The organism is Pseudomonas sp. C 49-2, assembly GCF_003970195.1.
Taxonomy (GTDB): Bacteria; Pseudomonadota; Gammaproteobacteria; order Pseudomonadales; family Pseudomonadaceae; genus Aquipseudomonas; species Aquipseudomonas canadensis.
This window is the reverse complement of the sequence record NZ_RXYG01000019.1, coordinates 1-55763: the sequence shown is the minus strand read 5'-3', so window position 1 is coordinate 55763 and position 55763 is coordinate 1. Positions and strand designations below refer to the sequence as shown.

Here is a 55763-nt window from a genome sequence, read left to right as displayed (position 1 = left end):
AAGCCGCCTTGCAAGGGATCGGAGTGGCACTGGCGCCGGCGATGATGTTTTCGCGGCAACTGGAGAGCGACGTGATCCGCCAGCCCTTCGACGTCGGCATTAGCACGGGCAGCTATTGGTTGACGCGTTTGCAGTCGCGCGCTGAAACGCCAGCGATGCTGGCGTTTAAAAGGTGGATGTGTGAAAGCGTAAACGCTTAAACCAGGTACTTGTTGAACCAACCCAACGTTCTTTCCCACGCCAGATTCGCCGCCGCCTCGTCATAGCGTGGCGTCGAATCATTATGGAATCCGTGGTTGGCGCCCTTGTAGATATACGCCTCATACGTGGTGCCGGCGGCCTTGAGCGCCTGCTCATACGCCGGCCAACCCTCGTTGATCCGCGTATCCAGCTCACCGAAATGCAACATGATCGGCGCCTTGATCCGGGGCACGTCCTTGGCTTGCGGCTGGCGCCCATAAAACGACACGGCCGCGCCCAGTTCCGGGTAGGCCACCGCTGCCGCGTTGGTCACGCCGCCGCCATAACAGAAGCCGGTAATTCCGACCTTGCCCGTGCTGCTGTCGTGGTGCATCAGCCATTCGATGGCGGCGAAGAAGTCGTTCATCAGCTTGGTCGGGTCGACGGTCTGTTGCAGGGCCACGCCTTTTTCATCGTTGCCGGGGTAACCGCCCACCGAGGTCAGGCCATCCGGGGCCAGGGCGATGAAGCCGGCCTTGGCCAGGCGCCGGGCGACGTCTTCGATGTAGGGGTTGAGGCCGCGGTTTTCGTGGACTACCACCACCGCTGGCAGCTTGCCCGTGGCTTTGGCTGGGCGCACCAGATAGCCGCGCACCGTGCCGTTGCCTTTGGGCGAGGGGTAGGTGATGTAGTCGGCGACGATGTCCGGGTCGGTGAATTTCACTTGTTCGGCCAGCGCGTAGTTGGGGCTCAGGGCCGCCAGCAAGGCCGAAGCGGTGAGGCCGCCAAAGGTGAACAGCGCAGCGCGGTCGAGGAATTCGCGGCGGTTGATCTTGCCGTGGGCATAGCCGTCGTAGAGTTCCAGCAGTTCGGGGGCAAAGTCTTTCGCGGTCAGACGAGTCATCGGTGCATCCTCGATTAGCGGTGGCGGTCAATGTAGCCCAGGATCAGCCCTCGCGACCATGGGCGACGGCGGCCAATTGACCGGTGTCGACGCGCACGAAGATCGAATCGCCGATGGCGGTCAGTACGTCACCGGCGTACACCTCGCAGATCACGTGGGTCTTGCGTCCCACGTCACCGTCGACCCGCGCGCGCAGGGTGAGGGTGATGCCCATGGGCGTCGGCTTGATGAATTTGATCCCCAGGTTGCCGGTGACGCAGTCGATGCGCGGCAGACTGCCGGGTTCGCGCCCTTCGGCGCGGTAGTGGTAGGCCATGGCGGTCCAGTTGGAGTGGCAGTCCACCAGCATGGCGATCAGGCCGCCGTAGACCAGGTCGGGCCAGCCGCTGTAGTGGGCTTCGGGCAGGTGCTCGGCGACGAGGTGGATGCCGTCCGCGTCCCAGCGGCTCTTGATATGCAGGCCATGGGGGTTGCTGCCGCCGCAGCCGTAGCAGATGCCTTCCGGCGCGGTAATGTCCTGGAGTGAAGGGGCGTGCATGCAGAGTCCTTATATGTGCGTGTGCGACTACTCTGTTTAGCAGGACAGGCGCCGGATGGGAATAAATCCCTGGTGTGGCGTGTTAGCTCAGTACCTGTGTCCTTACCTCTAGCGGAGCGTTGCATGAAACGTCTTATGTCTCCGGTCGCCGTACTGGCCTTGATCCTTGCTTATGGTGCCAGCGCCCAGGCGGTGGAGTACAAGGACGTCAACCGCACCGCCAGCCAGATCAGCTTCACCTACAAGCAATTGGGGCAGCGGGTGTATGGCACGTTCAGCGAGTTTGAAGGCGCCTTGACCTTCGACACGCAAAAACCGGAGGCCGGGCATGCCTTGCTCAAGATCCAGCTGGCCAGTATCGACGCGGGCAGCCCGGACGCCAACGGCGAGCTGCAACGCGCGTCCTGGTTTGATACCGCGACGTTTCCGGTGGGCGTGTACGAATCCACCGGCGTCAAAGCCTTGGGCGACAACCGCTACACGATCAGCGGCAATCTGACCATCAAGGGCACCACGCGCCCGGTGGACGTGGACGTGGTGCTCAAGGAGCAGAGCGGCATTGGCGTGTTCGACGGTGAGTTCGTCCTCAAACGTGGCGACTTCAAGATCGGCGAGGGTGAGTGGGCCGGCAACAGCGTGGTATCCAATGACATCAACATCAAGTTCAAGATGGTCGCGCCGCAGCGTTAACGCGCGAACTTCTTTGCGCCGGCCACGCAGCCGATCACCGCGACCGTCACCAGCACCATGCCCAGGCTGACCTGCTCATGCAGCAGGCCTGCCGCCAGCGCCAGGCCGAAAAATGGTTGCAGCAACTGCAACTGGCCGACGGCGGCAATGCCACCCTGGGCCAGGCCGCGATACCAGAACACAAAGCCGATCAGCATGCTGAACAGTGACACATAAGCCAGGCTCAACCAGGCGGGCAGACTGATGCCGCGGAAACTCGACGGCGCAAGCATCAGGCTCAACGGCACCACCACCGGCATCGACACCACCAGCGCCCAGCAGATCACCTGCCAACCGCCCAGGCTGCGCGACAGCTTGGCGCCTTCGGCGTAACCCAGGCCGCACACCAGCACTGCCAGCAGCATCAGCAGATCGCCGGCCGGTACGGCGCTCAAGCCTTGGGCGACGGCATAACCCATCACCAGCACACTGCCCAGCACCGAGAACAGCCAGAACACCGGCCGCGGTCGCTCGCCGCCGCGCAACACGCCAAACACGGCGGTGGCGAGGGGCAGCAGGCCGATGAATACGATGGAGTGGGCCGAGGTCACGTATTGCAACGCCAGGGCGGTGAGCAAGGGGAAGCCAATCACCACGCCAAGGGCGACAATCGCCAGCGGCACCCACTGATTGCGCGCGGGGCGTTTTTCCTTGAATAGCCACAGCAAAGACACGCCGAGGACGGCGGCGATCGCGGCACGGACCATGGTGAGAAACACTGGGTCGAATTCCATCACGGCCAATCGTGTGGCGGGCAATGAACCGCTGAAAATCACCACGCCGATAAAACCGTTGATCCAGCCCTGGGTACTGGTGTCCAGGGTGTTGAGAGGGGATGTACGTTCCATGAGGGAGTGCCCGAAGCAGGAGGGGTTGCGTTCGGGCCATCCTAGGGGCGAGCATTAAGACAATCAAAAAATTGTCATGGATACATCCCAATGCCGCGCGCCCGCTACAAGTCCTTGGTCGACACCTTTGCTGGAGCCATCCGCAGCGGCCAAATGCCGCCTGGCACGCGTCTGCCGACGCATCGTCAATTGGCCGCCGAGCATGGCCTGGCACTGGTCACCGCCAGCCGCGTGTACACCGAGCTTGAGGCCATGGGCCTGGTCAGCGGCGAACCCGGGCGTGGCACCTTCGTGCGCGAAATCTCGTTGCCGCCAGGGCAGGGCAGTGGTCAGATGACGGTGACGGCGGGCATGCTCGACCTCAATTTCAACTATCCCTCGTTGCCGGGCCAGGCAGACCTGTTGCGCACAGCATTGCGCCAACTGGCGCTGTCCGGCGACCTTGAAGCGCTGTTGCGTTACCAGCCCCATGCCGGCCGTCTGCATGAGCGCGCGGCCTTTGCGCGGCACTTATTGAACCGTGGGCTTACCGTGGAGCCCGACCAAGTGCTGCTGGTCAGTGGCGCCCAACATGGCCTGGCGGTAACGATGATGGCGTTGCTCAAACCCGGTGACGTGATTGCGGTCGATGCGTTGACCTACTCGGGCTTCAAGGTACTGGCCGAAACCCTGCACCTGGAAATTCTCGCGATCCCGGTGATGCCGACCGGCCCGGACCTGGAAGCCTTGCAAAACCTGTGTCGCAAGCGCCCGGTGCGCGCCGTATACAGCATGCCGACCCTGCACAATCCCCTCGGTTGGGTGATGGATCTGGCCCAACGCGAACGGCTGGTGTCCATCGCCCGTCAGCACAATCTGATGATCATCGAAGACGCGGCCTACGCGTTCCTCGCTGAAGACCCACCGCCCCCGGTGGCGACGCTGGCGCCGGAACGCACGGTGTATGTGGGTGGGCTGTCAAAAAGTGTGGCGACGGGCCTACGCGTGGGGTTTGTCGCGGCGCCGATGGAATGGGTAAAGACGCTGGAGCGCACCCTCATGGCCACCACCTGGAATGTACCCGGCGTGATGAGCGCCATGGCGGTGGCATGGCTGGAGGATGGCACCGTGGCACAGCTTGAGGCGCAAAAGCGCGAGGACGCCCAGGCACGCCAGGCTTTGGCCGCTCAGGTGTTCAAAGGGCTGACCACCATCAGCCATCCCTCGTCGTATTTTCTATGGTTGCCGTTGGCGGAAGACGCCCGGGCCGATCAGGTCGCCATGACCTTGCAGCGCGACAATATTTCAGTGTCCACCGCCGAGCCGTTTGCCGTCTCGGGACACGTCCCGCATGCGTTGCGGTTGGCCTTGGGGTCGGTGCCAATGTCGGCACTGCGCGAAGCGTTGCTCAAAGTGCGCAAGGTGGTGGCGTGGTGAGCCGGTTTCAGCGGCTCACCGCTGGGCATCAGTACTTGTAAGCCTGACGCCCGATCAGCAGCCATTTGCCTTTCTGCTTCTGCCAGACCTGGAAGTTGTCGATGTCGGTAGGCACTTCAACGCCGCTGTTCACGGCCAGGGCATGGAAGTGGTTGCGTACCAGCGCGGTGTCGCCTTGCAGGGTGATGGTCTGGTTCTGCATTTCCAGGGTCTTGAAGGCGCTGGTATGGGTTTCCAGGTCAGCGATGAATTGGTCTTTGTTCTGCACCTTGCCGCTAGAGTGGCCGTAGGTGAGTTTGTCGGCCGTCAACGCGTGAAGTTGCTTGAGGTCCAGGTGCAGCATGGCTTGGGTCAGTTGGTCGACCGCTTGTGCCACATCCTTTTCGGCAGGGGCAGGCGCGGCTGCGACATAACCGCTGAACAGGCACAGAAATCCGATCAGCACTTTGACGTTTTGCATGGGTGTTTCCTTATTGTTGTTGGGGGCTGGCACGACAGCTCAAGTCGTCGTACAACCATGCAGTATTTCGGGTGGGGAAGGAAAGTGAAATTTCGAAATATCTTGAAAAGATTAGGCTTTAAGGCGTTATAAAACAAACGCAAACTTATACGATGTCCCAACACACTGATCTCATCATGCCTCGCTTCCTGTGCAAGTAGCACATCGCTATGCTACTGCCGAAACCTGACACTGCCCGAGAGACAAAATGGATTTTGACTGGCACAGCGACACACTCACCCGCGCCACTCCGGTAACCCCACACTACAAAAACACTCAAAACGTCCGCCGCTTCATGCGTGAACACTGCGGCCCAGGGTTTAAATTCGACCGGCCGTTCATGGCCTGGATCCGCAACGAGGTGCCCAAGACCCTGGGCGACGTGGTGGATGAGTGGCAACGCCGAAACGAGGATTCACGCCCATGACACCCGACGAAAAATACCAGGCCGCCCAGCAACGTCTCGGCTATCCGCTGGATGAATTCAAAGTCGGTGGGGGTGATGCAACTGCCGAAGTCGGCGGCAGTGGAGATCGATATGATTGCCGTCGCCCACAGCGCTTGAAGTGACACGCGATCCAACTGTAGGAGCCGGCAAGCTGGCTCCTACAGGGAGGGTGTTTAGTCAGCTGCCAGCGGGGGTGTGCGCGGTGGAATCAGGCGTTTGCTGCCGGTGGCTTCATAGGCCGAAGCAAACCGCAGCAACGCCGAATCGTCATACGCCCGCCCGGCAAACGTCAGCCCCACCGGCATGCCGATATCCGCCATCACGCCCATCGGCACGGTGACGGTCGGCACGCCGAGGTGGCGAATCGCGAGGTTACCGTTGGCGACCCACACGCCGTTGCTCCAGGCGATGTCAGCCGACGCTTCATTCACGTCAGCATCCGCCGGGCCTACGTCAGCCACGGTCGGGAACAACACGGCGTCGAGACCGAGCGTGTCCATCCAGTCTTCCAGGTCGATGCGGCGGGTCTGTTCCAAACCGCGCAGGCCATCGGGGACCGTGCTGATCTCGTTCCACGGCGTGATGCCGCGTTCGGCCATGCGCACGTATTCGTCCATGCCGGCGGCCAAATCGTCCTCACGGTTGGGCAGAGTGCCGGGGTCGTGGGGGAAGATCTTCGGCCCGTCCACATCCGCCAGGCGGTTGAGGGCAGGGTCGTTGTTGGCGCGCAGGAAATCATCGAAGGCCCAGGCCGACAGTTCCCACAGTTCATCGTGGAGGAACTCCTTGGAGACCAGTCCACGGGTGAACACGGTGGGTGCGCCAGGGCGGTCGCCTTCGCAGTTGGACACCAGCGGGAAGTCCACGTCGATGACTTCGGCGCCGGCCGCAACCAGCGCCTGGCGCGCGTCGTTCCACAGGTCGATCACGCTGGCGCGGGTGTTGATCTTCTGCCCGGTAGGACCGCCGATGCCGGGTTTTTCACTGGTGCCGGCGTCAGGGTCGGCGTTGATGTACATGCGCGGCACGCCAAAGCGTTTGCCGGCGAGGGATTCGGAGCTCACGGCCAGTTCAGCGTAGGACGCCGGGCGAACCGAGGCGACGCTCGGGATCGGCACCCACGGCTGCAAACGCCACAGGTCGCCACGGGTGTCCGGGTCTTCGGCCACCACCACATCGAGCACTTCCAACAGGTCTGCCATGGTGCGGGCGTAAGGCACTACCACGTCCATGGTCGGTGTGAGCGGCCAGTTGCCGCGCACCGAAATCACCCCACGGGACGGGGTGTAGGCGCACAGGCCATTGTTGGACGCCGGGCCGCGTCCGCTGGACCAGGTTTCTTCGGCCACGCCAAACGCGGCAAAACTGGCCGCCGTCGCGGTGCCGGCACCGTTGGACGAACCGGAGGCAAACGGCGCCGTCAGGTAGTCGGCGTTATACGGGCTTTCCGCCCGGCCATACACACCACGCTGCATGCCGCCATTGGCCATCGGCGGCATGTTGGTCTTGCCCAGGCAGATGGCGCCGCCGCCGCGCAGGCGTTCGATGGTGAATGCATCACGCTGGGCGACCAGATGGGCAAACGCCGGGCTGCCGGAGGCGGCGGTCAGGCCCTTGACCAGGTAGCTGTCTTTGGCGGTGTAAGGAATGCCATCCAATGGCCCCAAGGTTTCGCCTTTGGCCCGGCGTGCATCGGACGCCTCGGCTTCTTTCAGGGCGTCGGGGTTGCGCACCACCACGGCGTTCAAGGCGGTGACGGTCTGCGGGCCGTCATAGGCCTCGATCCGCGCCAGGTAGGCCTTGACCAGTTCAACCGCCGTGGTCTGGCCGGATTCAAGCGCAGCGCGCAATTGGGCAATGGAGACTTCGGTAACTTGCATCACGTTTTTTTCGCCGCCTTCAAGTGGGGGTATGGCGGCAGTCTACGTACAGATATTTCACAAAACCAGCGCCGCATACTCCGCATAGGCGCCGCGCATCACCTGCCAGGTGGCCTCGTCAGCGGGAATCAGATGTTCGATCCGCAGGGAGGTGAGGGTGATGTCCTGGGGCATGCCAAACGTGGTGAAGGTGGACAAAAAGCTCAGTTCACCCTGGCGTGAGCGCACGCGGGTCAGTACCAGCGGCGGCATGTGCGCGGGCAGTTCGGTGTTGGCCGGTGTCGGCAAACTCGCCAGTAATGCGGCCAGTTCGGGATTGCCCAGCGCTTCACGGGTGGCGCGCTGCCAGGCCAGGGCGCGGATCTCCTCGGCATTGATCAGGTGATCGCCCAGGCCGCCCGGCTGCAGCAGCGTCGTCAGCAAGTTCACGCCCTCGGCGGCATCCGCTCGGATGCCCACTAATTCAAACAGCAGGCCGGTACTGGCATTCGCCGCCAGCACTTCCCACTGACTGCCCAACAGGATGGCAGGGGCCGGATTGTTGGCGTGCAGCACATGGCTGACGGCTTCGCGGATCGCCGTCATGGCGGGTGAGGCGAGTGGGGTGGCGGTGTAGCGCGGCGCATAGCCGGCGGCGAGGAATACGCGGTTGCACTGCTCCAGCGGTGCCTCCAGTGCCGTCAACAGATTATGCAATGTGGCGGTGCCTGGTTTGGCGCGACCGGTCTCGATGCAACTGAGGTGACGCTGGGAAATGCCGGTGATCAGGGCCAGGTCGAGTTGGCTCAGCTTGGCGTGCCGGCGCAATTGGCGCAGCTGTTCGCCGGCAGTAACAAGGTTGTCCATGGCGGAATCATGACCTCCGAGGTCATTGCGAGGGTCCGAACCTTATCACTAACGTGGGCTTCCATCACTTCAAGGAAGAGACCATGAGCAGTCGCTTTATCGCCCTGGCCGGTTTGCTGGGATTTTCGTTCTACACCCTGGCGACGATGCTGACAGCCGAACAGTCGCTGTGGGCCTTTGGCCGCGAACTGATGTCACGGCCGGACACCGCGCAGGTGGTGATCGACCTGTATTTGATGGCGGTGCTGGCGTGTGTGTGGATGTACCAGGACGCACGACGGCGCGGGCGCTCGGTGGTTTCGTTGCTGCCGTATTTTGTGCTGACGGCAGTGTTTGTGTCGGTGGGGCCGTTGCTTTATTTGGTGGTAAATGGGGTGCGCGATGAGTGATCTTTTGCAGGTTTATGCGCTCTGTGTGCTGGTGCTGTGCCTGAAGATGTTTGCGATTTCCTGTTATCAGGGGGTCTTTCGGATACGGCGCCAGGCGTTTACCAACCTGGAGGATGCAGCGTTCTTCAAGCGTGCTGCGCATTCAGCGGAACTGCCGCAAGTGGTGAGGGCGACCAAGGCCTGGGCGAACGACTTGGAGAGTATTCCACTGTTTTTCGTGTTGGGCGGGCTGTGTATTGCGTTGGGGGCGAGCGGCGCTGTGACGGCAGGGTTATGTGTCTGTTTTACCCTTGCACGGGTTGCGCATACGGTGATGTATCTGGTGGGGTGCCAGCCCTGGCGGACGCTCGCGTATGGGCTGGGCGCAATCTGCCTGCTCGGGCAGGGCGCCACTGTGGTTGCCAGGCTGATGGTGATTTCCACTTAACAATAGGGTGCGGTTCCCGTTCTATCCACCAACCGGATGCTATCGCGCCCGCCACGCTTGGTTTCATACAGCGTGGTGTCGCCTTGCTCGATCAACGCCGTGAGGCTCGGTGGCGGCTGGTCGAACAGGTTGGCGCCGATGCTCAGGGTTACCGGCGCCGGCGTGGTGAAGGTCTGCGCGGCCAGCTTTTGGAACTGGTCGCGCAGGCTGCTGCCCAGTTCGACGATCTGCTCGGTGGACGCCGGGTTCAGCAGGATCACGAACTCATCCCCGCCCAGGCGTGCGGCCAATGCTCCCTGGGGCACCACGCTGCGAATCATCTCGCTCAAGGCGATCAGCAAACGGTCGCCGGCGGTGTGGCCGTAGAGGTCGTTGACCGACTTGAAGTTGTCGATGTCGATCAGCAGCAACGCGCCGGGTTGCGCCGGCGAGACCTGGGCCAGCAGGCGCGGTGCGCGCAGGTCGAGGGCGCGGCGGTTGTACAGGGCGGTCAGTGGGTCGCGGGCGGCGAGGCGGGCAATCTGTTGTTCGCGTCGGTAGCGTTCGGAGCCGGTCATCGACAACGCGATCAGCATGATCGCCATGGCGCCTTCCACCAGGGAAATCTGGATGATCTCGCCCTTGAACGCGGCGAGGTCGATCAAGGTGCCGGGGATCAGCACCGACAGCGCCTTGGCCACATAAAACGCGCCGTGGATCAACAGCACATAGCGTAGTTGCACGGCGCCGATGCTCAGGGATTTGCCATGGGGCCGCAGTAAAAAGCTGGCGCGCAGGGTCGGCAACGCCACCAACAGCGACTGTACCGCCAGCATGGCTTTAGACCATGAGGGGTCGCTCGGCAGCATCAGCATGCAAAACCAGGCCACCAGCATCAGCAGCCACACGGGCGACAAGCGTGTTTGCGTGAATCGCGCCACACCGAGCAAGAACAGGAAATGCGCGGTCACCAGCAAGCCGTTGGCGAACCAGATGCCGATCATCAAATAGCCGTTGATGCGCAGTAGGGCGAGGGTGGAGCCGATGCTGATGGTGGCAAAACCGGCGCTCCAGCACAGCAGCGAAGGTTCGCGCACGCTGCGCCATTCAACGGCCAGGTACAGGGCGGCAGCGGCTGCCAGGGCAACGGTGAGTGCCAAAATCGTAGGAGGGTCGAGCGTCATGTGCTGCCGGGTCTGCCAGGGTTGCGTTGAAAACCGCGATTGTAAGCGTTCGCGCGAGGTTTTCGGAGGCTTACTGGCGAACGGCTATCAATGCATTCAATTTAACGCACTGGCAACGTCGCGCGGAACACCGTTCCCGACGCCAGATCTGACTCGACCTCAATTAAACCTTGATGGGAGGTCACAATTTCAGAGGCGATGAACAAGCCCAATCCAAGACCTTCCGTTGGGCCGTGTTCTATGAACGACCGTTGGGAAAAGCGCCCCATGGGATTGAAGATAAACGGCAGGACATCGGCAGAAATGGGGTTGCCACCGTTGCGCACAGTGAACACCACCGTCTCTGCGCGAGTCGCCAACTCGACTGTGATGGGTAACTGTGCATCGCCGTGTTGCACGGCATTACTGATGATGTTGGAAAATACCTGCTCCATGCGCGGGCCATCAAAGCTGCCAAGCGCCTGGGCTTTTGCTTCGAAGACGATGTTCGAAGCAGGGTGAAAGGCTCGGATCTCCTCGACAATGCGTTCACAGATCGGCGCAAGATCGACCTCCGTACGCTTTACCGGAATGCCTGGCCCCATCTGACAACGTGTCAAATCCAGCAGATCGCCGACGATCTGGCTGGCACGTTGCACACTGGTATAGATCTGCGTGGCCACACGGCCGCCGCGCTCGTCCACAGTCGGCGAGCGCCGGAGCGTGTCGGCGCCCAGCAGAATCGCGCCCAACGGCGTGCGCAGGTCGTGGCCGAGGATGCCCAGGAACACATTGCGCGACGCTTCTACGGCACGTGAGTAACTGGCGATGGATTCTGCCAGTGCCTGGTCGATGGCTTCATGGAAGCGGTTCATGTCGTCGACATCCAGCGCCGTTCCCTGTTTGACCTGGTCAAGCCACTGGCTGAGCACGCTGGTGCGCAACGCGCGGTATTCAGACACCATCTGGTCGATGGAGAAACCCGCCATCAAGCGTGTCACCGCGTGGGTTTCAGCAGGGCTTTCTTCGTCATTCCGCGGCGCCAGCCCTTGCGCCTTGTCAGTTTGCTCCTGCACGGTCTGGGTGGTGCGCAGGTCACTCACGATGGCGCGAAGCATCTGCTCGGCATGATCGCGCAAGCCTTCACGGTCGAGGTCGGCCCCAGGTGTCTGGATGGTGCGGGCAAAGTCTTCCCACGCCTGAAGGATCGGCTCGAGGTTCGCAAGAATGAAGTCAGGCAGGCGCATACGGGAGGTCCTTGGATGGGCAGAAACGCACGGGAAGCTGCCAAACAAGGATTTAAGCACGGAATGGCTACACGCAGGCGTCCTTGCCTGCGTCAGTCGTGGGCGTAGGCGCGATCAAATGCCTTTGGTGGAGGGTAACAAGACGGTCAGAATGCCCACCAGCGGCAGGAACGAACACAGCTTGTAGACGTACTCGATACCGTGGGTATCAGCGAGCAAACCGAGCAAGGCTGCGCCAATCCCGCTGAACCCGAACATCAGGCCGAAGAAGATTCCGGCGATCATGCCCACGTTACCCGGCACCAGTTCCTGGGCATACACCACGATGGCCGAGAAGGCCGACGCGATGATGAATCCGATCACCACGCTCAACACCGCCGTCCAGAACAGGTCGACGTAGGGCAGGGCCAGGGTGAACGGCGCGGCGCCGAGGATGGAGAACCAGATGACTTTCTTGCGCCCGATCTTGTCGCCGATCGGGCCGCCCGCGAAGGTGCCGACGGCCACGGCGCCGAGGAACAGGAACAGGTACATCTGGGAGCTCGCGACCGACAGCTGGAATTTTTCGATCAGGTAGAACGTGAAGTAGCTGGTCAGGCTGGTCATGTACCAGTATTTGGAGAACACCAGCACGGCCAGCACCACCAGGGCGAAGGTCACGCGGCCCTTGGACAAGCCGTGGGTCGCTTTGCCGCCTTGCTTGAGCTTGAACAGGTTGAGGTGGTTGCGGTACCAGCGGCTCAAACCGTAGAGCACCAAGATGGCGAACACCGCAAACAACCCGAACCAGGCGATATTGCCCTGGCCGTAAGGAATGATGATCGCGGCCGCCAGCAACGGGCCGAAAGCACTGCCGGTGTTGCCACCGACCTGGAACGTCGACTGCGCCAGGCCGTAGCGACCGCCGGACGCCAGGCGCGCAACGCGGGAGGTTTCCGGGTGGAAGGTCGACGAGCCGACGCCCACCAGGCCTGCTGCGAGCAGAATCGCCGGGAACGTGCCGACAAACGCCAGCATCAGAATGCCGATCAAGGTGCAGACCATGCCCGCCGGCAGCAGCCAGGGTTTCGGGTGGCGGTCGGTGTGGTAGCCGATCCACGGCTGCAGCAGGGATGCGGTCAGCTGGAACGTCAGGGTGATCAGGCCTACCTGGGTAAACGACAGGCCGTAGTTGGCCTTGAGCATTGGGTAGATCGACGGCAGCACAGCCTGGATCAGGTCGTTGATCAAATGCGCCAGGGCGCAGGCGCCGAGCACACGCATGACCAAAGGGCTGGCTTGGGGTGTGGTGGTTGCAGCGGCGGGTGACGCGGTGAGGGTCGACATGCAGGCATTCCATACAAGGCAGCTAATCAGAGGCGGCAACTTCTTAAGGTCGCCATCCATTACAAAATGATTCGGCGTTCATGCTAAATTCGTCAGGAATGCCTGTCTCGCGTAATTCGGGCGACAACCATCGCAAAAAGGGCGAAATCATCAAACCATTGAACGAATTCCTCCAGGAAATCAACGAAGGTGCCTGGGCGGTCATCAGTTCCGCCACGGATTATCCGGAAAACTGGGTGATCCCCGACCACAGCCACGAGAAGCACCAACTGCTCTACGCCATCGAAGGCGTGATGGTGGTGTACTCGGCGCTCAACCAATGGACGGTGCCGCCCAATCGCGGGATCTGGATGCCCGCCGGGCAGGTGCATTCCCTGCGTTGCGTGGGCACCCTGAAAATGCGCAGCGTGTTTGTGCGCCCGGATCGTTTCCCGAACATGCCCGGCGAGCCGAAGACGGTGAGCATCTCGCCGCTGCTGAGCGAATTGATCAAGGCCTCGGTGAGCCTGAAACCGCCGTATGCCGAGGACTCGCGGGATGCGCGGATCATGCACCTGATCCTCGACGAACTCGCCATCCTGCCGGCCTTGCCACTGTCCTTGCCGCAGCCTGCCGACCCGCGCCTGCAGCGCATTTGCCTCGCGTTGCAGGAAGAGCCCGGCGACGCCTCCACGGTCGCCCACTGGAGCGAGCGCCTGAACCTGGACCAGAAAACCATCCAGCGCCTGTTCCGCAAGGAAACCGGCATGACCTTCGGCCAGTGGCGCCAGCAGGCGCGGCTGCTGCTGGCATTGGAGAGGATTGCGGTGGGGGAGAAGGTGATCGATATCGCGCTGGAGCTGGGTTACGAAAGTCCGAGCGCCTTTACCAGCATGTTCAAGAAACAGTTCGGCAAGACGCCGAGTCATTTCTTCAGGTAGGCGCCTGCGTGAGGTTGGCGTGCAGGTCCAACAGACCGTTGAACGCATCAATGTCCAGCGGTCGGCTGAGGAAATAGCCTTGGCCCTCCTCACAGGCCACGCTCTTGAGTAATGCCAAGTGCTCGGCGGTTTCGATGCCCTCGGCTGTCACCGTCAGTGCCAGGGCCCGGCCCAGGCCGACAATCGCCTGGATGATCGCCTTGTCATCGTCGCTTTCTTCCAGGCGGGTCAGGAAGCTGCGGTCGATCTTCAAACCATCGAATGGGAACGCCCGCAGGTAGCTCAGGGATGAGTAACCGGTGCCGAAGTCATCCATGGCGATACGCAGGCCCAAGTGCTTTAGCGTATGCATGACCTCAAGTGCACCGTCGGTATCATCGAGCATGACGCTTTCGGTGATTTCCAGTTCCACCCGTGCCGGGTCGATACCCGACGTCGCCAATGCCTGGCGTGCGCGCTCGACCAGGTTGCCGCGCTTGAATTCGGTGGGTGACAGGTTCACCGACACAAACAGATGCTCTGGCCATTGGGCGGCACGCGCGCAGGCGGTTTCGAGTACCCAGTCGCTCAACGCCAGGATCAGCCCGGACTCCTCGGCAATCGGAATGAAGGTGTCAGGCGCGATCAGCCCACGCACGGGATGTTGCCAGCGCACCAGGGCTTCGGCGCCGACCATTTGCCCGTCGGCGATGCGATAGCGCGGCTGGAAATGCAGGCGCAGCTCGCCGTGTTTGATCGCATAGCGCAGGTCGCTCTCCAAGCGGCGACGTTCGATAATTCGCGCGTTCATGTCGCCGGAGTAGAACCGCCAGGTATTGCGCCCCGCAGCCTTTGCTTCGTACAAGGCAATGTCGGCGTAGCGCAGAAGTTCCGTGGCTTCACGGGTATCGGTGGGGGCGATAGCGATTCCGATGCTGGCGCTGACAAACACCTCCTGCTCGTCGATTCTGATCGTACGCTCGATGGATTCGATCAAGCGCTTGCACAGTGCTTCGACTTCGTCTTGAGTGCCTGCATCGGTCAGGATCAGTACAAATTCATCACCGCCGATTCGCGCGACCAGATCCCCATGGCGAACGCAGTCCGCCAGGCGGGCCGACACTTCGTTGAGCACCCGATCACCGGCAGCGTGCCCAAGCAAGTCGTTGACCGGTTTGAACCGGTCGAGGTCCAGGCTGAACATGACCAACGGCTGCTCCAAGGAGGACAAGGCCTTGAACTTGCCCTCCAGAAACGCCTGCAGGCGCGTGCGATTGGGCAGCCCGGTGAGGGCGTCATGCTGGGACAGGAACTCGATGCGTCGACGGGCCTCGACTTCTTCCGTTACATCGGTGGCCGTTCCGCGAAACCCGCCACACGGCATCTGCCGTGCGGACAGTCGAGTGCTGCGTTCCAGCCCCAATGCATCGACGTAACGACACTGCACGCTGATATCCGGGCGACGTTCGGGGGCGCTGAGCCACTGGGAGAGCAGGCCGCTTTCGGTCTCCAGCAAATCGTTCATTGTGGCGCCGATCCAAGCGTTGCGCACCAGCCCGGTCACGCCTTCAAAGCGTTCCGACAGGTAGGTAAAGCGCCAGCCGGCGTCGATTTCCCATACCCAATCGGAACTGGCTTCCACCACATCGCGAAAGCGGGCTTCGCTGGTGGCCAGGGCGTTCTGACTGTTCTGCAGCGATGAATGGCTGGCGTCCAGGGCGAGTGCGGCGGCGGTGGTGCGCCGCGAAATGACCCAGGTCATCACGCACACCAGCAACGCAGCCAGGCCCAGCAGCGGCAGGCCTACGCCCATCAGGCGCAAGCCGGGACGAGCCGGCTCCCAGTGGAGACTGCCGGCCGAGCCGTTGTCGCCGAGGGGGAAGAGCAAGGTCTTGCCGATTTCATCGGCGGTGGCGACGTGCAGTTTGTCCACGCCGAATTCATCGCCGATCACCGCCAGTTTGGCGCTGTCGAGGATATCGATAAAGATCAGCACCGACGCTGTCCGGCCGTCGGGCAACACCGTGGGGTCGGTACCGGGGGTGATGGCGGCGGCAGCTACCAGTGCAGGGCTGCCAAGCACGCTGATAAAAGCCGTGGCGGGTGTCTCATTGTCTGCGCCCGCGCGAGCCTGCTCAAGAATCTCGGTGATGGGCCCACCGAGCCACTGGTTGAGTTCGACGGTCTGTAACTGGCCGTCAACGACGGCATACACCGTGCGGTTGGCGTCGTCGACCACGAACAGGCCTTGAAAGCCGAAATCATCGAACAGCGTGGCGCCGATGTTGCCACGGACAAAGGCCCAATCAGCGTCTACCGTCATATGCAAATGCTTGTAGGCGTCACTCCAGAAGGCGTAGTCCTTGACCGTCACCCGCAGGGACTTTTCCAGCGACTGCACGGCTTTGCGGGTATAGAACGCACTTTCAGCCTGCTCGGAGCGGTCCAGTTCATGGGCCAGATAGACCAACGAGTAGGCCGCGGCGGCAAACACCACGGCCAGCAAGGCCATGAACCTGAAGAGTGAGGTGCGCGCCAGCGACAGACTGGTGCGATCGGAAAGCGAGCGGACGATAGGGGCGAGAGCGTTCGGCATAGTTTCCCGCAGGGCGTCGCTGCTTGTCAGGGGTGTCCCTTGCTATCGGCAGCTCAGGCAAAACATTTAGACCGCCGGGTAGGGTGGCCGCTGGCGCGCGTTGCCAACCACGTCAATAGGGCCGCGACGCTCAGCACCGCTGCACTCAATTCGAATGTCGCCTGATACCCGCTCAGGTCGAACATCAGGCCGCCCACGATAGCGCCGGAAGCGATCGCCAGTTGGATAATCGCCACCATCAAGCCACCCCCTGCCTCGGCGTCGTCGGGCAGGGTTTTTGACAGCCAGGTCCACCAACCCACGGGGGCGGCGGTGGCGACCAGGCCCCAGAGCCCCAGTAATAGCGTGGTTATCGCTGTGGAACTGCCAAATATGACCAGCGCCAGCGCAATCCCGGCCATCACCAGCGGAATAATGCCCAGCGTCAGGAACAGGCTTTTTTTCAGGAAACGCTCAATCACCAACGTCCCCGCAAAACCCGCCAATCCCAGCACCAGCAAGATCAACGACAGCCCGGACGCACTTACCTGGGTGACGGCCTCCAGAAACGGCCGCAGGTAGGTGAACAACATAAACTGGCCCATGAAAAACACACTCACCGCCAGCATGCCCAAGGCCACCGGCGTGCGTTTCATCAAGTGCAGCAGGCTGCTGTTTTTGGCGACGCCTTGAGCCTTGATTGAAGGCAGGCTGATCATCAACCAGGCCGCTGCCAACGTCGCGACGGGGACGACGCAAAAGAACGCCCCGCGCCAGCCGATCAAGCCGCCGACAAAACTGCCCAATGGCGCGGCGATCACCGTCGCCAAAGCGTTGCCACCATTGACGATCGCCAGCGCACGCGGCACCTGGGGCTCAGGCACCAGGCGCATGGCCGTGGCGGCCGACAACGACCAAAAGCCGCCGATGGCCACGCCGATTAACGCACGGCCAAGCATGAACACCGGGTAATTCGGTGCCAGCGCCACCACGGTGCCAGAAACGATCATCAGCACGGTCAAGGCCAGCAAGAGGCGCTTGCGCTCGACCCGCGCCGCTACGCCTGCGATCAGCAGGCTGGTAAGCAACGCAAACAGACCAGACACCGAAATGCCCTGGCCGGCTTGCCCCTCGGTAATCTGCAAGTCGGCCGCCAGGGGCGTGAGCAGGCTTACGGGCATGAACTCGGACGCCACCAGGGCAAAGGCGGCCAGGGACATCGCGAGCACAGCGCCCCAGTTTTTCGGGGTGTCGGAGATCACTTCAAGTTGCTCCTGAAAAAGCTGGCCAGCTTGTCGAACGGGATCAGGCCGACCCGGTCGTACAGGTCCACATGGCCGGCATCCGGGATGATCACCAGTTCCTTGGGCTCGGCAGCACGCTGGTAGGCGTCCTCGCTGAACTCAAGGGAATGGGCATTGGCACCGGCAATCAGCAGCAGTGGTCGTGGGGAAAGCGTCTCGATGTCGTTGAACGGGTAGAAATTCATGAACTTAACGTTGCTGGTCAGCGTCGGTCGCGTGGTGTTTTGCGGCGAGGCACCCGCCGGGGTGAACGCACCACGCGGCGTGCGATAGAAGTCGTAGAACTCATCGCCCACTGCATCGCCGGTCAGGGTCTGAGGCGTGCCGCCGGTGTAGACGGTGTTGCCACCCTGGAACTCCACATAACGCTGGTTGGCGGCTTGCAGCAGTACTTGCTGGCGCTGCGCCAAGGTCACGCCGTTTTTAAGGCCGTTACGGTTGGCTGCGCCCATGTCGTACATGCTCACCGTAGCGATGGCTTTGAGGCGCAAGTCGATCTTTGCCGCTGCGATGGCAAAGCTGCCGCTGCCGCAGATGCCAATCACGCCGATGCGCTCGCGGTCGACCATCGGGCGGGTGCCGAGGTAATCCACGGCGGCGCTGAACGCTTCACTGTAAAGATCGGGCAACACGGCATTGCGCGGCTCGCCAGCGCTTGCGCCCCAGAACGACAAGTCCAAGGAAAGGGTGACAAAGCCCTGCTCGGCCATTTTGGTGGCGTACAGATTCGCGCTCTGTTCTTTGACGGCGCCCATCGGGTGGCCGACGATGATTGCCGCATTTTTTGAAGAGGGGGCAAGGTGCTTGGGCACAAACAAATTGCCTGCGACCGTCATGCCATATTGATTGTTGAAGGTGACTTTTTCGACGGTCACCTGCTCGCTTTGGTAGAAGTTGTTAGCACCATTGGACATATCGGCTCCCAGTGTCGACATAGAGGTCACCAGCAAACTCAGGGTGAGCAAGAGGCTTTTCATCGGGGGTTCCTCGAGAAGGTTGGTCCGCGCATTTTCCCGAGTGAGAGCAGGGTTCTGTAGTGCGTTTGACTGGAATACTTGCCTGATCCTCTGAGTCTTGTAGTTTGCCGGGGACGGCCATGGGCGCGACGGGGTAAAGTCCGATGAAGAGAGGAAAGAGCCTGTAATGACCACTCATCAAACATCCTTGAATGCGCTGATCCAGGCCATCGGCTCGCGCGTGCACGCGCCGGGTGACTACCCCATGCCGATTCCGGGCCTGGGTTTTTATCACCGTGATCAGCCTGCAACACCCGTCGTGTGCATGGTGGAACCGTGCATCGTGCTGGTCGCCCAGGGTGAAAAGCAGTTGTGGGTCGGTGGCGAGGGCTACCCGTATGACACGTCACGCTTCCTGGTGACCTCCCTGGACATTCCCGCCAACTCCGAAGTGCTGGCGGCCAGCCCAGAGCATCCGTGCCTGGGGCTCACTTTCAAGCTGGACTTGCGCATATTGGCCGAGCTGATCGCCCAGAGTGAGCTACCGCCAACGCGGGAGAGGGCAGTGTTGAAGGGCGTGGGTATCGGCACGGTGACCGAGGGCATGCTGGCATCGTTTGCGCGCCTGGTGGCGCTGCTCGATGAGCCTGAAGCCATCCCGGTGCTAGCGCCTTTGATTCAGCGTGAAATCCATTACCGGCTACTGAAAAGCGACCAGGCGATCCGATTGCGTCAGATCTGCTCCGTCGACGGGCAGGGGTATCGGATTGCCAAGGCCATCGATTGGCTGAAGCTCAATTACACCGCGGCCTTGCGCGTGGAGGAGTTGGCCGCGCGCGTGCAAATGAGCGCAGCGACGTTTCACCATCACTTTCGCCAACTGACGGCAATGAGCCCGTTGCAGTATCAGAAGTGGCTGCGCCTTAACGAGGCGCGGCGCTTGATGTTGAACGAGCATCAGGACGTGTCCAGCGCGGCGTTCAAGGTGGGCTATGAAAGCCCCTCTCAGTTCAGTCGCGAATACGGCCGGTTGTTTGGGGTGCCACCCAAACGTGATATCGCGGCGCTGCGTGGCAGGACCGAGGTCAATGATCGGACGTCAAATTAGCAAAGAATATGCACCCGATCAGCCGCGCAAACAGGTTCAGGGTTTCCGGCAGGTTGGGGTCCTCAAACAGCATTGCTCTTGAATCGAGCGCGCACAGAGCGCCAAACAGGCGGCCGTCGGGCAGGAAAATCGGCGCGCCGGCATAGCTCTCAATGGCGAATTGCTTGACCACCGGGCGGGCGGCGAAGCGGCCGTTCTGGCTGATCTGCGGGATGAACAGGGTTTGCGGGTTGATGCAGAATTCGCTGCACAGGGTGGTTTCCAGATCGAGCACATCGTCGACATGGATGCCCATGTCCACGGTGTCGTGCACCGAGCAGACTACCCATTCCAGGTCGGTGAATTTGGCGATGCCGGCAAAGCGCATCCCCGTCAGGCGGGTGACCAGTTGCAGGATGCTGGTGGTGGCTTCTATTTCGGCGATGGCAGCACGCTCATCGGCGCTGAGCAGGGACTGTGGCGCGGTGACGCTTGGAACCATGGGGACACTCCAGTTGCGTGGCGGCCCGAGCCGCCACGCGCTTTCAGGTGTTAGTTGATACGCGGATGTTGCTCGACCAGGTTCTTGCGCTTGGCCTCCAGTTCGGCAATTTCGGCATCGATGTCTTCGATCTTCTGCTCGATATTGTCGTGATGCTCCTGCAGCAGTTCCTTGGCTTCTTCCATGTCCGAAGCGGCCGGCGCTGCGCCACGCAGCGGCTTGTTCGCGGTTTCCTTCATGGTCAGGCCGGTGATCAGGCCGACCACGGCAAACACCATCAGGTAGTAAGCAGGCATAAACAGATCGTTGGTGCTTTCCACCAACCAGGCTACGGCGGTTGGGGTCACGCCAGCGATCAGCACCGACACGTTGAACGCACTGGCCAACGCGCTGTAGCGCAGGTGAGTCGGGAACATTGCGGGCAGCGTCGAAGCCATCACGCCGATGAAGAAGTTGAGGATCACGGCGAGGATCAGCAAGCCCGCGAAGATCAGGCCGATCTTGCCGCTGGTGATCAGCATGAACGCCGGGATGGACAGGAACAACAGGCCGATACTGCCGGCGATGATGAAGGGCTTGCGGCCGATCTTGTCGCTGATGAAACCAATGAACGGCTGCACGAACAGCATGCCGACCATGATCGCGATGATGATCAGCACGCCGCTGTTTTCTTTGTAGTGCAGGTTGTGCGACAGGTAGCTCGGCATGTAGGTGAGCAACATGTAGTAGGTCACGTTGGTCGCCGCCACGATGCCTATGCAGGTCAGCAGGCTGCGCCAGTGCTTGGTCGCCACTTCCTTGAACGAGACTTTGGGGCCGTGGGTCAGGCCTTCGCGGTCGCCTTGCTCCATTTTGTCCATGTGCTGCTGGAAGGCTGGGGTCTCTTCCAGCGCATGACGCAGGTACAGGCCGATAATGCCCAGGGGCAGGGCAAGGAAGAACGGCAGGCGCCAGCCCCATGACTCAAAGTCAGCTTCGCCCAATATGCTTGAGATCAGCACGACAACGCCCGCGCCCAGCACGAAACCGGCGATGGATCCGAAGTCCAGCCAACTGCCGAGGAAGCCACGCTTGCGGTCCGGGGCATACTCGGCGACGAAGATCGAGGCGCCGGTGTATTCACCACCCACCGAGAAACCCTGGGCCATTTTGCACAGCAACAGCAAAATCGGCGCCCAGATACCGATGGAGGCGTAGGAGGGGATCAGGCCGATGGCAAAGGTGCTCAGGGACATGATCACGATGGTCGCGGCGAGGACCTTTTGCCGTCCGTATTTATCGCCCAGGGCGCCGAAGAACAGGCCACCCAGGGGACGGATCAGGAACGGCACCGAGAACGTGCCGAGTGCAGCGATCATTTGTACGCTGGGCGAGGCGTCGGGGAAGAACACCTTGCCGAGCACATAGGCGACGAAACCGTAGACGCCAAAGTCGAACCATTCCATGGCGTTACCCAGGGCAGCGGCGGTGATTGCCTTGCGCACCTTGGTATCGTCGACGATGGTGATGTCTTTCAATCCGATGGGCTTGACGCTTTTCTTACGTAATTTCATGCGGGACACTCTAAAGCAGAACAGGGGAGGTGCCATCGTTGCGATGGCACCGCTCTGTCAGTTCAGATACAAGCGGACATGAAATAATTCACCACTTTTTGCGTTTTTTTGCACATGCATTGAACTTCACAGGTTTGCCAAGGAGAAAACCGAATGCCCGCTGCCGCCTCGCGCCTGACCTACCGTCGCCCACAACCCGGTGACGTGCAGCGATTGTTCGCGATCTACGGCGATCCGCAGACCAACCTGTTCAACCCCGCCGGCCCCATGGCCAGCCTGGAGGTTGCACAACGCCTGCTCGATCACTGGCTCGAACAGTGGGCTACCCAAGGCTACGGCTGGTGGGCGATTGCACGCGTCGAAGCGCCGGATCACATCATCGGCTTTGGTGGAATCGCGCCGGTGGACTACCTGACCGAAAGACGCATCAACCTGGGTTACCGGTTTGCGGTGCAAGCCTGGGGGCAGGGCTACGCCACCGAGTTGGGCCGTGACGCATTGAAGCTGGCCTTCGAAACACTTGGCTTGCCCGAAGTGTTCGGGTTGGTACGGCCGGATCACGCGGCATCCATTCGCGTGCTGGAAAAGATCGGCATGCAGCCTTTCGGTACGCTCGATGATGTGCCGGGCAAGGCACCCAGCCTGGTACTACGCGTTCGTCATCCTACAACTGCTTTTGCCTGACGTTTCACATACCCGCGCAATACCTCGATAAACGGCAATCTTTCAGATTGACAGCATTCAGGCGTCCCGATATAAAAGTCGCAGTTGTACGACGACATATGACGTTACATATGTCCTACCTAACAAAAATAAAAAGTGATGCCATGAACTTGAACGAGCCCATCAACGCTCACCGCGTTGGCCAAGCTGTAGGCAACTATCGCTGGACCATCTGCGCGATGCTGTTCTTCGCGACTACCGTCAACTACCTCGACCGCCAGGTGCTCAGTCTCTTGGCCCCTCAGTTGTCCACGCAATTTGGCTGGAGTAACACCGATTACGCCAATATCGCGGCGGTGTTCCAGTTTGTTTACGCGATCTCCATGCTGTTCGCCGGGCGCTTCGTCGACAAGATCGGCACCAAGACGGCGTATGTGGTTGCGATCGGCATCTGGTCCACGGGCGCCATCATGCATGCATTCTCGGTGCCGATGGGCGAGGGCATTGCGGCCATCAGCGGGGCGATCGGCCTGGCGGTGATCCCGGTGTCCATTGCGGGCTTCATGTTGTCCCGTGCGGTGCTGGCGATTGGCGAGGCGGGCAACTTCCCGATTGCGATCAAGGCCACCGCCGAGTACTTCCCCAAGAAAGAACGCTCGCTGGCCACTGGCATCTTCAACTCCGGCGCCAACGTGGGCGCGATCCTGGCGCCGATTTGCGTGCCGTTGATCGCCGGTCTCTGGGGCTGGGAAGCCGCGTTCATCGTGATTGGCGCGTTGGGTTTCGTGTGGGTGGCGGTGTGGATCGCGCTCTACCAAAAGCCGGATGAACAGAAGCGCCTGTCGGCGGCGGAGCTGGCTTACATCCGCAGCGACCAGACCGTGCAACCCTTCACCCCGGCACCGGCCGGCGCTGTGGAGAAGAAAGTTTCGTGGTTCAAGCTGCTTACTTATCGCCAGACCTGGGCCTTTGCCTTCGGCAAGTTCATGACCGATGGCGTGTGGTGGTTCTTCCTGTTCTGGTTGCCCACCTACCTGTCGGCGCAGTACGGCATGAAAGGCGCTGATATCGTCATGCCGCTGGCGGTGCTGTACAGCATGACCATGGTCGGCAGTATCGGCGGCGGCTGGTTCCCCAGCTACTTCATGGCACGCGGCGATGCGCCCTACGATGGCCGCATGAAAGCCATGCTGGTGATCGCGCTGTTCCCGCTGGTGGTGTTGCTGGCACAGCCATTGGGCTATATCAGCTTCTGGGTGCCGGTATTGCTGATTGGCGTGGGCGCCTCGGCGCACCAGGCGTGGTCATGCAACATCTTCACCACGGTGTCGGACATGTTCCCGCAGAAAACCGTGGCCTCGGTGGTCGGTATCGGCGGCATGGCCGGCGGCCTGGGTGGCGTGGTAATGACCAAGATCGGCGGTTGGGTGTTCGACTACTACAAGTCCGTCGGCGACATCCATACCGGCTACATGATCATGTTCGCGATCTGCGCACTGGCCTACCTGGTGGCCTGGAGCGTGATGAAGACGCTGGTGCCGCGTCACAAGGAAATCACTGACCTGTAAGGTCTTATGTCCCGCGCCGCAACGGCGCGGGGCCGCTTTAAAGCGTGAGCGCCCAGGTCTGGCTGACCAGGGATTTGCCGAAGCTGTCTATCGTTTCTTCCTCGACCAACGCGAACCCGGCCTTCTGATAGAGCTTGCGTGCATCGCTGAGGATGTCCACCGTCCACAGTTGCATGCGTTGGTAGCCGACCTGCCGGGCAAAGCGCACACACTCATCCACCAGCCGTTGGCCGATGCCCATGCCGCGCGCACTGGCGTCCACGTAGAGCATGCGCAGCTGGGCTGTGGTTTCGCCGTGGCGGATGACGAACACCGAGCCCACCACTTCGCCGTCCTTTTCCGCGATCCAGCAACGCTCGCAGGTTGGATCAAACGCCCTCAGGTACTTGGCGACCGTCTCCGCCACCAATGCTTCGAACTCCCAGTTCCAACCATATTCACGGGCATACAATGCGGTCTGTTGTTGCACCACCACGCCCATGTCGCCTGGCTGTGGGTCGCGTAGCAAATAGCTGGGCGCCGTGCCTTGCAGCAGGGCCTGGATGCGCTTCATGGCGTCGGTGAGTTGCCGCTGTTGGGATTCCGGCAGGTTGTCGAGCAGGGCGATGACTTCGCTTTGGGTCTGCTGTTCCAGGGGCGCCAGCACCGCACGGCCGTGGTCGGTGAGGTGCAGTTGCACCGCGCGGGCATCGGTGGCGGAGCGGACTTTCTGGATCAGGCCCTTCTTTTCGAAACCACTGGTCAATCGGCTCAGGTAACCCGCGTCGAGGCTGAGCATCTGGCACAGGTCGGCGCTGGTGAGATCACCACGGGTAGACAATTCGTACATCACGCGGATTTCGGTGAGCGAATAGTCGCTCTGCAGCAGGTGTTCCTGCAGCACGCCGATCTGGTGGGTGTAGAAGCGATTGAAGCCGCGCACGATGCCGGCGCGTTCGACAAGCAGGGGAGTGGACATGCGGGAATGCTCAAATGGTTGCCTGAAGCAATTATATTGTTGCTTCAGGCAACCATGTCAAACACTTTGCTTAGCGGTTACGCGTCACCCGCCAAAGGGTATTGGCCAAGTCATCGGCAATGATCAGCGCACCTTTGGGGTCCACCGTCACACCGACCGGGCGGCCACGGGTCTTGCCGTCGTCTCCGCGAAAGCCGGTGGCAAAGTCGATCGGTTCACCGGACGGCTTGCCGTTGCTGAACGGCACGAAGATCACTTTGTAGCCCACCGGGTTGTCGCGGTTCCAACTGCCGTGCTCACCGACAAACACGCCGTCAGCGAACTGCTCGCCCATTTGCGGGATGGAGAAGTCCACGCCGAGCGCTGCCACATGGGAGCCCAGGCTGTAATCCGGCTTGATCGCGGCGGCGACCTTGGCCGGGTTCTGCGGTTGGGCGCGCGGGTCGACATTCTGGCCCCAGTAGCTGTAGGGCCAGCCATAGAACGCGCCTTCACGCACCGAGGTCAGGTAGTCCGGTACCAGATCGGGGCCCAGTTCGTCGCGTTCGTTGACCACGGTCCAGAGTTGCCCGGTGTCCGGCTGGATCGTCAGTGCCGTCGGGTTGCGCAGGCCTGTTGCATAAGGCTTGTGCGCGCCAGTGGCGGCGTCGATCTGCCAGACCATTGCGCGATCGATCTCCACTTCCATGCCACGTTCGGTAACGTTGCTGTTGGAGCCGATACCCACGTAAAGCTGACTGCCATCGGCACTCACCGCCAGGGATTTGGTCCAGTGGTGGTTGATCTGCGCCGGCAGGTCGGTGACCTTGGTGGGCGGGCCAGCGGCCTTGGTCTGGCCGTCGGCGTAGTCGAAACTCACCAGCGCATCCTGGTTGGCCACGTAGAGCTTGCCGTTGGCAAACGCCAGGCCGTACGGCGCGTTAAGGTTTTCGGCGAACACGGTCTTGAGTTCATAGGTGCCGTCACCGTCGGCGTCACGCAGCAAGGTCAGGCGGTTGCCGCCCTTGACCTTGGTGTTGCCTTCGGCCTTGATCAGGCTGGCGATCACATCCTTGGGCTTGAGCTTGGCCGCGCTGCCGCCACGGCCCTCGGCGACGAGGATGTCACCGTTGGGCAGCACCAAGGTCTGGCGCGGGATTGCGAGATCAGTGGCAATCGCAGTGATGCTGTAGCCTTGCGGCACCTTGGGTTTCTGATCGCCCCAGGGCGCGGGCTCGGCAATCTTCATGCTCGGCAGCAGGCTGCTTTGTTGTTCCGGCAGCTTGGGATCGGGGCCGCGGGCCTGGGTCTTGTCGCCTTCACCACCGCAGGCGGTCAGCAGCAGGGCGGCGCTCAATAGCGTCAATGTGTTGGACGTTTTCATTTAACACCTCCCACGCGCAGGCCGGTCCAGGTGGCCGCCAACGTCAGCAGCAAGACAATCGCCGACAGGATCAGGCCGCCGGGCATCGACGCGTAGGCGTCCTTGGCGTGTTGGAAGGCGTTGACCAGGCCGAGTATCCAGGTGGCCAACAACAGCAGTACATAACGCGTGGGTTGGCCTGCCTTGCGCTCGGCACGGAGCAGGTTGACCAGCGCAAACAAAAACGCGAAACCGGCGAACACCAGCGCACCGGCAATCAGCCAGGCCGAGAAGTTGGCCCATTGAATCTGGTAGGTCTGGGTGTAGGCAATGTCGCTGAGCAAGGCACCGAGAAACAACGGCACGGTGCCGGCGAGCAAGGTCGCATGCAGCGGTCCGGGTGCGTATCGGTAGGCGGGAAGGGTAGTCATAAGGGGGCGGCTCCTTGTTGTACAACGCCCCTGGACGGGGCAGCGCATAAGAAGTGAACGCAGTGCGTGTGAGAAAGTTCAGCGTGAAACGTTTCGAAATAGTGGGAACCCTCTAGGGGCGCCCCGGCCTAACGCCGTATCATCCCGTCCTTTTCTCTCGCCAGGCGCCTCCATGACTCAACCTCGCATCGGCTTTGCGTGTCAGTACAAACATCCTGAGCGCCTGCTGTCCGCCAGTGCCTTGAAGTTGATTGAAGGCCCGTTCAACCCACGCACCACCACGTTGCGCTGGATGGACAGCGTCACGCCGCAAGTGGCCCGCGACAAGCTGGTGGAAGTGGTCACGCACAACCTGGCCGCCCAGTTGCGGCTTTTGGCTTATGTGGCGCAATTGCCGCCGACCTTGCGCATGTTGCGCCTGAGCAGCGATCTGCTGCCGTTCTACAGCCACCCGAAAGTCGCTACCGTGTACCAAGACCCTGCCATCGAGCGGCAACTGGTGGAAGGGTTCGCCGCCATCGGTGAGTTGGCCCGCGCGTCGGATATCCGCCTGTCCTTCCACCCCGGCCAGTACTGCGTGCTCGGTTCGGAAAACCCCGGCGTGGTGGAGAACAGCCTGGCCGAATTCGAATACCATGCCGATATGATTCGCATGATGGGCTACGGCCGTCGCTTCCAGGACCTCAAGTGCAACGTGCACATCGCCGGCCGCCTTGGCGTGGAAGGCACCCGCGCGGTGTGGTCACGCCTGTCGGAGGTGGCGCGTAACTGCATCACCTTCGAGAACGATGAGAAAACCTACGGGCTCGACCATTGCCTGCAAGTCGCTGACCTGGCGCCGGTGGTATTGGACATCCACCACTGCTGGATCAACGAAAACGACTACATCGACCCCCACTCCGAGCGCGTCGCCCGCGTGATTGAAAGCTGGCGCGGCGTGCGCCCAACCATGCATTACTCCCAGCCCCAGGAAGTCTTGCAGGAACTGAGTTTCGACGCCGAGCACAAGTTGGAAATGGACGCGCTGTTGCAGGTGGTGTCCAAGCGCGACCTCTACGCCCACAGCGCTCAGATGTGGAACCGCTGGACCAACGACTACGCGCTGCAGTTCCTTGACCGCTTCGACATCATGCTGGAAGCCAAGGATAAAAACGTGGCGGCGCTGGCCTTTTATGAACACTTCAAGCGACATTCAATCTAGAAGAAGGAGCCTTCACCTATGCCGACCCTCCACCTGCTCTGCGGAAAAATAGCCTCTGGCAAATCCACACTCGCCAAGACCCTTGCAGTCAAACACGACGCCTTTTTGTTCAGTGAAGACCACTGGCTCGCTACGCTTTACCCCGGTGAAGTCAGCTCTATTTCTGACTACCTTGCTCGCTCCCAGCGCATGCGCGGTGTGTTGGGGCCGTTGGTCATCAATCTGCTGCAGTCGGGTGTCAATGTGGTGCTGGATTTTCCTGCCAACACCTTGGCCAATCGTGAATGGCTGCTAGGCCTCGCGCAGACAGCCGAGGTGCCGCACTGTTTGCACTACCTTGAACTCGATGACAGCACCTGCCGGGCCCGACTGCATGCGCGCAATGCACAGGGCGAGCATGACTTCGCCGCCACCGATGCCGAGTTTGACCTGATCACCCGTCACTTCTGTGCGCCCAGCGAGTCGGAAGGCCTGGTGATTGAGAGGCACCGTCCATAAGCGGTTTCGGCCGTCCCTGGACATTGCCTTGGCCGTGAAAGGTGACTTTAATCGCCGGTTTGCTCAGGACTTGAACCGTCCCACCAGCCCATTCAACTCATCCGACAGGTTCGACAACCGCCCCGAATCGTCCTGCGCCGAGTTGGCCAGGCTTTCCACCAGCCGTGCTTCGTCGTAGATCTGCTGGATATGCCGGTTGATCTCTTCGGCCACGCTGTGTTGTTCCTCGGCGGCGGCGGATATCTGCAGGTTCTGGTCACGGATCTCATTGACCGACGTCTGGATGCCTTCAAAGCTGTCCCGCGCGCTTTCGATGGACGACACACTGGCCCGCGACAGGTCGAGGCAGCTGCCCATCTTTTGCGTGACTTCCTGGGTCTTGTTCTCCAGGGTGCCGAGCAGTTGCTCGATCTCTCCAGTGGAGTCGGACGTGCGCTTGGCCAGCGCGCGCACTTCGTCGGCTACCACCGCAAAACCACGGCCTTGATCACCCGCGCGGGCGGCTTCGATGGCGGCGTTGAGCGCCAACAAGTTGGTCTGTTCGGCAATCGCACGGATGGTGCCGAGGATCTGGTTGATGCTGCGGCTGCCGGCTTCCAGTTCGACCATGGCCTGGGATGACTCGGTCAGGCGGCGCCCCAGGCGGTTGACGTTGTCGGTGGTGACTTCGATCTGCTGCTTGCCCTCGGCGACGCGACGGTGCCCGTTCTCGGCGGATTCCGCCGCGCCACTGCAGGAGCGTGCGACTTCGTTGGCAGTGGCGACCATTTCGTTGAACGCCGTAGACACAAGTTCTACCGCCTCACGCTGGCGCCCGGCCGCCTCGTTCATGTTGTGCGCCACCTCGCTGTTGACCTTGGACGCGTTCTGCAAGTTGGCCGAGGCCGCGCCGATGTGTTGGATCAGTTGGCGGATCGCCGCAAGGAACTTGTTGAACCAGCCGGCCAGTTCGGCGGTTTCATCCTTGCCCTGGACCTGCAATTCGTGGCGCAAGTCGCCTTCGCCCTGGGCGATGGACTGCAAGCCGGTACTGACCTGGCCGATGGGTTTGACGATGACCTTGGAAAACGCTGCCGCGATCAGCCCGAAGATCAGCACCAGCACCGCGACGATGATGGCGGTGAGGTAGGTCATGCGCGTGGCTTCGGCCATGACTTCACGGTGTTCGATCAGCCCGATATAGCGCCAGCCGAGGCCGGGGGAGGTCCACACGTTGGCCATGTAGCGTACGCCGTCGATCACCACTTCAGTGGAGCCCTGCGCTGTGTCGGCCAACTGTGCATAGGCTGTGCCCAGGTCTTTGAGCGGCTTGAAGTTGTGGGCGGCGTTGCGCGGGTCGACCAGCACCACGCCGTCCTCGATCAGCATCACGTAGCCGCTTTCGCCCAGCTTGATGCTCTTGAGCAGTTCGGTGAGGTTTTTCAGTGAAACGCTGACCACGAACACGCCCTTGGCCTTGCCGTTTTCCAGTAGGGCGCGCGCGGTACCCACCAGGGCGACGTCGTCTTTGTCGTAGTAATACGCGGGGGTGCGCACGGTCTTGCCGGGGATGGCCATGGCCGCCTTGTACCAGGGGCGGGTGCGCGGGTCGTACTTGGCCAGTTGCGGGTCATCCGGCCATTTGGCGTAGGTGCCGTCTTCGAGGCCGATGGACAGGATCGCCGCGGCTGGGTGTGTGGCGCCAAAGCGCGCGAAGCGGTCGATCACCGCTTGCGCCTCGGCGGGCATGGGCTGGCTGGCCGCGTCGGCAGGCTGGTAGTTCTTCAGCGTGTTCACTGAGGTGTATACAGGATCAGTGGCCATTTGATCGACGTTTTGCAGCGTACCGTCGAAGAACTGGCGGATATTGCCGTCGATCTGACGGATTTCCCGGGTACTGCCGTCGATAAACTGATCCACCGCCTGGGTCCGCGTGTTCATGACCGAAATCACGGCCACCAGGCTTACCGGGATGAAAGCAACGGAGACAAATGCGAGTACCAGCTTATTTTTTATTTTCATCGAGACGACCATCAGCGTGAAGGGCGGCCAAATCATCGCGCACCTCGATCAGGATTGCGGCGATTTGCTATCACTGATGTTTCGGCCCGGTCCCGGTAAATCTTTAGGGTTTTTTGTACACAATACAAAGTGCTTATTGTTCTGTATCCAATCAATACACATCACGCAGATAACGCTTCTGCTCACTTAACTGCCGCCAGTACTCGACGGCGCCCTCGACGCCAAGCCCGCCGTGGGTTTGCGCGACTTGGCGCAGGGCCTGGTCGACATCTTTGGCCATGTGGCTGGCGTCACCGCAGATGTACAGCTTGGCGCCATCCTGCAACCAGCGCCAAAGCTCGGCCCCCTGTTCGCGGATGCGGTCCTGCACGTAGACTTTTTGCGCTTGGTCGCGCGAGAACGCCAGGCTCAAGTGGTTGAGCAGGCCATCGCGCTGCATGCCTTGCAGTTCGTCCTGATAGTAGAAATCGCTGGCGGCGTGCTGTTCACCGAAGAACAGCCAGTTGCGCCCCTGATGACCCAGCGCGCGACGTTCCTGCAAGAACGCGCGAAAGGGCGCGATACCGGTGCCGGGCCCGATCATGATCATGGGTACGTCGCCGTCGGTGGGCGTGCGAAAGTGCTTGGACGGCTGCACGAACAGCGGCACTTCGCCGTCGCCGACCCGGTCAGCCAGGAACGTCGAGGACACACCCTTGCGCTTGCCATAGCGCACGGCAGCCACGGTGAGATGGACCTCCTGCGGATAGGCCTTGGCACTCGAAGCGATTGAATACAAGCGTGGTTGCAAGCGCTTGAGGGTGCCCAGTAATTCATCCGCCGAGCACTCGATGGGGTATGCCTGCAGCACATCCGCCAGTTGCCGGCCCCACAGCCAGTCATTCAGTTCGGCCTTGTGTTCGGGGTTGAGCAAGTGCTTGAGGCCAGGGTTGGCGCTGCGCTCGGCGATGAAGGCCAAGGTGTCGCTGCTGGGCCGGGCGATTTCGAAGTGCTGGGTCAAGGCCTGTTGCAGCGGCACATCGCCGAAGGTGTCGATGTTCACGCTGGTATGGGCGTTCAGGCAGGTGAGGTCGAGCAGTTCGTTGACCAGTTCGGGGCAGTTGCGCGGCCGCACGCCCAGCGCATCGCCGGCTTCGTAGGTCAGCCCGGAGCCGGCCAGGTCCAGGGCGAACTGACGGGTTTCCTTGTGGGTACTGAGCGGGTTCAGGTGCCGGTTGAGCAGCAGGCGTGAGCCGTACAATTTGGTTTTACCGGCGGGGGTGGCGGGCGCGATGGGCTTTGTCGGGGCGAGGGTTTGCTGGAAACGCACCAGCCACGCATCGGCCAGCGCTTCGAATTCGGTGTCGCAGTCGACGCGTTCCAGCAGGCGGGTGGCGCCCAGTTCCAACAGGCGTTGGTCGAGTTGCTTGCCGTGGTTGCAGAACTGGTCATAGTTCGGATCACCCAGGGCCAGCACTGCGAAGCGCAAGGACTCCAGGCGCGTCTCGGCGGTGCTGAGGCTGTGCCAGAAACCTTCGCCATTGTCCGGTGGGTCGCCGTCGCCAAAGGTGCTGCTGATCAGCGCCAGGGTGTGGGTGCTTGCCAGTTTGCTCGCCGGGAAATCCGACATCGCGCTCAGTTCCACGGCAATGCCCGCGTCGCGCAGCCGTTTGGCAAAACGCTCGGCCAAAGCTTCGGCGTTGCCGGTTTGCGAGGCCCACAACAAGGTGACGACTGGGGAGGGCGCTGCGAGGGATTGTGTATGGCTGAACAAACCGCCGAGCAAGCCGTTCAGCCACAGCCGCGCGGCATCCGTCAGCGGTGCATTGGCGGGCATGGTCGGCACGCCGACAGCCTGGCGTGCGGCGTTGGACTGCAGGCCGCTGAGAAAGCCGGCGAGGTAGGTGCGCTCATTCTCGCTCAAGGGTGGCGCGGGTAGGTTGCAGATGCCGGCGATTTCGGCGAAGGCGTCGAGGCGCGACATGGCGGTGTCCTCTGCTACAGGGGAAGGGCGGTCCAGGAATTGGTGGTCGATCAGCTCGACGCGAGCCAGGGCGACGGCGCAGTACTTGAACTCCGGCTGTAAGGAGATCGGGTCCACCGCGTCGTTGGTCACCGCGTTGATTGCCAGGTTTTCACCGAATACATCGTTCCAGTGGAACGGCGCAAAACAATTGCCTGGCCGCACACGGTCGGTGACCACGGCGGGCAGCACGGCGCGGCCGCGCTGGGAGCGTATTTCGACTCGATCCTTGTCCTTGATACCCAAGCGGCTCGCGTCTTCGGGGTGTAATTCCACAAAGGGGCCGGGGTTGAGTTTATTCAGGGTCGCAACCTTGCCGGTCTTGGTCAGGGTGTGCCATTGGTGTTGCACGCGGCCGGTGTTGAGCACGAAGGGGAACGCGTCTTCCGGCATTTCTGCGGGTGGCATATGGGGGCGGGCGAAAAACTGGGCTTTTCCGTTTTCGGTGGCGAAGGCGAGGGTGCCTGTGTCCAGGTAGCGGATCGGGTTGCGGTCCGCGCCATCCTCCGACGCGCAAGGCCATTGCAGCGGCTTCTCACGCAGGCGCGGGTAGCTCGCGCCACGCAGGTCGTAGCCGGTCTTGGGGTTCCAGGCGCGTTTGATTTCTTCAAACACGTCGGCGGCGGATGCATAGGTGAACGCATCGGCAAAGCCCATTTCACAGGCGACCCTGGCGATGATCTGCCAGTCGGGCAGGGTCTCGCCGGGCGCGTCGACGGCCTTTTGCATCAGGGTCAGGTTGCGTTCGGAGTTGATCATCACCCCTTCGGCCTCGGCCCACAGCGCGCCGGGCAACAGAATGTCGGCGTAGCGGTTGGTCTCGGTATCGAGAAAAGCATCCTGGGTGATCACCAGTTCGGCGGTTTGCAGGCCTTTGATCACGGTCTGCCGGTTAGGCACGCTGGCGACCGGGTTGGTGCAGATGATCCAGCAGGCCTTGATCTGCCCGGCGGCCATCTGTTCGAACATCGCCACGGTGCCGCTGCCAGCCTGGCGCGGCAGGCTGTCGTGGGGGATCTGCCACAGGTCTTCGATAAAGGCGCGGTCGGCCTCGACCAGCACCGATCGTTGCCCCGGCAGTCCAGGGCCCATGTAACCCATTTCGCGCCCGCCCATGGCGTTGGGTTGACCCGTGAGGGAAAACGGCCCGCTGCCCGGACGGCAGATGGCGCCAGTGGCCAGGTGCAGGTTGCACAGCGCGTTGGTGTGCCAGGTGCCGTGGGTGCTCTGGTTGAGGCCCATGGTCCAGCAGCTCATCCACTCGGCAGCCTGGCCGATCCAGTCGGCGGCTTGGCGGATATCGGCTTCGGCCAGGCCGGTGATGGCGGCGACTTGATCTGGCGAATAGTCCTCCAGGAATTCCGGCAGCGCCTCCCAGCCATCGGTAAAGGCGGCGATAAAGGCAGGGTCGGTGTGGCCGTTTTTGACCAGCAGGTGCAGCAGACCATTGAGCAATGCCAGGTCGGTGCCGGGTTTGATCGGCAGGAACAGGTTGGCCTTGTCCGCCGTGGCACTGCGCCGGGGGTCGACCACGATCAGCTTCGCCCCGGCCTTGACCCGGTCCATCATGCGCAAGAACAGAATCGGGTGACAGTCAGCCATGTTCGCGCCGATCACGAAGAACAGGTCGGCGCGATCGAAGTCTTCATATGACCCCGGCGGGCCGTCGGAGCCGAGGGAGAGTTTGTAGCCACTGCCGGCGCTGGCCATGCACAGCCGCGAGTTGGACTCGATGTTGGGGGTGCGGACGAAACCCTTGGCCAATTTGTTGATCAGGTACTGGGACTCCAGCGACATCTGCCCTGACACGTAGAAAGCCAGTGCGTCCGGGCCGTGCGTGTCGAGGGTGTGACGCAGGCGGCGCGCGGTTTCGCGGATGGCGTTGTCCATGCCAATGCGCACCGGGTCATGCTCCCGGGCCTGGCGTACATAGGCGTTTTCCATGCGCCCGGACTCGGCGATGGCTTGCCCGCAGGTGGTGCCCTTGGTGCACAGGCGGCCAAAGTTGGTGGGGTGGGCCTTATCGCCGATCACCTTGACCACTTTATTGTCTTGTACCTGCATGACGATGCCACAGCCCACGCCACAATAGGGACACACACTGCGTATGCTTTGGTCGGCCATCTGAAACCTGCGTAAACAAAAAAGGCGCCTTGCAACCCTCCGTTCAGAACGGGGATTACACGGCGCCTTTGTCGTGAGAGGGCAGTCAGCGTTGACTGCTTGGTTGGGGTGTTCCTAGCAAGTCACGCGCCAGGTTTTTGAACTGCCCCTTGATACCGAGGCGCCGTCGGTGCGGGGCAAGCCCGCTCACCACAGAAAACCATTCATTCATGGCGAGTCATGCACTTTTATGACGCGAGATGCACCAGTTGGAGGCGCCGGAGGTGGTGCTTGGCATTGGCGGCTCACCTGTTGAGCCGTGAACACAGGCCTTGCATCCGCTTGGCACAGACCCTGCAAGCTCCCTCTCAACCCACTTCGGTCAACGACGATCGACACCAGGGGCAATAGCGGAGAATCCGGCGCAGTCGCCCGATCCGAACCCGCATAAGAACAGGCAAAGACGCCTGGAACCGCAAGGTTTCAGGCGTTTTTTTTTGCTTTTTTAAAACCGTGATGAGCTTTGTCGGGTGCTTACTATGAACCATCTCAAAACCTTGATCGTCGTCGGCAATGGCATGGTCGGCCACCACTGTGTGGCGCAATTGATCGAGCGCGGCGCGCTGGATCACTACCGTTTGCATGTGTTCAGCGAAGAGCCGATGCGCGCCTATGACCGGGTGCACCTGTCCGAGTATTTCACCGGCCGTGATGCGGAATCGTTGGCATTATCCGAAGCGTCGCTGTATCAGACGCCGGGCGTGACGCTTCACTTGGGCGTACCGGTGCTGGAGATCGACCGCGCCCGCTGCGAGGTGATCACCGCTGACGGCTGCGTCGCCTATGACAAGCTGGTGTTGGCCACCGGCTCCTATCCGTTTGTGCCGCCTATCGAAGGCGCCGAAGGCGATTCGCGGCTGGTGTATCGCACCCTTGAAGACCTGGACGCGATTCGCAAGGCCGCCGCCAATGCACGACGCGGCGTGGTGGTGGGCGGCGGCCTGTTGGGCCTGGAAGCCGCCAACGCCCTGAAAAGCCTCGGCCTTGAGGCCCATGTGGTGGAGTTCGCGCCGCGCTTGATGCCGGTGCAACTCGACGACTTTGGCGGCCTGGCACTCAAGGCGCAGATCGAACGGCTAGGCGTGGGCGTGCATTTGTCGCGCGCCACCCAATCCATCTGCGCGGGCGAGCAGTACCGCTACCGCATGAATTTTGCCAATGACGAGTTCCTTGAAACCGATCTGATCGTATTCTCCGCCGGTATCCGCGCCCAGGATGCGCTGGCCCGCCAGGCCGGCCTGGACATCGGCCCGCGTGGCGGTGTGGTGATCAATGACGAATGCCTGAGCATCGACCCGAACATCTACGCGATTGGCGAATGCGCGTCCTGGAACGGCAGCCTGTTCGGCCTGGTCGCGCCGGGCTATCAGATGGCCCGTGGAGTTGCCGCGCTGCTGTGCGCGCAAACCGCCGAGCCGTTTGTGGGTGCCGACATGTCGACCAAACTCAAGTTGCTCGGCGTCGACGTGGGCTCCATCGGCGACGCCCATGCCCACACGCCGGGCGCACGCAGCTACCAGTTCATCGACGAAGCCAGCGCCAGCTACCGGCGCCTGGTGGTGGATGCGTCGGGCAAACATGTGATCGGCGCGGTGTTGGTGGGCGACAACAGCTACTACGACACCCTGCTGCAATACATGCAGAACAGCATCGCGCTGCCGTCCGAGCCGGCCAGCCTGATCCTGCCGTCGTCCAGCGGCGCACCGACCCTCGGCCCCGGCGCGCTGCCGGAATCGGCCACCGTCTGTTCCTGCCACAACGTGACCAAGGGCGCGATCTGCTCGGCCATCGACGGCGGCTGCAGCGACCTCGGCCTGCTCAAAGCCCAGACCAAGGCCTGCACCGGTTGCGGCGGCTGCGCCGGTTTGCTGAAGCAGGTGTTCGAACATGAACTGATCGCCCGTGGCGTCAGCGTCGACAAGAGCCTGTGCGAACACTTCGCCTACACCCGGCAGGAGTTGTACGCGCTGGTGCGCGTGGAAGGCATCCTCACCTTTGACGAACTGCTGGCCAAACACGGCCGTGGTCACACCGGCTGCGATGTGTGTAAGCCGGCGGTGGGCTCGATCCTGGCGTCGTGCTGGAACCAGCCGATCATGGATGCGTCCCTGGTGCCGTTGCAGGACACCAACGATACGTTCATGGCCAACATGCAGAAAAACGGCACCTACTCGGTGGTGCCGCGTATTCCAGGCGGCGAAATCACCGCGGATAAACTCATCGTGATCGGCGAGGTCGCGAAGAAATATGACCTCTATACCAAAATCACCGGCGGCCAGCGCATCGACCTGTTTGGTGCACAACTGCACGAACTGCCGGATATCTGGAGCGAACTGATCGCCGCCGGGTTTGAAACCGGGCACGCCTACGGCAAATCCACGCGTACGGTGAAGTCCTGCGTGGGCAGCACCTGGTGCCGTTACGGCGTGCAGGACAGCGTGAAAATGGCGCTGCTGATCGAGGACCGTTACAAGGGCCTGCGCTCGCCGCACAAGCTCAAATTCGCAGTGTCCGGCTGTACCCGCGAATGCGCTGAAGCCCAGAGCAAAGACGTGGGCGTGATCGCCACCGAGAAGGGCTGGAACCTCTACATCGCCGGCAACGGCGGCATGCGCCCACGCCATGCGGAGTTGTTCGCCACCGATCTGGATGACGCCACGCTGATCCGCTACATCGACCGCTTCCTGATGTTCTACATCCGCACCGCCGACAAGCTGCAACGCACCTCGGTCTGGCGCGAAAGCCTCGAAGGCGGCCTGGATTTCCTCAAGGACGTGATCCTGCACGACAGCCTGGGCCTCGGCGCAGAGCTGGAAGCGCAGATGCAACTGGTGGTCGACCGCTACGAATGCGAATGGGCCAACGCCCTCGCAGACCCGGAAAAACTCAAGCGCTTCCGCACCTTCGTCAACGACAAACGCCCCGACCCGGACATCCACTTCGTCCAGGAGCGCGGCCAACGCCGGCCGATCATGGCCGCCGAACTCAACCTGATTCCCGTCACCGAGGAGATTGCCTGATGAGCCAAGCCAACCCGCAACGCAACCTGGCCACCTGGAAAGGTGTGTGCAGCGAGACCGACCTGGTGAGCAATTCCGGCGTGGTGGTGTGGCTGGACGGCGCGCAAGTGGCGCTGTTCTACCTGCCGGGTGCGCAGGACCAGACGTTGTTCGCCATCGACAACCATGACCCGGAATCCGGCGCGAATGTGATCGGACGCGGCTTGATCGGCAGCATCAAGGGTGACCTGGTGGTGGCGGCGCCGATCTACAAGCAGCATTACCGGCTCGAGGATGGGCAGTGCCTGGAGGCGCCTGACCAGAGGCTGCGGGTATGGCCGGTGCGGTTGAACGCTGGGGTGGTGGAATTGGCATTGGATTGATGCTGTGTGGCAAGCGGGCTTGCCACGCTTGCCACAGGAAACGTGCATGGCCTTAGGAAATGCCCTTCGTCGCACGCACCGAGTCATCCTTGATATCCTCGGCAAACTTGCGCATCAGCCGCACCAGATTGTCGAAGTCGCCTTCATCCCAGGTGGAGAAGATTGACACACCGATCCTCTCCCGCGCGTCGTCGACGCGGTCAGTCATGGCTTTGCCTTTCTCGGTAATCACCGACTCGCGTATGCGGCGGTCGACTGCGCTTGCCTGGCGCAGAACCAAGCCCAGGCTTTCCAGCTTCGCCACCTGCCGGCTCACAGTGGTGTAGTCACGGCCCACGCGGTCAGCCAGTTCGACCACGCCGATCGGACCCAACCTTTCCACCAGCACCAGCAGCGGAAACAGGGCGCGATCCAGTGAAATCCCAGCGTCGCGCACCATCGCTTCGTCGCGCTGCGGGCGGTTCATCACCCCCACAATCTCAACCAATGAACCATGCAGGTCACGCAGTTGGGCGGATATACGTGCGTTTTGCACATTTTTAATTGACACGGTGTTCGCCTCTCTTAATATGTGCGTATTGCACATATAGGTGATCCAGTATGAAAGCGCAATTCGCTGTCGATGTACTGATTTGCGGTGCCGGTGCCGCCGGCCTGACCTTGGCGATCGACCTGGCGAGAAGGGGTATCACTTTTCGGCTGATCGAAAAAAATGCGCTTCCCTTCCAGGGTTCGCGCGGCAAAGGTATCCAGCCAAGGTCTCAGGAAGTGTTCGAAGACCTGGGGATTCTCGACCGTCTGATGGCAGTGGGTGGAGTCTATCCGACTGACCGGCGCTACCGCGACGATGGCAGCTACAGCGAAGCAGAATTCACAGAATCCAAGGCGTCGACGCCCGCCGAGCCTTATCGACAACCGTTGATGGTGCCGCAGTTTTTGACCGAGCGCGTGATGCGCGAGCGTCTGCTTGAGTGGGGACATCAGCCTGAATTTGCTTGTGAATTAGTTGGGTTCGAGCAGGACGGCAACGCAGTCACCGCAAGGCTGATCGGCAACGCAGGTGAAGAACACATCCGTGTGCGTTGGTTGGTGGGCGCTGATGGGGGGCGCAGTTTTGTTCGACATGCCCTGGATATCGGCTTTCCCGGCAAGACCCTTGGCGTACGCGCTTTGGTGGCGGATGTCGAACTCAGCGGCCTCACGCGTGATGCCTGGCACCGTTATGGTGGCGGCGATCTGCAGCGCCAGATTGCGATATGCCCCTTGGCCGGCACCGAGCTGTTCCAGATTCAGGGGCCGATTCCCGCGGATCTTGACGTCGATTTCAGTGCCGAGGGGCTCACCGCAATCATCGCCCATCGCACCGGTCGCGCCGATATCCAGGTGCACGCGGTGTCTTGGTCGTCGGCCTACACCATGAATGCCCGCCTGGCGGATCAATACCGCGTGGGGAGGGTGCTGCTGGTGGGGGACGCCGCCCATATCCATCCACCCACCGGCGGCCAGGGCCTGAATACCAGCGTGCAGGACGCTTACAACCTGGGCTGGAAGCTGGCGGCGGTGGTACAGGGGGCACCTGATGATTTACTGGATACCTATGAAGCGGAGCGTCGGCCTGTCGCCGCTTGCGTGCTTGGTTTGTCCACCCAACTGCTGGGTGAGATGAAGAACGGCGAACTGCGTAGGGGCAGGGAAGTGCATCAGTTGGATATTGCCTATCCAGAGTCCTCGCTGGCGTTGAAGAGCCCCGTGCGTAACGGCGTTGCAGCGGGCGACCGGGCGCCGGACGCGCCGGTCCGAGGTGCCGCTGGGCAGGCGTTGCGGCTGTTCCATCTGTTCAAGGGAACGCACTGGACGGTGCTCGGTTATGGCGTGGCGCGCGGGGTGGTGCCTGCTCGGCCGGGCGTGCATGTCCATATAGTTGGACCTGAGGGTGATGTGCTCGACGACCAGGGCTACGTTGAACATGTCTACGGACTGGCGATGGGCGAGTGGGTGCTGGTGCGGCCTGATGGGTATATCGGTGCGATGGGTTCGTCAGCGAATACCGATGTCCTGGACGCTTACCTTCAGCAGGTTATGCCGTGTGCGCAAGGTGAATGGCAGTGCTTGAAATCGCGTTAAGATGCCGCCTGGACTTCAGGTTGATCAAGGATTTTGCATGGCGCTTATCACCGAACGTGTAGCACAGGCCCGTAACAGCACCAACGACAAGGTTATATGCCGCATGGCCTCGGGCTGGGCGGTCATGGGTGATGTACAGTTTCTCCCTGGTTACTGCCTGCTGCTGCCTGACCCGGTCGTTGCCAGCCTGAACGACCTGGACACCGAAGCCCGCACTGCCTACCTGCTGGACATGGCCCGCCTCGGCGATGCGGTGTTGCAGGCCACCGGTGCGTTGCGCATGAACTACGAGATCCTGGGCAATTCCGAGCCGGAGCTGCATTGCCATCTCTTCCCGCGCTATGCCTCGGAACCGGACGACAAACGCACGATGCCGGCGTGGTTTTATGACTGGAAAAACGCACAGCCGTATGCGGAGGTCGACCACGGGGAGATGCGCAAGACGATTGCGCGATTATTGGAAGCGACGACATCGGCCTAAGGATGGGATGGATTCAATGCGCGAACGAAAGGCGTCACGCCTGCTGGTGATCAACCCCTCCCAGGAGGTGCTTCTGTTCAGGTTCGTCCATAAAGACGGACCATTGGCCGGGCAAAGGAGACTCAGGTCATGGCGGATCATCGTTGGTGGTCTGCCAATGCGCTGCGCTCTACCGAAGAGACAGTCTGGCCGCAATCACTGATCGATATGCTTGTGAAAGAGGGCGTGTTTCAACCCGCTGCCTGACCGTCGTGATCAACAATGAACCAGGATTTCGTCGGTCTCCATCACGGCGGCATAGTCCATCGCCAGGTTGCTCAGTGAGAGCGCATGCACATCTTCCGCGGGCCACAGGCGCCCGGACAAATCGGTTTGATCGAAGGTGTAGCACGCATCTGAAACCACCGTCACCGCAAAACCCAGGTTGCCGCCTGAGCGTGCCGTGGCCTCGACCGAGTTGTTGGTGATCACGCCGACGATCACCAGTTGCCGGATCCCGCGCGCGTGCAGCCAGCGTTCCAGCCCTGAGGCGACGAAGGCATCCGGAACGTTCTTTTCGGTCACATGCTCATGCGCCAACGGTTGCAGCGCCGACTGGAATTCGCAGCCCGGCTGGCCCGGCCAGAACACCGAGTCGGGCGAGCGGGACATGTGCCGGATGTGAACAACAGGGCGGTCGGATTGACGCCAGGCTGTCAGCAGACGCTGTATCTGCACTTCGGCGTCGGGGTTGTTGCGTCGCCCCAGCTTTGGCTGGTTCATGCCTTGCTGCATGTCGATGATCAGCAGTGCGGCGTTGATGGCTAACGATTGCATGGCACCTCCTTTTGCGGGCAGGGCTCGAAACATACCACGAGGGTAAACGGTCATGAAGGTTGGGTTTACTTGAAGGCCATTGACTGCATAAGGAATAGATCAATGATCCGCAAAGCGTTACCTGGCGACGCCAACGCCATCGCCCAGGTGCATATCCGCAGTTGGCAGGAAGCCTATCGTGACCTGATGCCTGCCGAGTTCTTGAATGGGCTGGATGCAACGCTGGCTCGGCGTGAATCCTTTTGGGTTCGCTCGATTGAGTCGGGCGAGTCCGACGTGTGGGTCGCGGAGCTGGATGGGCAAGTTGTCGGCTGGATATCGGCCGGTGCCAGTCGTGACGAAAAAGCTGCCGGAGCAAACACCGGTGAGGTCATGGCCATTTATGTTTTAGCCAGGTATTGGCAAGCCGGCGTTGGGCTGGCGTTGTGGAACGCGGGCCTACAGTTCTTGATGGAGCAGGGGTATGAGTGTTTGACGCTTTGGGTCTTGAGCCGTAATGAAAGAGCTATCCGGTTTTATCGCAGGATGGGCTGTGTCGAGGACGCGGGGAGTGAACGTAATCTTCAGAGGGGAGGTGTCACTCTGGAAGAAATGAGGTATCGGTTGCCCTTTGGACCAGGTTGAGCACATTCACATACGCACGAAACATTTCAGCCATCCCCTCGGCATAAACCGCGATTTCTTCAGCCGTTCGCGGACTGTTGGAGAACGCCTTCCCCACTGAACTGAGCGTGGTCAGGATCAAATCACTGGCCAACGTACGCGTGTCAACCGACACCTCAGGCAACAACTCCAGCATGAACCCCTTGAACGCCTGGCGTCCCGCCGCGCGCACCTCCAGGGCCTCCGGCGCATCACGATAGATCGGCGCCGCATCGTTCAGCGCCCCGCGCATTTGCGCTTCTTCGCATTCTGACTGGATAAAGGCGTGCACCACGCTACGCAAACGTTCCAGCGGCGTCTCGTCGTGGTTTTCCAGTATGCCGCGCAGCATCTGGGTGGTCTGCTGCCACTCATCACTCTGCAACCGAAACAGAATCGCCGCTTTGTTGGGGAAGTACTGGTACACCGACCCCACGCTCACGCCGGCTTTTTCCGCGACCCGTGCGGTGGTGAAACGGGTGGCGCCTTCCTTGGCCAAAACCTGAATAGCCGCTTGCAGAATCGCCGCCACCAACTCGGTGGAACGGGCCTGTTGCGGCTGTTTGCGCGTGGAAATACGTGGGGTTTGGCGGCTGGTCATACGGGACTCCTGAAGCAGGGCTAATGCGAATAGCGAAGGATGCGAATGACTCGCATACTTTTAATGCGACGAATTAGTCGCATCTTAGTCCCAACTCACTGGAAATCAATTATGTCGAGCCTGACCACCGCGCCTCTGGCGCCCCTTATCGAACGTCTTTATGCCCAGGCCAATGCGGCCACCAGCCCGTTGGTGAACTCGGTATCCAAGGAAGAACGCGAACGGCTGATGCACAGCAAAACCGAATACGTGGCGCTGTATTCGATGCTCAAGGACCTGTGGCTGCCCGTGTCGCAGGACACCGGCAAGCTGCTCTACATGCTGGCGCGCAGCAACAAGGCGCGAGCGATTGTGGAGTTTGGCACTTCATTTGGGCTGTCGACCTTGTTCCTGGCTGCCGCGCTGCGTGACAACGGCGGCGGTGTGCTGATCGGCAGCGAATTCGAAGCCTCGAAGATAGCCCTGGCGCGCGAGCATTTCATCGAAGGCGGCGTGAGCGACCTGATCCACATTCGCGAAGGTGACGCGCTGGTGACCCTGGCCAGCGACTTGCCGGAGGTTGTCGATCTGTTGCTGCTGGACGGCGCCAAGACGCTGTATGGCGACGTGCTGAACCTGGTGGAAGACAACCTGCGTCCTGGCGCACTGGTAGTCGCGGACAACACCGATTATTGCCCTGAATACCTGGCCTACGTGCGCGCTCCGGAGAACGGCTACTTGTCGGTGCCGTTTACCGATGACATCGAACTTTCAATGCGCTTGGGCTAAGCGAGTATTCAGCGCTTGCTGAACGCCAGCCTTGCAGCGAACAACACAAAGATCATACCGGTGGTGCGGTCCATCCACTGGATGACCTTTTCGCGACGCAGGAAACCGGAAAGCGACTGCGTGGCGCCGATCAATATTAGAGACCACAGCAGATCGCCATTGGTGAGCAGGGCAAGCCCGCTCACCACAACAAGCCCGCTCACTACAGAAAGCGGGCTTGCCACTGTAAACGTAGGCTCAGCGATTGAACCGCTCAACCAACGCATATTGGGTGGACGCGTTGTTCGTCAGCTCCTTGCTCAGGTCCGTGGATTGATGGGCTTGTATCGACGTCTGGTCGGCCAGTTCGGCGATGGTGGTGATGTTGCGGCTGATTTCCTCGGCGACCGCGCTCTGTTCCTCGGTGGCGGCGGCGATTTGGGTGGTCATGTCAGTGATATGGGACACCGCTTCGCTGATGCCGACCAGCGCCTGGTCCGCCTCCAGCACCCAGGCCACACCTTCCTGGGCCTGGCGCTGGCCGTGTTCCATGCTTTGCACGGCATTGTTGGAGGACGCCTGCAGTTGGGTGATCAACCCATGGATCTGGGTGGTGGACTGGGACGTGCGTTGTGCCAGTTGCCGCACTTCGTCGGCCACCACGGCAAAACCACGGCCTTGCTCGCCGGCACGCGCCGCTTCGATGGCCGCGTTGAGGGCCAGCAGGTTGGTCTGGTCGGCAATGCCCTTGATCACGTCCACCACGCTGCCGATTTCGTCGCTGTCCTTGGCCAGTTGCGCCACGGTGGCGCCGGTTTCGCTGACCACCGCAGACAGGCGTTCGATCGCCTCACGGGTGTCGCGTGCCACTTCGCGCCCGCGCCCGGTCAGGACGTTGGCTTGCTGGGTGGCGTCGGCGGTGCGTTGCACGTGGCTGGCGACTTCCTGGGTGGTGGCGGCCATCTGGTTGACGGCGGCCGAGACCTGTTCGGTTTCGACACGCTGGCGGTCCAGGCCTTTGGAGCTGGCGGTGGCCAACTGATCGGATTGCCTGGCCAGGGCGCTGAGTTGCTCGGCGCTGTCCTGCAAGCGGGTGAGGCAGGTCTTCAGGCGTGCGTTCTGGCTGAGAAACGCCGTTTCGAGACGTGCCTGTGGCCCGCTGGCGTCGCTGTACATCTGCGCGATCAAGGCATCCGAGGTCGAGGGCTCCACCCCTTGCAACAGACGCAACGTGCTGCCTTGACGCCAGCGTGAGCAGAGCACGCCCACCGGGATTGCGACTGCAACGGTCACAGCAATGGCGACGGGCGCGCTGAGGAACAAACCGGCGAGGCAGCCGGTAAGCCCGGTTGCCACATACGGCACACAACTGATGGCCGCCGGCAGCCAGGCATCCTGCCGCGGAACGGCCGGTTTACCTTGGCTGATGCGGCGGTACAGGGCCTGGGCCCGACGGATTTCATCCGCCGTGGGCTTGACCCGCACGGACTCGAAACCAACGACTTTGCTGCCATCGAATATGGGTGTGACGTAGGCGTTGACCCAATAATGATCGCCGTTTTTCGAGCGGTTCTTGACGATGCCCATCCAGGGCAGGCCTTGCTTGAGTGCACTCCACATGTGCGCAAACACGGCGGGGGGCACATCGGGGTGACGTACGATATTCTGCGGGGCGCCAATCAAGTCAGCGCGTTCAAAGCCGCTGATGTCCACAAAGGCGTCGTTGCAGTAAGTGATGACACCTCGGACATCCGTGGCGGAGATGAGTTTTTGCGAAGGCGCGAGGGAAATCTCACGCTGTGTTACGGGCTGGTTATTGCGCATTCCGACTACTCCCTGGTTGCCCTCAGTCCATCGGCGCCATGTGCGAAAAGGTTAATGCACATTGGCCAATTCGCCAGCCACTGGTCAAAAGCCTGAAACTTCCTGCCGAAAAACCTCATAATGGCGGCCATTTTTGTTTAGCCGTTATTCTGGTGTGCCCCCATGGAAATCAAGGTCAACTTTCTCGACAACCTCCGGCTTGAAGCCAAGTTCGACGACTTCACGGTGATTGCCGACCAGCCCATCCGCTACAAAGGCGATGGCTCGGCACCGGGGCCGTTCGATTACTTCCTGGCGTCGTCGGCGTTGTGCGCGGCGTACTTCGTGAAGTTGTACTGCCAGACGCGCAATATCCCCACTGAAAATATTCGTCTGTCGCAGAACAACATCGTCGACCCGGAAAACCGCTACAACCAGATCTTCAAGATCCAGGTCGAGCTGCCGGCCGACATTTGCGACAAAGACCGCCAAGGCATCCTGCGTTCCATCGACCGTTGCACGGTCAAGAAAGTGGTGCAGGCCGGGCCTGAGTTCGTCATCGAAGAAGTCGAAAACCTGGACGCCGATGCCCAGGCCTTGTTGATGCCCAACTCGACGTCAGAGGGTGGCACTTATATCGCCGGCAAAGACCTGCCGCTGGAACAGACCATTGCCAACATGTCCGGCATCCTGGCCGGCCTGGGCATGAAGATTGAAATCGCGTCGTGGCGCAATATCGTGCCCAACGTGTGGTCGCTGCATATCCGCGATGCACATTCGCCGATGTGCTTCACCAACGGTAAGGGCGCGACCAAAGAGGGCGCCTTGGCGTCGGCACTGGGCGAGTTCATCGAGCGGCTCAACTGCAACTTCTTCTATAACGATCAGTTCTGGGGTGAAGAACTGGCGAATGCGCCGTTCGTGCATTACCCGGATGAGCGCTGGTTCCAGCCTGGCCCCAACGACGAACTGCCGAGCGAAATCCTCGACGCCTACTGCCTGAAGGTCTACAACCGCGACGGTGAGCTGCGCGGTTCGCACCTGTTCGACACCAACTCCGGCAATGAAAAGCGCGGTATCGTTTCGCTGCCGTTCGTGCGCCAATCGGACGGTGAAGTGGTGTACTTCCCATCTAACCTGATCGAAAACCTCTACCTCAGCAACGGCATGAGCGCCGGCAATACCTTGGCTGAAGCCCAGGTGCAGTGCCTGTCGGAGATCTTCGAGCGCGCCGTGAAGCGTGAAATCATCGAAGGCGAGTTCGCCTTGCCGGACGTGCCGGCCGAGGTGCTGGCCAAGTACCCAGGCATTCTCGCCGGTATCCAGGGCCTCGAAGCCCAAGGCTTCCCGGTGCTGGTGAAAGACGCGTCCCTTGGCGGTGAATTCCCGGTAATGTGCGTGACCCTGATGAACCCGCGCACGGGTGGCGTGTTCGCCTCGTTCGGCGCGCACCCAAGCCTGGAAGTGGCGCTGGAACGCAGTCTCACCGAACTGCTGCAAGGCCGCAGTTTCGAGGGCCTCAACGACTTGCCGCAGCCGACCTTCGAAGGTCAGGCGGTGACCGAGCCGAATAACTTCGTCGAGCACTTCATCGACTCCAGCGGTGTGGTGTCGTGGCGTTTCTTCAGTGCCCAATCGGATTACGAATTCGTCGAGTGGGATTTCTCAGGCGAAGGTGAGGATTCCAACGCCCAGGAAGCTGCGACCCTGTTCGGCATTCTAGAAGGCATGGGTAAAGAATCGTACATGGCCGTGTACGAACACCTTGGCGCCACCGCGTGCCGCATCCTGGTGCCGGACTACTCGGAAATCTACCCGGTGGACGACCTGATCTGGGACAACACCAACAAGGCGCTGTTTTTCCGCGAGGACATTCTCAACCTGCACCGCCTCAACGAGGAAGAATTGCAAGCGTTGGTCGAGCGCCTGATCGAAAGCGAGCTGGACGACTACACCGATATCACCACCCTGATCGGCATCGAATTCGATGACAACACTGCCTGGGGGCAGCTGACCATCCTGGAGTTGAAACTGCTGATCTTCCTGGCCTTGCAGCAATATGAAGAGGCCAAGGAGTGCGTGGAGATGTTCCTGCAGTACAACGACAACACCGCTGAACGTGGCCTGTTCTACCAGGCGATGAATGCGGTGCTGGAGATGGAGCTGGACGATGACTTGGAACTGGCGGACTACGAAGCCAACTTCCGCCGCATGTTTGGTAATGAGCGGATGGATGCGGTGATCGGTTCGGTACAGGGCGATGTGCGCTTCTATGGGTTGACGCCGACCAGCATGAAGCTGGAAGGGTTGGATCGGCATTTGCGCTTGATCGACAGCTACAAGAAACTGCATGCGGCGCGTGCCAACGTCACCTCAGCCTGACACAACTTTCTGTGGGAACTGGCTTGCTGTGGTGAGTGGGCCGGTTCACCACGCAGGCCAAGCTAAACGACTTTAGATAAGTGCCAAGGCTTGCGCCAAATCCGCCCGCAGATCCTCCACATCCTCAACCCCCACCGACAAGCGTACCAACCCATCCCCAATCCCCAGCTGCGCCCGCGTTACCGCCGGGATGCTTGCATGGGTCATGATCGCCGGGTGTTCGATCAGGCTTTCCACGCCGCCAAGGCTTTCGGCCAGGGCGAAGATCTTGACGTTTTCCAGGAAACGCGTGGCGCCGGCCAGGTCGCTGTTCAGGTCAATCGAAATCATCCCGCCAAACCCACGCATCTGTTCGCGCGCCAGTTCATGCTGGGGATGGGACGTGAGGCCTGGGTAATAAACCCGTGCCACTTGCGGTTGCTGCTCCAGCCAGGTGGCGAGGTCCAGGGCGTTGCTGCAATGGCGTTCCATGCGCAGCGCCAGGGTTTTCACGCCGCGCAGGGTGAGGAACGCGTCGAAGGGCCCCGCGATGGCGCCGACCGAGTTTTGCAGGAAGCCCAGGCGCTCCGCCAGTTCGGGGTTGTCGCCGACAATGGCGATGCCGCCGATCACATCGGAGTGGCCGTTGAGGTATTTGGTGGTGGAATGCACCACTACATCAAAGCCCAGTTCCAGAGGACGCTGGATCCACGGGCTGGCGAAGGTGTTATCGGCCACACAGATGATGCCGCGATCACGGCAGATACGTGCGATGGCGCTCAGGTCGGTCAAGCTCAGCAGCGGGTTGCTGGGGGTCTCGACCCAGACCATGCGCGTGTCGTCCTGCAGGCTCGCTTCAAACGCCGACAAATCGCTCAGGTCGACAAAGCTGAAACGGTGCCCGGCGCTGCGTTGGCGCACTTTATCGAATAGCCGGAAGGTGCCGCCGTACAGGTCATTACCGGACACGATATGGGCGCCGGCATCCAGCAACTCCAAGACTGTCGAAATCGCCGCCAGCCCGGACGCGAAAGCAAACGCCTGGCGGCCGCCCTCAAGGTCGGCCACGCAGCGTTCCAGGGCAAACCGCGTGGGGTTGTGGGAGCGCCCGTAGTCGAAGCCTTTGTGCACGCCGGGGCTGTCTTGCAGGTAGGTAGAGTTGGCGTAGATTGGCGGCATCAGCGCGCCTGTGGTCGGGTCGGGGGACTGTCCAGCATGGATCACACGGGTGGCAAACGCGCTTTTATCGGACTGACTCATGCAAGGGATCTCCGAAGGTGGTTGAGCAGGTCGACGCGGGTGATCAGGCCGTGGAAGCCTGACGCGTCGGCAATGATGGCGACCAGGCCGCGATCCAGCTCCGCCTGCAGTTCTGCCAGGCTAGCGCTGGGGGCCAGGGTTTGCAGGGTGTCGGTCATAGCGCTGGAGACGATCATGGAAAAGTGCGTGGCGTCCTGGTGCAGGCCCAGCAGGATGTCGGATTCATCGATCACGCCGACCAGCTTTTGACCGTCCACCAGCACTGGCAACTGCGAGACATCCGCCAGGCGCATGCGCTGGAAGGCGGTGAGCAGCGTGTCGTCGGGGCTTACGCTGATCACGCGGCCGTCTTCGAAGCGCCGCGCGATCAGGTCGCGCAGGTCGCCATAGTGCTTGTAGTGCAACAGCCCGGCGTCGTTCATCCATTGGTCGTTGTAGACCTTCGACAGGTAGCGCGTACCGGTGTCGCACACGAAGGTGACCACGCGCTTGGGCTCGGTCTGTTCGCGGCAGTAGCGCAGGGCGGCGGCGAGCAATGTGCCGGTGGAGGAACCACCCAGGATGCCCTCGGCCTTGAGCAACTGCCGGGCGTGATCGAAGCTTTCTTCATCGCTGATGGAATAGGCATGGCGCACGCTGGAGAGGTCTGCAATCGAAGGGATGAAGTCCTCGCCAATGCCTTCCACTGCCCAAGAGCCTGGCGTTTCCAGGCGGCCGCTGCGGCTGTATTCGGCCATCACCGAACCCACCGGATCGGCCAGCACCATGGCCAGCTCCGGCTGAACGCGCTTGAAGAAACGCGTCAGCCCGGTAAGGGTGCCGGCTGAGCCGACACCCACCACAATCGCATCGACATCGTGCTGGGTTTGCGCCCAGATCTCAGGCGCGGTGCTGGTTTCATGGGCCAGGGGGTTGGCCGGGTTGTTGAATTGGTCAGCGAAGAACGAGCCCGGAATGTCCTTGGCCAGGCGCGCGGCCACGTCCTGGTAATACTCGGGGTGGCCCTTGCCCACATCGGAGCGGGTGATGTGCACCTCGGCGCCCATGGCCTTGAGGTGCAGCATCTTTTCCGTGGACATCTTGTCGGGCACCACCAGTACTACCCGGTAGCCCTTGGCCCGACCGACCAGCGCCAGGCCCAGGCCGGTGTTGCCGGCGGTGGCTTCGATAATCGTGCCGCCGGGGCGCAAGCGGCCGTCGCGTTCGGCGGCGTCGATCATGGCCAGGCCGATGCGGTCCTTGATGGAACCACCGGGATTCTGGGATTCAAGCTTGAGAAACAACGTGCAGGGGCCGGTATCGAACCGGCTGACCCGAACCAGCGGCGTGTTGCCGATCAGTTCGAGGACGGCGGGGCGGGAAAGCGTGGGCATGTCGTCACCTGAATACGAATGGGTTGGACAGCAAAAGGCAAAGCATGGGTTCGACGATAGGCCGGGATCGGTCCGGTCGCAACCGGACGGTCCGTTGGCTGTCTGTTTTTGGCGCATTAGCCGGTCGGGTTCAGTACCTGCTGCAAGCGCGTGACGACGGTGCTACTGGCGGCCTGCATTGGCGCGCGCAATTCGCTGCTAATCAAGCCTTGCAGGGCCAGCGCGGCTTTTACCGGTGCTGGATTGGGCTCCATGAACAGCGTGTTGATCAGTGGCAGCAGCTGGAAGAATGTCGCTCGCGCTTCAGCCAGTTGGTTGTCGCGCACCCGTTGGTACAGCGCTACAAATTGCTCGGTGTGCAGGTGGGCCGAGGCCGCAATCGCACCGGTCGCGCCGAGGCACAGTGCGTTGAAAATCTGCACGTCTTCGCCACACAACACGTCCACGTCACCGCTGGCCAGCAGTGCAAGGGTGTTGCCCAGGTTGCCACCACAATCCTTGATCGCCACGATGCGCTCATGGGCGACGATGTTGAGCAGGGTCGCCTGCTCGAAAGTAGCGCCAGTGCGGTAGGGGATGTCGTAGAGAATGATCGGCACGCTGGAGGCATCGGCCACGGTGCGGAAAAACGCCTCCAAACCCGCTTGGGACGGGCGAATGTAACTCGGCGCCGGCACCAAAAGCCCAGCCACCGGGCGTTGCAGGATTTCACGCTGGAAGTGCAGCAGCTCAATCTGGTTATAGCCCGCCAAGCCCATCACCACGCGGTGCGCCGGCACCCATTGCAACACCGCATCGAGCACCGCCAATTGTTCCTGACGACTCAGCGACGCCGCTTCCCCGGTGGTGGTGCACACCATGATCCCGGCCACGTGTTTTTCCAGCAGGTGGCTGACCAGGCGGTGCAGGCCAATGAAATCGATGGCGCCGTCATGGAACGGTGTGACCACGGGAACCCAGATACCTTGAAACGATGACATGCACTTTCTCCTGATGATTGACCGCTGGAGTCACCGTCAGAAGGGCAGAGGGAATTGTGCAAGGGAGGAAGGCCGTCGCGCTCAATGTCCTGTCAGCTCATCTGACGGGACAGCGCGCCCCGGTCACATGAGCGACTGTTTCTTCGATTTGAGGGCGTGCGCAACGCAACCTTGCGCCTTGGCAGGGGAGCCAATGACGGAAAGGTTAACGGAGGACATTGCGGACATTGGCTGACACACCCTGAATAAGGCTTCCATCTTCATGGAATATTGCAGAGTGTGTCAACGGGGCTTATTCGAATTTATCGATACGCGTGTCGGAGTAGTAGAACGCGTTCTTGTCCGTGCTCGACTCGTAGAAGTAGGCGTAGTCGGTCAGGTAGTACAGGTGGTTCACCCGGTTGTATTCATCGTTGTCGAAGCTGCACTTAAGGGCCTTGGCCGCCCCGAGCAGGCCAGGGTTGAGCTCGCTGGCTTGCAGTTCGCGTTCAACTACGCAGCGGGTAGTCTGGACTTTGGTACGGCTGCCAATCAGGCTGTTGAGGCTGGCGCGGGTGGTTTGGTAGACCACGGTGTCGCCAACTGGCAGGGCTTTCCAATTGCCCGTGAAGCTCAATTGCGTCAGCGCCTCGCTTTCTGCCATGCCCGAGGAGCTGTAGGTGTTTTTTGCCACCAGCGGGATGAGGTTACGCCAACTCACCGTGTGGCTTTCATAGCCCTGCCCGCGGGTGGCGATGGCCAGTTGCCCGCTCGCCGTGTCTTGGCTGATGAAGTCCGCACTCTGAATCTGGCTGGTTTCGCCCTTGAGCGTCGACGTGCCGGTCATATGCACGTATTTGAAGGCGCGCGCGGGTTTGTCCAGGTTCAACTGCGTGATTGCGGCCAGCACCTGAGGTTGCACCGAGGTCAGTGCGATGTTTATCGGCGCTTTCAGGCGTGGCTTGAACACCGGCAGCGCGGCGATTGTCTGTGGCGTCGCGCAGACTTTATTGAACAACAGCTCATAGTCGGCATTGCTGCCAGCGATGTTCTGCGGCGTGGGAAAGCTGTCGACACGGCCGTCGCTGACGCGATTGTCGGCGTCCATGTCGTAGCCGGCCAGTTCCTTATAGGTCCCGCCCGCGCAAGACACCGCAAAGTGTTCACGCTTTTGGGCATAGGGGGCGTTGTAGGGCATGTCGTTGAGCACCGTCGGTTCGTCGAAGGCGGCCCAGAAGCGCGTTTCGCCATTCACCGTCTTGATGCTGTTGGCGTCAATCAATACCTGGCTATCGTGCGCGTTGGCCTGCACCAGGCGCCAGTCTGGCTTTGGCGTTTCGGCACACGCGCGTATGAACGTCTGGTTGGCAGCCAAGGTCGCGCGCAATTGCGGCGACAACTTGCGCGCTGCGCTGTAACGGCCAGCGCTGGCCGGGTAGACCCGTTGTGAACCGTCCAGGTACAGCAAGTGCAGTTGCGGCGATGAGCAAGCGGCCTCGAATTGCATGGTGCGCCGCAGACCACTCGGGCCGCCCGGCATCAGCAGCTCGAAGCTGAGCGAGTCGCCCTCGCGCACGATGCTGTTTTCAACCAGGGGCTGGGTGAGGGTGTCGGCGAACATGCGGTCGACTTGGGTTTTCTGGGTGGCACAACCCGCCAGGGTAGCGAGGCTACCGATGAGCAAGAGAGAAGTAATAACGCGCACGAGAGCCTCGTTGAGTCCATTCAGGGATATAAGAGTGGCGGCCGATTGAGCTGAATCTGTAGCCGGATGTTGCGAGACAAAAGCCTAACGAGCATGACGGCATCTGTACAGCGTTAGCATGGCCGCCGCCGGATATGTGCGAGTCGCAATCGTCCTGCCGTGCTTTCTGCCAGCCGGTAGTCTATTCGGACATTCCGGGAGAACCTCGATGATCCGACGCGCGTGTTTGGCCGCTTTGCTGACCCTGTCTGTGTCGACCGCCTTTGGTGCCTCGACCTACGATCATTTGTATGCCTTTGGCGACAGCTATTCCGACAATGGCGCGGGCGAAGCGCTTACCACCCGGCTCGCCGCGCAGAAGGTCAAGGACGCCCAGGCACTGCCTGGCCCGCTGTACTGGAAGGGACGCTGGAGCAACGGCCCAACCGCCGTCGAAGGCCTGGCCCAGGCGTTGAAGACACCGCTGACCGACTACGCCGTGGGCGGCGCCAAAAGCGGCCACGGCAACTACTACACGTGGCTGATGCCGACCCAGGACACAGGCGTGCTCGGCCAAGTCGCCGAGCACTTGCAGGCCGCCAAGTCCCACAAGGCCGACCCCAAGGCGCTGTATTTCATCTTCATCTCGGCCAACGATTTTTTCGAATGGGCCGACTTCTCCCATCCTGAAACCATCGAGGCCTTGAGCGAGTCGAGCCTGGCCAACATCCGCAACGCCACCGAGCAACTGGTGGCCGCGGGGGCCAGGCATGTGATGGTGGTGGGCACTACGGACCTCAGCCACGTGCCCGCCGTGGTGCAGGGCAACCAGGTCGACAACGCGAAGCACTACCAGCAATTGCTCGCACAGAAGCTCCCGGCCATGTTGGCGCAGATTGGCGTGGCGAAGGTCACCTACTTCGATCACCTGGCGTTCAGCGACGCGCTACGCGCCAATCCGCAAGCCAATGGGTTCACGGACCTGGACACACCGTGCCAGGCCACCTACCCGGACGTGAAACCGGTGTGCGCCAATGCCGATGCGCATTACTACTGGGACGAATGGCATCCCACCCGCAAGGTCCACGCCCTGGCGGCAAAGGCCATGCTCAAGGCATTGCCTTAGCCGGCGGCCACCGCCGCTTCAATGGCAGCGATGTCGATCTTCTTCATGGTCATCATTGCGTCAAAGGCGCGCTTGGCGACGGCCGGGTCCGGGTGGGTGACGGCGTCCGTCAGCACGCGCGGTGAGATCTGCCACGACAAACCCCACTTGTCCTTGCACCAGCCACAGGCGCTTTCCTGGCCGCCGTTACCGACGATGGCGTTCCAGTAACGATCCGTCTCGGCCTGGTCATCAGTGGCCACCTGAAACGAAAACGCCTCGGTATGGGGAAAGATCGGCCCGCCGTTGAGGCCGATGCAGGGGATGCCCAAGACGGTGAAGTCCACGGTCAACACGTCGCCCTGTTTGCCGGACGGATAATCGCCGGGCGCGAGGTGCACGGCGTTGACTTTGCTGTCCGGGAAGGTCATGGCGTAGAAGGTGGCAGCCTCCAAGGCGGTGCCGTTGTACCAGAGGCAGAGGGTGTTTTTGCTTTTCATGGTCGGTCTCCACAGGAAAATGGCTGTGTGGAGTCTAGACGGCGAGTTCGTCTCGGGTCATGTCGCGTACTCCTGGGTCAAAAGCGCTCGTCCAGTATCGCCGGCAAAGTGATGTCCTTGACGAAGCTGGCCGAGGACAGGCTCAACGTCATGCGCACCACCTGCACTACATCGTGCACAGGAATCGAGTGGCCTTCATCCCGCTGCGCGGCTTGCTCGCGCGGCGTGCCCAGGGGATCCTCAGTGTTCAAGTACCCCAGATTCAGGCAGGTGACAGCCAGGCGCTGCTGGCGATAGCCTTCACGCAACGCATCGGCAATCCCGCGCAAGGCAAACTTGGAGGCCCCGAAGGCGACCTCCGGACGGCCACTCTGCGGCAGGCCGGAGGTGGATCCGGTCAGGATGATCCTGGGGGTTGGGCTTTTGAGCAGCATCGGCAAGAGGCGCTTGATCAGCAGCAGGGTAGAGGTGATGTTGCAGGTCACGATGGCCTCGATCTGCTCATCGTCGTCGGCGAGGAAGTTGTAGGTCGGGTCGAAGGCGAACTCTTCCCAGATGCCCAGGTTGTAGATCAGCGTGTCCAGGCCTTTATCGGCAATCGCCTCGGCGATGACGTGCGCGGCCTGGGCAGGTTTGGCGAGATTGGCCTCGATCCACTGCACTTCGACGCCGTTCTTGTGATCCAGCTGTTCTGGGCGGCTGCGGGACACGCCGATCAGCGTATCCCCAGGCTCACCGAGCCCTTCGATCAGGGCTTTGCCCAATCCTTTGCTTGCACCTACCACCAGGGTTTTCAATGCGTGTCTCCTTGACTGTAAAACGTGAGTTAAGCCCTGCGCGCCATCAACAACACCGTCGCCGCCGCCGACAACAACCCTGCGCAGCACCGATTGAAAATCCGCTTGCCCCGCGGCTCGGCAAACCAGCGGCGCATATGCAGGCCCATATAGGCGTAGGCGCTGATGGCGATCCACTCCAGCACCAGGAACATCGCGCCGAGCAGCGCGAATTGCGGGGTGATGGGCTCGCCGGGCACTACAAATTGCGGGAGGAAGGCAGTGAAGATCAGGATTGCCTTCGGATTGCCCGCCGCCACCAAAAACTCCTGCCGCGCCAACGCCCACAATCCCACCGTCGCTGTGGCCGAATCTGCCTCGGCCTCCGGATTAGCCCGCCGCAACTGAAACGCCAGATAAAACAGATACGCCGCGCCGAGGATCTTGATCCCATAGAACAACAACTCCGACGTTTGCAGCACCACTGCCAACCCGGCGGATGCGAGGGCGATCATGCCGGCGAAGGCCAGCAAGCGGCCGATGCCCGCCAGGCACGAACAGGCCAGCGCGGTCGAGTGGCGTGACCTTCTGGCCCAGCACGGTGCCGTCGGCCTCGGTGTAGCTCCA

General features: G+C 61.3%; 50 protein-coding genes and 5 pseudogenes (1 of these 55 running past the window's edge). 22 read left to right on the top strand and 33 right to left on the bottom strand.

Features of this window, described 5'->3' with window-relative positions; translation table 11 throughout:
* On the top strand, positions 1-200 hold the 3' portion of the coding sequence (locus EJ576_RS26710) for a LysR family transcriptional regulator (protein ID WP_028616368.1). The gene continues 676 nt to the left of window position 1, outside the view; only the last 200 of its 876 coding nucleotides appear in the window; the start codon falls outside the window, past its left edge; the stop codon is at positions 198-200.
* On the opposite strand, the gene yghX is transcribed toward EJ576_RS26710, so the two are convergent.
* Both yghX and EJ576_RS26700 read right to left on the bottom strand, forming a co-directional pair.
* Entirely contained in the window at positions 197-1084 is an 888-nt protein-coding gene (gene yghX, locus EJ576_RS26705; protein ID WP_068932815.1) for a YghX family hydrolase, read from the bottom strand. The two genes, EJ576_RS26710 and yghX, sit on opposite strands and share 4 nt — an antisense overlap.
* 43 nt (positions 1085-1127) lie before the next feature.
* The gene (locus EJ576_RS26700; protein WP_126571515.1) at positions 1128-1622 is read right to left on the bottom strand and encodes a PaaI family thioesterase; all 495 of its coding nucleotides are present in this window, start codon (positions 1620-1622) and stop codon (positions 1128-1130) included.
* A gap of 135 nt (positions 1623-1757) precedes the next feature.
* Here EJ576_RS26700 and EJ576_RS26695 point away from each other — a divergent pair, with 135 nt between their 5' ends.
* Complete coding sequence (locus tag EJ576_RS26695) at positions 1758-2312, top strand: YceI family protein (RefSeq protein ID WP_028616365.1); 555 nt, start codon at positions 1758-1760, stop codon at positions 2310-2312.
* On the opposite strand, the gene EJ576_RS26690 is transcribed toward EJ576_RS26695, so the two are convergent.
* Positions 2309-3199, bottom strand: coding sequence for a DMT family transporter (locus EJ576_RS26690; protein ID WP_126571514.1), 891 nt, complete (start codon positions 3197-3199; stop codon positions 2309-2311). The genes EJ576_RS26695 and EJ576_RS26690 overlap by 4 nt on opposite strands.
* 90 nt (positions 3200-3289) lie before the next feature.
* Between EJ576_RS26690 and EJ576_RS26685 the strand changes: the two genes are divergently transcribed.
* Entirely contained in the window at positions 3290-4615 is a 1326-nt protein-coding gene (locus tag EJ576_RS26685; protein ID WP_126571513.1) for a PLP-dependent aminotransferase family protein, read from the top strand.
* A gap of 28 nt (positions 4616-4643) precedes the next feature.
* On the opposite strand, the gene EJ576_RS26680 is transcribed toward EJ576_RS26685, so the two are convergent.
* Positions 4644-5075 (bottom strand): nuclear transport factor 2 family protein, encoded by a 432-nt coding sequence (locus tag EJ576_RS26680; RefSeq protein WP_034104888.1) that lies wholly within the window; start codon positions 5073-5075, stop codon positions 4644-4646.
* A 247-nt stretch (positions 5076-5322) separates the two neighbouring features.
* Here EJ576_RS26680 and EJ576_RS26675 point away from each other — a divergent pair, with 247 nt between their 5' ends.
* Positions 5323-5541, top strand: coding sequence for a DUF6434 domain-containing protein (locus EJ576_RS26675; protein WP_078048701.1), 219 nt, complete (start codon positions 5323-5325; stop codon positions 5539-5541).
* Positions 5538-5684, top strand: coding sequence for a hypothetical protein (locus tag EJ576_RS29720; protein ID WP_158628962.1), 147 nt, complete (start codon positions 5538-5540; stop codon positions 5682-5684). The genes EJ576_RS26675 and EJ576_RS29720 overlap by 4 nt, the downstream gene beginning before the upstream one ends.
* A 51-nt stretch (positions 5685-5735) precedes the next feature.
* Here EJ576_RS29720 and EJ576_RS26665 read toward each other — a convergent pair whose 3' ends face one another.
* A complete protein-coding gene (locus EJ576_RS26665; protein ID WP_122727380.1) occupies positions 5736-7445 on the bottom strand; it encodes an amidase in 1710 nt (569 codons plus the stop codon).
* 54 nt (positions 7446-7499) lie between these two features.
* A complete protein-coding gene (locus EJ576_RS26660) occupies positions 7500-8288 on the bottom strand; it encodes a helix-turn-helix domain-containing protein (protein ID WP_126571512.1) in 789 nt (262 codons plus the stop codon).
* Positions 8289-8371: 83 nt separating this feature from the next.
* Between EJ576_RS26660 and EJ576_RS26655 the strand changes: the two genes are divergently transcribed.
* Positions 8372-8677 (top strand): DUF2834 domain-containing protein, encoded by a 306-nt coding sequence (locus tag EJ576_RS26655; RefSeq protein WP_126571511.1) that lies wholly within the window; start codon positions 8372-8374, stop codon positions 8675-8677.
* On the top strand, positions 8670-9104 hold the full coding sequence (locus EJ576_RS26650; protein ID WP_126571510.1) for an MAPEG family protein: 435 nt from the start codon (positions 8670-8672) through the stop codon (positions 9102-9104). Before EJ576_RS26655 ends, EJ576_RS26650 begins: the two co-directional genes overlap by 8 nt.
* On the opposite strand, the gene EJ576_RS26645 is transcribed toward EJ576_RS26650, so the two are convergent.
* The 3 genes from EJ576_RS26645 to EJ576_RS26635 form a co-directional block, all read right to left on the bottom strand.
* Positions 9101-10267 carry a GGDEF domain-containing protein gene (locus EJ576_RS26645; RefSeq protein WP_126571509.1) on the bottom strand — a complete coding sequence of 389 codons (1167 nt, stop codon included), beginning with the start codon at positions 10265-10267 and terminating at the stop codon, positions 9101-9103. The genes EJ576_RS26650 and EJ576_RS26645 overlap by 4 nt on opposite strands.
* 101 nt (positions 10268-10368) lie before the next feature.
* A complete protein-coding gene (locus EJ576_RS26640) occupies positions 10369-11493 on the bottom strand; it encodes a sensor histidine kinase (protein ID WP_126571508.1) in 1125 nt (374 codons plus the stop codon).
* Positions 11494-11607: 114 nt separating this feature from the next.
* Positions 11608-12819, bottom strand: coding sequence for an MFS transporter (locus EJ576_RS26635; RefSeq protein ID WP_028616354.1), 1212 nt, complete (start codon positions 12817-12819; stop codon positions 11608-11610).
* Positions 12820-12917: 98 nt separating this feature from the next.
* On the opposite strand from EJ576_RS26635, the gene EJ576_RS26630 reads away from it, so the two are divergent.
* Complete coding sequence (locus EJ576_RS26630) at positions 12918-13739, top strand: helix-turn-helix domain-containing protein (RefSeq protein WP_028616353.1); 822 nt, start codon at positions 12918-12920, stop codon at positions 13737-13739.
* Here the strand turns inward: EJ576_RS26630 and EJ576_RS26625 are convergent.
* Genes EJ576_RS26625 through EJ576_RS26615 form a run of 3 tightly spaced genes read right to left on the bottom strand, consistent with a single transcriptional unit; the run spans position 13732 to position 18574 of the window.
* Complete coding sequence (locus EJ576_RS26625; protein ID WP_126571507.1) at positions 13732-16314, bottom strand: EAL domain-containing protein; 2583 nt, start codon at positions 16312-16314, stop codon at positions 13732-13734. The two genes, EJ576_RS26630 and EJ576_RS26625, sit on opposite strands and share 8 nt — an antisense overlap.
* Before the next feature lie 53 nt (positions 16315-16367).
* The gene (locus EJ576_RS26620; RefSeq protein WP_126571529.1) at positions 16368-17513 is read right to left on the bottom strand and encodes an MFS transporter; all 1146 of its coding nucleotides are present in this window, start codon (positions 17511-17513) and stop codon (positions 16368-16370) included.
* Positions 17514-17551: 38 nt separating this feature from the next.
* Positions 17552-18574 (bottom strand): alpha/beta hydrolase, encoded by a 1023-nt coding sequence (locus EJ576_RS26615; protein ID WP_126571506.1) that lies wholly within the window; start codon positions 18572-18574, stop codon positions 17552-17554.
* Positions 18575-18740: 166 nt separating this feature from the next.
* Here EJ576_RS26615 and EJ576_RS26610 point away from each other — a divergent pair, with 166 nt between their 5' ends.
* Positions 18741-19661, top strand: a complete 921-nt coding sequence (locus EJ576_RS26610; RefSeq protein WP_126571505.1) for an AraC family transcriptional regulator — start codon at positions 18741-18743, stop codon at positions 19659-19661.
* Here EJ576_RS26610 and EJ576_RS26605 read toward each other — a convergent pair.
* Both EJ576_RS26605 and proP read right to left on the bottom strand, forming a co-directional pair.
* Positions 19639-20142, bottom strand: coding sequence for a GAF domain-containing protein (locus EJ576_RS26605; RefSeq protein WP_123477727.1), 504 nt, complete (start codon positions 20140-20142; stop codon positions 19639-19641). The genes EJ576_RS26610 and EJ576_RS26605 overlap by 23 nt on opposite strands.
* Before the next feature lie 50 nt (positions 20143-20192).
* Positions 20193-21695, bottom strand: coding sequence for a glycine betaine/L-proline transporter ProP (proP, locus tag EJ576_RS26600; protein WP_038849597.1), 1503 nt, complete (start codon positions 21693-21695; stop codon positions 20193-20195).
* 153 nt (positions 21696-21848) lie between these two features.
* Here proP and EJ576_RS26595 point away from each other — a divergent pair, with 153 nt between their 5' ends.
* Positions 21849-22379, top strand: a complete 531-nt coding sequence (locus EJ576_RS26595) for a GNAT family N-acetyltransferase (protein WP_122727360.1) — start codon at positions 21849-21851, stop codon at positions 22377-22379.
* 143 nt (positions 22380-22522) lie between these two features.
* Positions 22523-23926: an MFS transporter gene (locus tag EJ576_RS26590; protein ID WP_122727358.1), complete on the top strand. Its 1404-nt coding sequence runs from the start codon at positions 22523-22525 to the stop codon at positions 23924-23926.
* Positions 23927-23963: 37 nt separating this feature from the next.
* On the opposite strand, the gene EJ576_RS26585 is transcribed toward EJ576_RS26590, so the two are convergent.
* The 3 genes from EJ576_RS26585 to EJ576_RS26575 form a co-directional block, all read right to left on the bottom strand.
* Complete coding sequence (locus EJ576_RS26585) at positions 23964-24884, bottom strand: helix-turn-helix domain-containing GNAT family N-acetyltransferase (protein WP_126571504.1); 921 nt, start codon at positions 24882-24884, stop codon at positions 23964-23966.
* A 70-nt stretch (positions 24885-24954) separates the two neighbouring features.
* Positions 24955-26247 (bottom strand): sorbosone dehydrogenase family protein, encoded by a 1293-nt coding sequence (locus EJ576_RS26580; protein ID WP_122727354.1) that lies wholly within the window; start codon positions 26245-26247, stop codon positions 24955-24957.
* Positions 26244-26657 (bottom strand): DUF2231 domain-containing protein, encoded by a 414-nt coding sequence (locus tag EJ576_RS26575; protein ID WP_126571503.1) that lies wholly within the window; start codon positions 26655-26657, stop codon positions 26244-26246. The genes EJ576_RS26580 and EJ576_RS26575 overlap by 4 nt, the downstream gene beginning before the upstream one ends.
* 172 nt (positions 26658-26829) lie before the next feature.
* On the opposite strand from EJ576_RS26575, the gene EJ576_RS26570 reads away from it, so the two are divergent.
* Positions 26830-27858, top strand: coding sequence for a UV damage endonuclease UvsE (locus tag EJ576_RS26570; protein ID WP_126571502.1), 1029 nt, complete (start codon positions 26830-26832; stop codon positions 27856-27858).
* Between the two features lie 18 nt (positions 27859-27876).
* Entirely contained in the window at positions 27877-28356 is a 480-nt protein-coding gene (locus tag EJ576_RS26565) for an ATP-binding protein (RefSeq protein WP_123477718.1), read from the top strand.
* A gap of 63 nt (positions 28357-28419) precedes the next feature.
* Here EJ576_RS26565 and EJ576_RS30350 read toward each other — a convergent pair whose 3' ends face one another.
* The 3 genes and pseudogenes from EJ576_RS30350 to EJ576_RS26555 all read right to left on the bottom strand — a co-directional run bounded on the left by EJ576_RS30350 (position 28420) and on the right by EJ576_RS26555 (position 34483).
* On the bottom strand, positions 28420-29187 hold the full coding sequence (locus EJ576_RS30350; protein ID WP_371857077.1) for a methyl-accepting chemotaxis protein: 768 nt from the start codon (positions 29185-29187) through the stop codon (positions 28420-28422).
* A gap of 87 nt (positions 29188-29274) precedes the next feature.
* Positions 29275-30276: pseudogene (locus tag EJ576_RS30345) on the bottom strand (cache domain-containing protein); the annotation flags it as partial.
* A 232-nt stretch (positions 30277-30508) separates the two neighbouring features.
* Positions 30509-34483, bottom strand: a complete 3975-nt coding sequence (locus EJ576_RS26555; RefSeq protein WP_126571500.1) for a bifunctional nitrate reductase/sulfite reductase flavoprotein subunit alpha — start codon at positions 34481-34483, stop codon at positions 30509-30511.
* A 518-nt stretch (positions 34484-35001) separates the two neighbouring features.
* On the opposite strand from EJ576_RS26555, the gene nirB reads away from it, so the two are divergent.
* Complete coding sequence (nirB, locus tag EJ576_RS26550; RefSeq protein WP_126571499.1) at positions 35002-37542, top strand: nitrite reductase large subunit NirB; 2541 nt, start codon at positions 35002-35004, stop codon at positions 37540-37542.
* Positions 37542-37904 (top strand): nitrite reductase small subunit NirD, encoded by a 363-nt coding sequence (nirD, locus tag EJ576_RS26545; protein WP_122727345.1) that lies wholly within the window; start codon positions 37542-37544, stop codon positions 37902-37904. Before nirB ends, nirD begins: the two co-directional genes overlap by 1 nt.
* A gap of 52 nt (positions 37905-37956) precedes the next feature.
* On the opposite strand, the gene EJ576_RS26540 is transcribed toward nirD, so the two are convergent.
* Complete coding sequence (locus EJ576_RS26540) at positions 37957-38454, bottom strand: MarR family winged helix-turn-helix transcriptional regulator (protein ID WP_256656650.1); 498 nt, start codon at positions 38452-38454, stop codon at positions 37957-37959.
* 50 nt (positions 38455-38504) lie between these two features.
* On the opposite strand from EJ576_RS26540, the gene EJ576_RS26535 reads away from it, so the two are divergent.
* The 3 genes and pseudogenes from EJ576_RS26535 to EJ576_RS26525 all read left to right on the top strand — a co-directional run bounded on the left by EJ576_RS26535 (position 38505) and on the right by EJ576_RS26525 (position 40755).
* Positions 38505-40028, top strand: a complete 1524-nt coding sequence (locus EJ576_RS26535; RefSeq protein ID WP_126571497.1) for an FAD-dependent oxidoreductase — start codon at positions 38505-38507, stop codon at positions 40026-40028.
* 37 nt (positions 40029-40065) lie between these two features.
* Positions 40066-40509: an HIT family protein gene (locus tag EJ576_RS26530; protein ID WP_122727340.1), complete on the top strand. Its 444-nt coding sequence runs from the start codon at positions 40066-40068 to the stop codon at positions 40507-40509.
* Positions 40510-40525: 16 nt separating this feature from the next.
* A pseudogene (locus tag EJ576_RS26525) lies at positions 40526-40755 on the top strand (hypothetical protein).
* A gap of 9 nt (positions 40756-40764) precedes the next feature.
* Here the strand turns inward: EJ576_RS26525 and EJ576_RS26520 are convergent.
* A complete protein-coding gene (locus EJ576_RS26520; RefSeq protein ID WP_122727338.1) occupies positions 40765-41325 on the bottom strand; it encodes a cysteine hydrolase family protein in 561 nt (186 codons plus the stop codon).
* Between the two features lie 102 nt (positions 41326-41427).
* On the opposite strand from EJ576_RS26520, the gene EJ576_RS26515 reads away from it, so the two are divergent.
* Complete coding sequence (locus EJ576_RS26515) at positions 41428-41949, top strand: GNAT family N-acetyltransferase (RefSeq protein WP_126571496.1); 522 nt, start codon at positions 41428-41430, stop codon at positions 41947-41949.
* Here EJ576_RS26515 and EJ576_RS26510 read toward each other — a convergent pair.
* Positions 41903-42568: a TetR family transcriptional regulator gene (locus EJ576_RS26510; RefSeq protein ID WP_126571495.1), complete on the bottom strand. Its 666-nt coding sequence runs from the start codon at positions 42566-42568 to the stop codon at positions 41903-41905. The two genes, EJ576_RS26515 and EJ576_RS26510, sit on opposite strands and share 47 nt — an antisense overlap.
* A gap of 111 nt (positions 42569-42679) precedes the next feature.
* Between EJ576_RS26510 and EJ576_RS26505 the strand changes: the two genes are divergently transcribed.
* Complete coding sequence (locus EJ576_RS26505; protein WP_126571494.1) at positions 42680-43336, top strand: O-methyltransferase; 657 nt, start codon at positions 42680-42682, stop codon at positions 43334-43336.
* Between the two features lie 8 nt (positions 43337-43344).
* Here EJ576_RS26505 and EJ576_RS26500 read toward each other — a convergent pair.
* Both EJ576_RS26500 and EJ576_RS26495 read right to left on the bottom strand, forming a co-directional pair.
* Positions 43345-43488 (bottom strand): annotated as a pseudogene (locus tag EJ576_RS26500) (LysE family translocator); the annotation flags it as partial.
* A gap of 85 nt (positions 43489-43573) precedes the next feature.
* Positions 43574-45139, bottom strand: coding sequence for a PAS domain-containing methyl-accepting chemotaxis protein (locus EJ576_RS26495; protein WP_126571493.1), 1566 nt, complete (start codon positions 45137-45139; stop codon positions 43574-43576).
* Positions 45140-45301: 162 nt separating this feature from the next.
* On the opposite strand from EJ576_RS26495, the gene EJ576_RS26490 reads away from it, so the two are divergent.
* A complete protein-coding gene (locus EJ576_RS26490) occupies positions 45302-47500 on the top strand; it encodes an OsmC domain/YcaO domain-containing protein (RefSeq protein WP_126571492.1) in 2199 nt (732 codons plus the stop codon).
* Positions 47501-47572: 72 nt separating this feature from the next.
* Here the strand turns inward: EJ576_RS26490 and EJ576_RS26485 are convergent, their stop codons facing one another.
* From EJ576_RS26485 to EJ576_RS26470, 4 genes are all read right to left on the bottom strand, one after another.
* A complete protein-coding gene (locus EJ576_RS26485; protein ID WP_126571491.1) occupies positions 47573-48739 on the bottom strand; it encodes a cystathionine gamma-synthase in 1167 nt (388 codons plus the stop codon).
* Positions 48736-50112 (bottom strand): cystathionine beta-synthase, encoded by a 1377-nt coding sequence (locus EJ576_RS26480; RefSeq protein ID WP_126571490.1) that lies wholly within the window; start codon positions 50110-50112, stop codon positions 48736-48738. Before EJ576_RS26480 ends, EJ576_RS26485 begins: the two co-directional genes overlap by 4 nt.
* 116 nt (positions 50113-50228) lie before the next feature.
* A complete protein-coding gene (dapA, locus tag EJ576_RS26475) occupies positions 50229-51092 on the bottom strand; it encodes a 4-hydroxy-tetrahydrodipicolinate synthase (RefSeq protein ID WP_126571489.1) in 864 nt (287 codons plus the stop codon).
* 292 nt (positions 51093-51384) lie between these two features.
* A complete protein-coding gene (locus tag EJ576_RS26470) occupies positions 51385-52776 on the bottom strand; it encodes a hypothetical protein (RefSeq protein ID WP_122727320.1) in 1392 nt (463 codons plus the stop codon).
* 208 nt (positions 52777-52984) lie between these two features.
* On the opposite strand from EJ576_RS26470, the gene EJ576_RS26465 reads away from it, so the two are divergent.
* A complete protein-coding gene (locus tag EJ576_RS26465) occupies positions 52985-53881 on the top strand; it encodes an SGNH/GDSL hydrolase family protein (RefSeq protein WP_122727317.1) in 897 nt (298 codons plus the stop codon).
* On the opposite strand, the gene EJ576_RS26460 is transcribed toward EJ576_RS26465, so the two are convergent.
* The 4 genes and pseudogenes from EJ576_RS26460 to EJ576_RS26445 form a co-directional block, all read right to left on the bottom strand.
* A complete protein-coding gene (locus tag EJ576_RS26460) occupies positions 53878-54360 on the bottom strand; it encodes a VOC family protein (protein WP_068932877.1) in 483 nt (160 codons plus the stop codon). The genes EJ576_RS26465 and EJ576_RS26460 overlap by 4 nt on opposite strands.
* A 77-nt stretch (positions 54361-54437) precedes the next feature.
* The gene (locus tag EJ576_RS26455; protein ID WP_126571488.1) at positions 54438-55157 is read right to left on the bottom strand and encodes an SDR family oxidoreductase; all 720 of its coding nucleotides are present in this window, start codon (positions 55155-55157) and stop codon (positions 54438-54440) included.
* A gap of 29 nt (positions 55158-55186) precedes the next feature.
* Positions 55187-55693, bottom strand: a pseudogene (locus EJ576_RS26450) (LysE family translocator); the annotation flags it as partial.
* Positions 55680-55763 (bottom strand): annotated as a pseudogene (locus EJ576_RS26445) (hypothetical protein); the annotation flags it as partial. The pseudogenes EJ576_RS26445 and EJ576_RS26450, both read right to left, overlap by 14 nt.

What these genes read in the sequence shown, in the direction of transcription:
- yghX (WP_068932815.1), bottom strand. Translation starts at nt 1,084, where the DNA reads ATGACTCGTCTGACCGCGAAAGACTTTGCCCCCGAACTGCTGGAACTC.
- EJ576_RS26700 (WP_126571515.1), bottom strand. Translation starts at nt 1,622, where the DNA reads ATGCACGCCCCTTCACTCCAGGACATTACCGCGCCGGAAGGCATCTGC.
- EJ576_RS26695 (WP_028616365.1), top strand. Translation starts at nt 1,758, where the DNA reads ATGTCTCCGGTCGCCGTACTGGCCTTGATCCTTGCTTATGGTGCCAGC.
- EJ576_RS26690 (WP_126571514.1), bottom strand. Translation starts at nt 3,199, where the DNA reads ATGGAACGTACATCCCCTCTCAACACCCTGGACACCAGTACCCAGGGC.
- EJ576_RS26685 (WP_126571513.1), top strand. Translation starts at nt 3,290, where the DNA reads ATGCCGCGCGCCCGCTACAAGTCCTTGGTCGACACCTTTGCTGGAGCC.
- EJ576_RS26680 (WP_034104888.1), bottom strand. Translation starts at nt 5,075, where the DNA reads ATGCAAAACGTCAAAGTGCTGATCGGATTTCTGTGCCTGTTCAGCGGT.
- EJ576_RS26675 (WP_078048701.1), top strand. Translation starts at nt 5,323, where the DNA reads ATGGATTTTGACTGGCACAGCGACACACTCACCCGCGCCACTCCGGTA.
- EJ576_RS29720 (WP_158628962.1), top strand. Translation starts at nt 5,538, where the DNA reads ATGACACCCGACGAAAAATACCAGGCCGCCCAGCAACGTCTCGGCTAT.
- EJ576_RS26660 (WP_126571512.1), bottom strand. Translation starts at nt 8,288, where the DNA reads ATGGACAACCTTGTTACTGCCGGCGAACAGCTGCGCCAATTGCGCCGG.
- EJ576_RS26655 (WP_126571511.1), top strand. Translation starts at nt 8,372, where the DNA reads ATGAGCAGTCGCTTTATCGCCCTGGCCGGTTTGCTGGGATTTTCGTTC.
- EJ576_RS26650 (WP_126571510.1), top strand. Translation starts at nt 8,670, where the DNA reads ATGAGTGATCTTTTGCAGGTTTATGCGCTCTGTGTGCTGGTGCTGTGC.
- EJ576_RS26645 (WP_126571509.1), bottom strand. Translation starts at nt 10,267, where the DNA reads ATGACGCTCGACCCTCCTACGATTTTGGCACTCACCGTTGCCCTGGCA.
- EJ576_RS26640 (WP_126571508.1), bottom strand. Translation starts at nt 11,493, where the DNA reads ATGCGCCTGCCTGACTTCATTCTTGCGAACCTCGAGCCGATCCTTCAG.
- EJ576_RS26635 (WP_028616354.1), bottom strand. Translation starts at nt 12,819, where the DNA reads ATGTCGACCCTCACCGCGTCACCCGCCGCTGCAACCACCACACCCCAA.
- EJ576_RS26630 (WP_028616353.1), top strand. Translation starts at nt 12,918, where the DNA reads ATGCCTGTCTCGCGTAATTCGGGCGACAACCATCGCAAAAAGGGCGAA.
- EJ576_RS26625 (WP_126571507.1), bottom strand. Translation starts at nt 16,314, where the DNA reads ATGCCGAACGCTCTCGCCCCTATCGTCCGCTCGCTTTCCGATCGCACC.
- EJ576_RS26620 (WP_126571529.1), bottom strand. Translation starts at nt 17,513, where the DNA reads ATGTCCCTGGCCGCCTTTGCCCTGGTGGCGTCCGAGTTCATGCCCGTA.
- EJ576_RS26615 (WP_126571506.1), bottom strand. Translation starts at nt 18,574, where the DNA reads ATGAAAAGCCTCTTGCTCACCCTGAGTTTGCTGGTGACCTCTATGTCG.
- EJ576_RS26610 (WP_126571505.1), top strand. Translation starts at nt 18,741, where the DNA reads ATGACCACTCATCAAACATCCTTGAATGCGCTGATCCAGGCCATCGGC.
- EJ576_RS26605 (WP_123477727.1), bottom strand. Translation starts at nt 20,142, where the DNA reads ATGGTTCCAAGCGTCACCGCGCCACAGTCCCTGCTCAGCGCCGATGAG.
- proP (WP_038849597.1), bottom strand. Translation starts at nt 21,695, where the DNA reads ATGAAATTACGTAAGAAAAGCGTCAAGCCCATCGGATTGAAAGACATC.
- EJ576_RS26595 (WP_122727360.1), top strand. Translation starts at nt 21,849, where the DNA reads ATGCCCGCTGCCGCCTCGCGCCTGACCTACCGTCGCCCACAACCCGGT.
- EJ576_RS26590 (WP_122727358.1), top strand. Translation starts at nt 22,523, where the DNA reads ATGAACTTGAACGAGCCCATCAACGCTCACCGCGTTGGCCAAGCTGTA.
- EJ576_RS26585 (WP_126571504.1), bottom strand. Translation starts at nt 24,884, where the DNA reads ATGTCCACTCCCCTGCTTGTCGAACGCGCCGGCATCGTGCGCGGCTTC.
- EJ576_RS26580 (WP_122727354.1), bottom strand. Translation starts at nt 26,247, where the DNA reads ATGAAAACGTCCAACACATTGACGCTATTGAGCGCCGCCCTGCTGCTG.
- EJ576_RS26575 (WP_126571503.1), bottom strand. Translation starts at nt 26,657, where the DNA reads ATGACTACCCTTCCCGCCTACCGATACGCACCCGGACCGCTGCATGCG.
- EJ576_RS26570 (WP_126571502.1), top strand. Translation starts at nt 26,830, where the DNA reads ATGACTCAACCTCGCATCGGCTTTGCGTGTCAGTACAAACATCCTGAG.
- EJ576_RS26565 (WP_123477718.1), top strand. Translation starts at nt 27,877, where the DNA reads ATGCCGACCCTCCACCTGCTCTGCGGAAAAATAGCCTCTGGCAAATCC.
- EJ576_RS30350 (WP_371857077.1), bottom strand. Translation starts at nt 29,187, where the DNA reads ATGAACGAGGCGGCCGGGCGCCAGCGTGAGGCGGTAGAACTTGTGTCT.
- EJ576_RS26555 (WP_126571500.1), bottom strand. Translation starts at nt 34,483, where the DNA reads ATGGCCGACCAAAGCATACGCAGTGTGTGTCCCTATTGTGGCGTGGGC.
- nirB (WP_126571499.1), top strand. Translation starts at nt 35,002, where the DNA reads ATGAACCATCTCAAAACCTTGATCGTCGTCGGCAATGGCATGGTCGGC.
- nirD (WP_122727345.1), top strand. Translation starts at nt 37,542, where the DNA reads ATGAGCCAAGCCAACCCGCAACGCAACCTGGCCACCTGGAAAGGTGTG.
- EJ576_RS26535 (WP_126571497.1), top strand. Translation starts at nt 38,505, where the DNA reads ATGAAAGCGCAATTCGCTGTCGATGTACTGATTTGCGGTGCCGGTGCC.
- EJ576_RS26530 (WP_122727340.1), top strand. Translation starts at nt 40,066, where the DNA reads ATGGCGCTTATCACCGAACGTGTAGCACAGGCCCGTAACAGCACCAAC.
- EJ576_RS26520 (WP_122727338.1), bottom strand. Translation starts at nt 41,325, where the DNA reads ATGCAATCGTTAGCCATCAACGCCGCACTGCTGATCATCGACATGCAG.
- EJ576_RS26515 (WP_126571496.1), top strand. Translation starts at nt 41,428, where the DNA reads ATGATCCGCAAAGCGTTACCTGGCGACGCCAACGCCATCGCCCAGGTG.
- EJ576_RS26510 (WP_126571495.1), bottom strand. Translation starts at nt 42,568, where the DNA reads ATGACCAGCCGCCAAACCCCACGTATTTCCACGCGCAAACAGCCGCAA.
- EJ576_RS26505 (WP_126571494.1), top strand. Translation starts at nt 42,680, where the DNA reads ATGTCGAGCCTGACCACCGCGCCTCTGGCGCCCCTTATCGAACGTCTT.
- EJ576_RS26495 (WP_126571493.1), bottom strand. Translation starts at nt 45,139, where the DNA reads ATGCGCAATAACCAGCCCGTAACACAGCGTGAGATTTCCCTCGCGCCT.
- EJ576_RS26490 (WP_126571492.1), top strand. Translation starts at nt 45,302, where the DNA reads ATGGAAATCAAGGTCAACTTTCTCGACAACCTCCGGCTTGAAGCCAAG.
- EJ576_RS26485 (WP_126571491.1), bottom strand. Translation starts at nt 48,739, where the DNA reads ATGAGTCAGTCCGATAAAAGCGCGTTTGCCACCCGTGTGATCCATGCT.
- EJ576_RS26480 (WP_126571490.1), bottom strand. Translation starts at nt 50,112, where the DNA reads ATGCCCACGCTTTCCCGCCCCGCCGTCCTCGAACTGATCGGCAACACG.
- dapA (WP_126571489.1), bottom strand. Translation starts at nt 51,092, where the DNA reads ATGTCATCGTTTCAAGGTATCTGGGTTCCCGTGGTCACACCGTTCCAT.
- EJ576_RS26465 (WP_122727317.1), top strand. Translation starts at nt 52,985, where the DNA reads ATGATCCGACGCGCGTGTTTGGCCGCTTTGCTGACCCTGTCTGTGTCG.
- EJ576_RS26460 (WP_068932877.1), bottom strand. Translation starts at nt 54,360, where the DNA reads ATGAAAAGCAAAAACACCCTCTGCCTCTGGTACAACGGCACCGCCTTG.